At 43.0% G+C, this 51,142-nt stretch carries 48 protein-coding genes, 2 tRNA genes, 1 other RNA gene and 1 other annotated feature; of the genes, 20 read left to right on the top strand and 31 right to left on the bottom strand.

What is annotated here, in order from left to right:
• Positions 1-418 precede the first annotated feature (418 nt).
• The 7 genes from ACTWPM_RS18350 to tadA form a co-directional block, all read right to left on the bottom strand.
• Complete coding sequence (locus ACTWPM_RS18350; RefSeq protein WP_443134431.1) at positions 419-682, bottom strand: pro-sigmaK processing inhibitor BofA family protein; 264 nt, start codon at positions 680-682, stop codon at positions 419-421.
• Positions 683-755: 73 nt separating this feature from the next.
• Positions 756-971 carry a YaaL family protein gene (locus ACTWPM_RS18345; RefSeq protein ID WP_443134430.1) on the bottom strand — a complete coding sequence of 72 codons (216 nt, stop codon included), beginning with the start codon at positions 969-971 and terminating at the stop codon, positions 756-758.
• A 14-nt stretch (positions 972-985) separates the two neighbouring features.
• Complete coding sequence (recR, locus tag ACTWPM_RS18340; protein WP_422165969.1) at positions 986-1,582, bottom strand: recombination mediator RecR; 597 nt, start codon at positions 1,580-1,582, stop codon at positions 986-988.
• Positions 1,583-1,593: 11 nt separating this feature from the next.
• Positions 1,594-1,911 (bottom strand): YbaB/EbfC family nucleoid-associated protein, encoded by a 318-nt coding sequence (locus ACTWPM_RS18335; RefSeq protein ID WP_014641333.1) that lies wholly within the window; start codon positions 1,909-1,911, stop codon positions 1,594-1,596.
• 27 nt (positions 1,912-1,938) lie between these two features.
• Positions 1,939-3,663: a DNA polymerase III subunit gamma/tau gene (gene dnaX / locus ACTWPM_RS18330; protein ID WP_443134429.1), complete on the bottom strand. Its 1,725-nt coding sequence runs from the start codon at positions 3,661-3,663 to the stop codon at positions 1,939-1,941.
• 776 nt (positions 3,664-4,439) lie between these two features.
• An RNA gene (ffs, locus tag ACTWPM_RS18325) (signal recognition particle sRNA large type) lies at positions 4,440-4,705 on the bottom strand.
• Between the two features lie 52 nt (positions 4,706-4,757).
• The gene (gene tadA, locus ACTWPM_RS18320; RefSeq protein ID WP_443134428.1) at positions 4,758-5,234 is read right to left on the bottom strand and encodes a tRNA adenosine(34) deaminase TadA; all 477 of its coding nucleotides are present in this window, start codon (positions 5,232-5,234) and stop codon (positions 4,758-4,760) included.
• 81 nt (positions 5,235-5,315) lie between these two features.
• Here tadA and ACTWPM_RS18315 point away from each other — a divergent pair, with 81 nt between their 5' ends.
• Positions 5,316-6,605: a LysM peptidoglycan-binding domain-containing protein gene (locus ACTWPM_RS18315; RefSeq protein ID WP_443134427.1), complete on the top strand. Its 1,290-nt coding sequence runs from the start codon at positions 5,316-5,318 to the stop codon at positions 6,603-6,605.
• Positions 6,606-6,672: 67 nt separating this feature from the next.
• On the opposite strand, the gene ACTWPM_RS18310 is transcribed toward ACTWPM_RS18315, so the two are convergent.
• Positions 6,673-7,440: a DUF3891 family protein gene (locus ACTWPM_RS18310; RefSeq protein ID WP_443134426.1), complete on the bottom strand. Its 768-nt coding sequence runs from the start codon at positions 7,438-7,440 to the stop codon at positions 6,673-6,675.
• Positions 7,441-7,512: 72 nt separating this feature from the next.
• Here ACTWPM_RS18310 and ACTWPM_RS18305 point away from each other — a divergent pair, with 72 nt between their 5' ends.
• Positions 7,513-7,938 (top strand): PH domain-containing protein, encoded by a 426-nt coding sequence (locus tag ACTWPM_RS18305; protein WP_443134425.1) that lies wholly within the window; start codon positions 7,513-7,515, stop codon positions 7,936-7,938.
• 49 nt (positions 7,939-7,987) lie between these two features.
• Here the strand turns inward: ACTWPM_RS18305 and ACTWPM_RS18300 are convergent, their stop codons facing one another.
• The 4 genes from ACTWPM_RS18300 to acsA all read right to left on the bottom strand — a co-directional run bounded on the left by ACTWPM_RS18300 (position 7,988) and on the right by acsA (position 13,154).
• Positions 7,988-8,500 carry a type 1 glutamine amidotransferase domain-containing protein gene (locus ACTWPM_RS18300; protein ID WP_224894930.1) on the bottom strand — a complete coding sequence of 171 codons (513 nt, stop codon included), beginning with the start codon at positions 8,498-8,500 and terminating at the stop codon, positions 7,988-7,990.
• A gap of 101 nt (positions 8,501-8,601) precedes the next feature.
• Complete coding sequence (locus tag ACTWPM_RS18295) at positions 8,602-9,921, bottom strand: lysine N(6)-hydroxylase/L-ornithine N(5)-oxygenase family protein (RefSeq protein WP_443134424.1); 1,320 nt, start codon at positions 9,919-9,921, stop codon at positions 8,602-8,604.
• A 32-nt stretch (positions 9,922-9,953) separates the two neighbouring features.
• A complete protein-coding gene (locus ACTWPM_RS18290; RefSeq protein ID WP_443134423.1) occupies positions 9,954-11,261 on the bottom strand; it encodes a purine/pyrimidine permease in 1,308 nt (435 codons plus the stop codon).
• Between the two features lie 183 nt (positions 11,262-11,444).
• Positions 11,445-13,154, bottom strand: coding sequence for an acetate--CoA ligase (acsA, locus tag ACTWPM_RS18285; protein ID WP_443134422.1), 1,710 nt, complete (start codon positions 13,152-13,154; stop codon positions 11,445-11,447).
• A gap of 419 nt (positions 13,155-13,573) precedes the next feature.
• Here acsA and queF point away from each other — a divergent pair, with 419 nt between their 5' ends.
• Together queF and ACTWPM_RS18275 are read left to right on the top strand one after the other, a co-directional pair.
• On the top strand, positions 13,574-14,068 hold the full coding sequence (gene queF, locus ACTWPM_RS18280; protein WP_443134421.1) for a preQ(1) synthase: 495 nt from the start codon (positions 13,574-13,576) through the stop codon (positions 14,066-14,068).
• A 24-nt stretch (positions 14,069-14,092) separates the two neighbouring features.
• On the top strand, positions 14,093-14,899 hold the full coding sequence (locus tag ACTWPM_RS18275; RefSeq protein WP_443134420.1) for an aminoglycoside N(3)-acetyltransferase: 807 nt from the start codon (positions 14,093-14,095) through the stop codon (positions 14,897-14,899).
• Between the two features lie 30 nt (positions 14,900-14,929).
• On the opposite strand, the gene aldA is transcribed toward ACTWPM_RS18275, so the two are convergent.
• On the bottom strand, positions 14,930-16,381 hold the full coding sequence (aldA, locus tag ACTWPM_RS18270; RefSeq protein ID WP_443134419.1) for an aldehyde dehydrogenase: 1,452 nt from the start codon (positions 16,379-16,381) through the stop codon (positions 14,930-14,932).
• Positions 16,382-16,517: 136 nt separating this feature from the next.
• Between aldA and ACTWPM_RS18265 the strand changes: the two genes are divergently transcribed.
• Complete coding sequence (locus tag ACTWPM_RS18265; RefSeq protein WP_443134418.1) at positions 16,518-16,718, top strand: hypothetical protein; 201 nt, start codon at positions 16,518-16,520, stop codon at positions 16,716-16,718.
• 32 nt (positions 16,719-16,750) lie between these two features.
• Here ACTWPM_RS18265 and ACTWPM_RS18260 read toward each other — a convergent pair whose 3' ends face one another.
• The 3 genes from ACTWPM_RS18260 to ACTWPM_RS18250 all read right to left on the bottom strand — a co-directional run bounded on the left by ACTWPM_RS18260 (position 16,751) and on the right by ACTWPM_RS18250 (position 18,719).
• Positions 16,751-17,005 (bottom strand): hypothetical protein, encoded by a 255-nt coding sequence (locus tag ACTWPM_RS18260; protein WP_443134417.1) that lies wholly within the window; start codon positions 17,003-17,005, stop codon positions 16,751-16,753.
• Positions 17,006-17,111: 106 nt separating this feature from the next.
• Positions 17,112-17,216, bottom strand: a complete 105-nt coding sequence (locus ACTWPM_RS18255) for a YjcZ family sporulation protein (protein WP_087946016.1) — start codon at positions 17,214-17,216, stop codon at positions 17,112-17,114.
• An 846-nt stretch (positions 17,217-18,062) separates the two neighbouring features.
• On the bottom strand, positions 18,063-18,719 hold the full coding sequence (locus tag ACTWPM_RS18250) for a M50 family metallopeptidase (RefSeq protein ID WP_443134416.1): 657 nt from the start codon (positions 18,717-18,719) through the stop codon (positions 18,063-18,065).
• Positions 18,720-18,825: 106 nt separating this feature from the next.
• Between ACTWPM_RS18250 and modA the strand changes: the two genes are divergently transcribed.
• From modA to ACTWPM_RS18235, 3 genes are read left to right on the top strand one after another with little or no spacing between them, the layout of a single operon-like run.
• Positions 18,826-19,587 carry a molybdate ABC transporter substrate-binding protein gene (modA, locus tag ACTWPM_RS18245; protein ID WP_443134415.1) on the top strand — a complete coding sequence of 254 codons (762 nt, stop codon included), beginning with the start codon at positions 18,826-18,828 and terminating at the stop codon, positions 19,585-19,587.
• A 20-nt stretch (positions 19,588-19,607) separates the two neighbouring features.
• Positions 19,608-20,285, top strand: a complete 678-nt coding sequence (gene modB, locus ACTWPM_RS18240) for a molybdate ABC transporter permease subunit (protein WP_443134414.1) — start codon at positions 19,608-19,610, stop codon at positions 20,283-20,285.
• Between the two features lie 15 nt (positions 20,286-20,300).
• Positions 20,301-20,930 (top strand): sulfate/molybdate ABC transporter ATP-binding protein, encoded by a 630-nt coding sequence (locus ACTWPM_RS18235; RefSeq protein WP_443134413.1) that lies wholly within the window; start codon positions 20,301-20,303, stop codon positions 20,928-20,930.
• A 311-nt stretch (positions 20,931-21,241) separates the two neighbouring features.
• Here the strand turns inward: ACTWPM_RS18235 and ACTWPM_RS18230 are convergent.
• A tRNA-Arg gene (locus ACTWPM_RS18230) sits at positions 21,242-21,314 on the bottom strand.
• A gap of 237 nt (positions 21,315-21,551) precedes the next feature.
• Here ACTWPM_RS18230 and ACTWPM_RS18225 point away from each other — a divergent pair.
• From ACTWPM_RS18225 to ACTWPM_RS18215, 3 genes are all read left to right on the top strand, one after another.
• A complete protein-coding gene (locus ACTWPM_RS18225) occupies positions 21,552-22,193 on the top strand; it encodes a deoxynucleoside kinase (RefSeq protein WP_443134412.1) in 642 nt (213 codons plus the stop codon).
• Positions 22,190-22,873, top strand: coding sequence for a deoxynucleoside kinase (locus ACTWPM_RS18220; protein ID WP_443134411.1), 684 nt, complete (start codon positions 22,190-22,192; stop codon positions 22,871-22,873). Before ACTWPM_RS18225 ends, ACTWPM_RS18220 begins: the two co-directional genes overlap by 4 nt.
• 119 nt (positions 22,874-22,992) lie before the next feature.
• The gene (locus ACTWPM_RS18215) at positions 22,993-23,829 is read left to right on the top strand and encodes an MBL fold metallo-hydrolase (protein ID WP_443134410.1); all 837 of its coding nucleotides are present in this window, start codon (positions 22,993-22,995) and stop codon (positions 23,827-23,829) included.
• 167 nt (positions 23,830-23,996) lie between these two features.
• On the opposite strand, the gene ACTWPM_RS18210 is transcribed toward ACTWPM_RS18215, so the two are convergent.
• From ACTWPM_RS18210 to guaB, 6 genes are all read right to left on the bottom strand, one after another.
• Positions 23,997-24,089: transfer RNA gene (locus ACTWPM_RS18210), tRNA-Ser, on the bottom strand.
• A gap of 949 nt (positions 24,090-25,038) precedes the next feature.
• On the bottom strand, positions 25,039-26,313 hold the full coding sequence (serS, locus tag ACTWPM_RS18205; RefSeq protein ID WP_443134409.1) for a serine--tRNA ligase: 1,275 nt from the start codon (positions 26,311-26,313) through the stop codon (positions 25,039-25,041).
• A gap of 55 nt (positions 26,314-26,368) precedes the next feature.
• Positions 26,369-26,591, bottom strand: a binding site (T-box leader).
• Between the two features lie 39 nt (positions 26,592-26,630).
• On the bottom strand, positions 26,631-27,221 hold the full coding sequence (pdxT, locus tag ACTWPM_RS18200) for a pyridoxal 5'-phosphate synthase glutaminase subunit PdxT (protein WP_443134408.1): 591 nt from the start codon (positions 27,219-27,221) through the stop codon (positions 26,631-26,633).
• Between the two features lie 108 nt (positions 27,222-27,329).
• Positions 27,330-28,214 carry a pyridoxal 5'-phosphate synthase lyase subunit PdxS gene (gene pdxS / locus ACTWPM_RS18195; protein ID WP_443134407.1) on the bottom strand — a complete coding sequence of 295 codons (885 nt, stop codon included), beginning with the start codon at positions 28,212-28,214 and terminating at the stop codon, positions 27,330-27,332.
• A 125-nt stretch (positions 28,215-28,339) separates the two neighbouring features.
• Positions 28,340-29,671 (bottom strand): serine hydrolase, encoded by a 1,332-nt coding sequence (locus ACTWPM_RS18190; RefSeq protein ID WP_443134406.1) that lies wholly within the window; start codon positions 29,669-29,671, stop codon positions 28,340-28,342.
• Between the two features lie 110 nt (positions 29,672-29,781).
• On the bottom strand, positions 29,782-31,251 hold the full coding sequence (gene guaB, locus ACTWPM_RS18185; RefSeq protein ID WP_443134405.1) for an IMP dehydrogenase: 1,470 nt from the start codon (positions 31,249-31,251) through the stop codon (positions 29,782-29,784).
• A gap of 249 nt (positions 31,252-31,500) precedes the next feature.
• Between guaB and ACTWPM_RS18180 the strand changes: the two genes are divergently transcribed.
• The gene (locus ACTWPM_RS18180) at positions 31,501-32,217 is read left to right on the top strand and encodes a YaaC family protein (protein WP_443134404.1); all 717 of its coding nucleotides are present in this window, start codon (positions 31,501-31,503) and stop codon (positions 32,215-32,217) included.
• 17 nt (positions 32,218-32,234) lie between these two features.
• On the opposite strand, the gene ACTWPM_RS18175 is transcribed toward ACTWPM_RS18180, so the two are convergent.
• The 8 genes from ACTWPM_RS18175 to dnaA form a co-directional block, all read right to left on the bottom strand.
• A complete protein-coding gene (locus ACTWPM_RS18175; RefSeq protein ID WP_443134403.1) occupies positions 32,235-32,975 on the bottom strand; it encodes an HD-GYP domain-containing protein in 741 nt (246 codons plus the stop codon).
• Positions 32,976-33,290: 315 nt separating this feature from the next.
• Entirely contained in the window at positions 33,291-35,825 is a 2,535-nt protein-coding gene (gyrA, locus tag ACTWPM_RS18170) for a DNA gyrase subunit A (RefSeq protein ID WP_443134402.1), read from the bottom strand.
• A gap of 106 nt (positions 35,826-35,931) precedes the next feature.
• Positions 35,932-37,851: a DNA topoisomerase (ATP-hydrolyzing) subunit B gene (gene gyrB, locus ACTWPM_RS18165; RefSeq protein ID WP_443134401.1), complete on the bottom strand. Its 1,920-nt coding sequence runs from the start codon at positions 37,849-37,851 to the stop codon at positions 35,932-35,934.
• A 61-nt stretch (positions 37,852-37,912) separates the two neighbouring features.
• The gene (gene remB / locus ACTWPM_RS18160) at positions 37,913-38,197 is read right to left on the bottom strand and encodes an extracellular matrix regulator RemB (RefSeq protein ID WP_014641303.1); all 285 of its coding nucleotides are present in this window, start codon (positions 38,195-38,197) and stop codon (positions 37,913-37,915) included.
• Positions 38,198-38,206: 9 nt separating this feature from the next.
• On the bottom strand, positions 38,207-39,325 hold the full coding sequence (recF, locus tag ACTWPM_RS18155; protein WP_443134400.1) for a DNA replication/repair protein RecF: 1,119 nt from the start codon (positions 39,323-39,325) through the stop codon (positions 38,207-38,209).
• 19 nt (positions 39,326-39,344) lie between these two features.
• Complete coding sequence (yaaA, locus tag ACTWPM_RS18150) at positions 39,345-39,566, bottom strand: S4 domain-containing protein YaaA (RefSeq protein WP_443134399.1); 222 nt, start codon at positions 39,564-39,566, stop codon at positions 39,345-39,347.
• A gap of 202 nt (positions 39,567-39,768) precedes the next feature.
• A complete protein-coding gene (gene dnaN / locus ACTWPM_RS18145) occupies positions 39,769-40,908 on the bottom strand; it encodes a DNA polymerase III subunit beta (protein ID WP_443134398.1) in 1,140 nt (379 codons plus the stop codon).
• A 174-nt stretch (positions 40,909-41,082) separates the two neighbouring features.
• On the bottom strand, positions 41,083-42,435 hold the full coding sequence (gene dnaA / locus ACTWPM_RS18140) for a chromosomal replication initiator protein DnaA (protein ID WP_443134397.1): 1,353 nt from the start codon (positions 42,433-42,435) through the stop codon (positions 41,083-41,085).
• Between the two features lie 684 nt (positions 42,436-43,119).
• Between dnaA and rpmH the strand changes: the two genes are divergently transcribed.
• The 8 genes from rpmH (at position 43,120) to ACTWPM_RS18100 (ending at position 50,707) form a co-directional block, all read left to right on the top strand.
• Positions 43,120-43,254: a 50S ribosomal protein L34 gene (gene rpmH, locus ACTWPM_RS18135; protein ID WP_014645390.1), complete on the top strand. Its 135-nt coding sequence runs from the start codon at positions 43,120-43,122 to the stop codon at positions 43,252-43,254.
• 148 nt (positions 43,255-43,402) lie between these two features.
• Positions 43,403-43,750, top strand: a complete 348-nt coding sequence (gene rnpA, locus ACTWPM_RS18130; protein WP_443134396.1) for a ribonuclease P protein component — start codon at positions 43,403-43,405, stop codon at positions 43,748-43,750.
• Between the two features lie 107 nt (positions 43,751-43,857).
• The gene (gene spoIIIJ / locus ACTWPM_RS18125) at positions 43,858-44,619 is read left to right on the top strand and encodes a YidC family membrane integrase SpoIIIJ (RefSeq protein ID WP_443134395.1); all 762 of its coding nucleotides are present in this window, start codon (positions 43,858-43,860) and stop codon (positions 44,617-44,619) included.
• Entirely contained in the window at positions 44,616-45,230 is a 615-nt protein-coding gene (gene jag, locus ACTWPM_RS18120) for an RNA-binding cell elongation regulator Jag/EloR (RefSeq protein WP_443134394.1), read from the top strand. Before spoIIIJ ends, jag begins: the two co-directional genes overlap by 4 nt.
• An 865-nt stretch (positions 45,231-46,095) precedes the next feature.
• Complete coding sequence (gene mnmE, locus ACTWPM_RS18115; RefSeq protein ID WP_443134393.1) at positions 46,096-47,472, top strand: tRNA uridine-5-carboxymethylaminomethyl(34) synthesis GTPase MnmE; 1,377 nt, start codon at positions 46,096-46,098, stop codon at positions 47,470-47,472.
• Between the two features lie 24 nt (positions 47,473-47,496).
• Positions 47,497-49,386 (top strand): tRNA uridine-5-carboxymethylaminomethyl(34) synthesis enzyme MnmG, encoded by a 1,890-nt coding sequence (gene mnmG / locus ACTWPM_RS18110; protein ID WP_443134392.1) that lies wholly within the window; start codon positions 47,497-47,499, stop codon positions 49,384-49,386.
• Positions 49,387-49,403: 17 nt separating this feature from the next.
• Complete coding sequence (gene rsmG / locus ACTWPM_RS18105; RefSeq protein WP_443134391.1) at positions 49,404-50,120, top strand: 16S rRNA (guanine(527)-N(7))-methyltransferase RsmG; 717 nt, start codon at positions 49,404-49,406, stop codon at positions 50,118-50,120.
• Positions 50,121-50,215: 95 nt separating this feature from the next.
• The gene (locus ACTWPM_RS18100; RefSeq protein ID WP_443134390.1) at positions 50,216-50,707 is read left to right on the top strand and encodes a metallophosphoesterase family protein; all 492 of its coding nucleotides are present in this window, start codon (positions 50,216-50,218) and stop codon (positions 50,705-50,707) included.
• The last annotated feature ends 435 nt before the right edge of the window (positions 50,708-51,142 follow it).

Here is a 51,142-nt window from a genome sequence, read left to right as displayed (position 1 = left end):
GATCAAACTCTCCATAAAAGTAGTTTGACTTGCTCATTTGCACACCGAATGTGCTTGTTTGAATTCCTTCAATAATGAAAGAATATCTTGACGTACTGGTTGGTTCGTTCAGTTTTCAAAGATCAAAAGATTTCGTTTGCCGCTTCAAAACAGCGACTTAATAATCATATCATTGTGACTCATTTAAGTCAACAACTTTTTTTAATGTTTTTTTTGTTTGCCGTTGCCGGCTTGCCGCTCTGTCTTAATGCGACAAGTAATAATATACCACGCTGAAATAATGTTGGCAACACCTTTGTGCATATTTTTTTAAATTTATAGTTTCATAGATGTTTCGCTTAGCTTTGAAAGTTTGATCCTCCTCCTTAACACAAGCGAAGAGCCAGGAGGAACACTTTCTCCCCTGGCTCTTCCTATACTATAAAATCCATAAGTGAATCGCTGTTATGGATATTACTCCTGGTACTCCTAATAAAGCGGAAGCAATAGCTGTAAAACCGTTGATAGGAATGTGTAATCCAAATTGGGCTCCAAATAAGTTGATAAAAAACAACAAAATTACCGCAACAATTAATCGAGTAACTGCCTGCCCCACCCATTTAATAGGGGCAGAAGGCAAACCTACAATAAGAAGAAAAGGGATGGTCAGCCCTAATAATAGAATGACGAGCACCGGATCCATAAAAAACCCCCTGTCCAATAATGACTCTCACTAAAAAAGCTATGAGTCTGGACAAGGGTTTATGAGTGAATATTTAAGAAAGTGCGTTAAGACCGCGGTGGCGAGCTTCTCTAAGAAGGTATAAGTATTTCGATTTAGTAAGGGCGAGCTCTTTCAAACCCTCTTCGCTTGGTTCAATACTTTGATCGATAATACTGTTCAGGTTTTCCCATTCCTTTTTTAATTGCCTAATGTTCATGAGAAGCTGCTGATCCATATCTTTAGCTCTGCCTTTTTTTCTACGAAACATGGCAACCACCTTCACTAAAGTTCTCTTCTTCCTTCAAGAGCCTTGGACAAGGTTACTTCATCTGCATATTCCAAGTCTCCTCCTACCGGAAGGCCATGAGCGATTCTTGTCATACGTATTCCAGAAGGTTTGACTAATCGGGATATATACATCGCTGTAGCCTCTCCTTCTATATTCGGATTGGTAGCGAGAATTAACTCTTCGACTCCTTCATCTTTTAACCGATTAATGAGACTTTCTACATTAATGTCTTCTGGTCCAATTCCGTCCATAGGAGAGATAGCTCCATGCAGCACATGGTATTTACCGCCGAATTCTCTCATCTTCTCCATGGCTATGACATCTTTAGGATCCTGGACAACGCAGATTAGGGTTTGATCTCTAGACTCATCCTGGCAGATCGAACAAGGATCCTGGTCTGTAATATGACCGCAAATGGAGCAGTGGGTAAGCTCTCTTTTTGCGTTTACTAAAGACTTAGCAAAATCCAGCACATCATCTTCTTCCATTTCTAAGACAAAAAAAGCCAGACGGACAGCCGTCTTAGGGCCGATCCCTGGCAGCTTTGTAAAACTGTCGATCAGTTTTGATATCGGTTCAGGATAATACATGAATACTCCTCCTAGAACATTCCTCCAGGCATACCTTTCGTGAATTCACCCATTGTATCGTTGGTTTTATCATCCACTTGTTTAATAACATCGTTGGTTGCCGTAATAATCAAATCCTGAAGCATCTCTACATCATCAGGATCGACCACTTCTTCGTTGATAGAAATGTCCGTAATTTCTTTTTTACCATTAGCCGTTACTTTGACCATTCCTCCGCCTGCAGAAGATTCAAACGTCATTTCATAGAGCTCTTCCTGAGCTTTCATCATTTTCTTCTGCATTTTCTGCATTTGTTTCATCATATTGTTCATGTTTCCTCCACCACGCATGGCAATTCCTCCTTAGATATAATTAAACTAGTCTTGTATTTCTATTAAATCATCACCAACAAGCTTACGTGCCTCTGATACAAGGGGATCTTCTTCTTGAGAAGATTCTCCTTCTATTTCACCCTCTTCACCAGTTCCATCATCCGGTGCTGCTTTTTGCTTTTGCACAAATTCTTCCCGGACTTCCTGCCATTTGGCCTCGGGAATAGGGATGATGGCTAACGGCTTCCCTGTAAATTCTGTCAGCAGGGGTTCAATCGTTTTCTGATGCTCAAGCGCTAAAGAACAGTGAATATCGTACCTGAATGCTAATACGAGCGCTTTAGGAGAGGCTGCCCTTGGTTTACTGTTTAATAATGTAGCATGAGCAGGAGCGTTATTTTGTTTTAAAGCTTCCATAAAATCTGCCCACCGGTTCTGGACATTCTTAATTTCTTCTTTGGATGCTTCATTTAAAACTTGCCTGATCCGCTCATATGGAACATTATAACTTCTCCTGCCGGATTTTGCAGGTGTGCGCTTTGGTTTTTGAGGTGTCTGCTCCTGTTGAGCTGATACCCCTTTTTGTTTAAGTGAACTTAATTCCTTCTCAAGTTCATTCAGTTTCTTTGAGAGCTCCCTAACACTTTCAGATTCCTGAGCAGGTGCAGAGGCAGGTACAGTGTCCGGCTTTACTTCCACCATATTTAGTAGAGCAATTTCTATAAACACTTTTGGACTGGTGGTCCATTTCATTTCCTGCTGACACTGGTTCAACTCGCGGATAGCCTGCTGGATCCAGTACGCTGAGAGTTCTCCGGATAATTTGCGAAAGGTATCATCAGGGATCGCTCGCTCCAGGTTATGCGCCAAATCCGGAGCACTTTGAAAAAGCAGGATATCTCTCAAATAGTAGATCAAATCAAAAACAAATCGTCCAGGATCCTTACCTTGCTGAATCAAATCATCCACGGCCTCTAACGCATCTTTTACTTCATGGTCATGGAGCGCCTGTACCACTCCTGCCAGTCTGCCTTGAGATACCGCTCCTGTAACGGCAAGCACATCCTCAATAGTTACTTCTTCTTCACTATAAGAGACAGCTTGATCAAGCAGGCTCAAGGCGTCCCTCATTCCGCCTTCTGCTGTTAGAGCAACAATCTCTAATGCTTCTTCAGCAATCGAGATCTCTTCTGAAGCTGTTATCCCTTGCATCCGTTCAACCATCGCTTTTTGTGAAATCCGCTTAAAATCGAAACGCTGACAACGCGATATGATCGTTAAAGGGATCTTGTGGGGTTCCGTCGTTGCTAAAATAAATATGACATGCTGAGGTGGTTCTTCCAATGTCTTTAGCAAAGCATTAAAAGCTCCCATGGAAAGCATGTGAACTTCATCAATAATATATACTTTGTAAGTTACCGCACTGGGGGCATATTTAACCTTATCCCGGATCTCCCGAATTTGTTCCACTCCGTTATTAGAAGCGGCATCAATTTCAATGACATCGGAGATTGATCCATTTTGGATGCCTAGACATGCTGAACACTCATTGCATGGTTCCTTTGCAGGGGAACGTTCGCAGTTAACCGCTTTAGCAAAAATTTTGGCAGCACTGGTCTTTCCTGTACCACGGGGCCCTGAGAATAAATAAGCATGAGAAAACTTATCCTGCTCAATGGCATTTTGCAATGTGCGTGTAATATGAGTTTGTCCAACCACATCTTCAAAGTTTTTCGGGCGCCAGACACGATACAAAGCCTGATAGCTCATATAACCGTTCTCCCTTTTTAGTCTCTTCTCCATTATACCCGATTGGAGGTTTGGATGTGAACCTTAGACATTTGAGTGTTTAAGATATTTCCTATATAAGAAGGCTCAGTTAAATCTCAGTGTTGATTTTAAAGTAAAGCTCCCGTTTGTTGAAGCCTCAGTTTCGAGATAAAGGGGGGCCGTTACTATATTTGGAATAGGGCTGGCGGGGAAATAACTCGCTTTCCTGTGGGGAAACTGGCAAGCCTCCTCAGTCGCTATCGCTCCTTGTGGGGTCTCGCCTAGCTTCTTCTCCCACGGGAGTCTCGCTATTTCCCCACCAACCTACCATGATTCTGAAAAACGGCCCCTTCTAGAAGAGAAAGATTCTTCTGCTTCATCTGAATTAAATGCTTTTATGACAGGCTATTGCGCGAGTAGTTACATCCTGAAAAGAGGTATTAAACCACGTGGTCTAATTCCTCATCACGCAGATGATGTTTGAGCCGTTTCGAGCTTCTGATTTGGCAAGGTCCGAAGGGGGATGATGAAGACTCCTGCGGGATAAACATGATCGGTGAGACCCCGGGAGGCTCAGCACATGCCCGCGGAAAGCGAATCATCCCCCGCAGGACCTTTCTTCTCATAAAATATCTCGAAACTGAGTCTTCAACAATCCGCCCCTTTAGTTTAATAAGCCTCTTATGAAAAATCCATAACCACGTTTAACCAAGCCTATAAAAAAAGCTGTTATGACATAGTATCATAACAGCTTTCTGGGTAATTCTTATGTAATGCCGTGCACCCACCTTCGATGGCGAGGCCCCAAGCGTTACTCATGGTTGTGGCTCTATCCAGGCACTCCCGCGGCACACGAGATGATCAGCTTACTGCTGCTTCCTTCCGGACCTGACAGGGTTCACTGGTTCTCGTTGCGCAGGACCTGAATGTCAACACCACTCACATGAGGCAGGCCTTGAGACCTTGCCACCTCGGGTGGGAATTCGGCCTCGCTATAGCGGATTGCGAGTATAGGGCACCGCTACCTCCCCGCTTAGCACGACATTACTATTATATCGAGGCATGACGAATAATGCAATCCTTTTTAAAAAAAATTATGAGCTGGGGTTATTCTTTTTCTTAGAACGGATTTTCCGAAAAAAATCAGTCAGCAGCTGGCCGCATATATCCTCCATTAAGCCAGGCACCACCTCTGAGCGGTGGTTAAAACGATCATCTTCTAACAAATTCATCAAAGTTCCTGCACAGCCAGCCTTGGGGTCTTTTGCTCCATAAACCACCCTTGGTATCCGTGACTGTAAAATAGCACCTGTACACATCGGGCAAGGTTCAAGAGTAACGTAGAGGGTGCAATCTTCCAGCCTCCAGCTGCCGATAACTTCGTTAGCCCGCTCAATAGCAATAAATTCTGCGTGAGAGGAAGCTAGCTGAGAGCTCTCTCTTTGGTTATAACCGCTGGCAATAACTTCATCATTATGAACGATTACCGCTCCTATAGGGACCTCTCCCTCAGATTCCGCTTTTTTAGCTTCTTTTATAGCTAATTGCATGTAGTGTTCATCGTTATTCATAGAGATCTCCTTCTAAAAATGTAAGTGTTATTCCACTTTCCCTTCTCATACATTTATAAGGATGAGAAAGGAGTGATCTAAATGCAGATCCACGTGGTCCAATCAGGGGAGTCTGTATTTTCGATAGCTAACCTCTATGATAGTACGCCAAATGCTATCATTGATGCAAACGAACTGGAAACTCCGGGTGATCTGGTTGTAGGTCAAGCGATCGTAGTCCCTATTGTTGGGCAATTTTATTTTGTTCAGCCGGGTGACAGTTTATTTTCCATTGCCCAGCAGTTTGGAACAACAGCTGGAGAACTCGCTCGCGTTAACAACCTTCAAGTGAACCAGCCTCTTCAGCCAGGGTTTCGATTATACATTCCGGAACAACCGCCTGTTAACACTTCAACAAATGCTTATATTGAACCTTTCGGCGGAGAAGTTTCGGAAACTTTACAGTCTTCTGCAGAAAACCGGGCACCTTTACTTTCTTACTTAGCACCATTCAGTTATGAAATTCAGTCTGATGGCTCGCTGAAAGCCCCTCCTCTGGATGATTTTAAAGCCATTGCTGATAACAATGACGCTTCATTAATGATGGTCGTGACCAATCTCGCGGAAGATGGTTTCAGCGCAGAATTAGGACGGACGATTTTAACGAATGAAGACCTGCAAACTACTCTGCTCGATAACATTATCCAAACAACCCGTGAAATCGGCTTTCGGGACGTTCACTTTGATATGGAATTTTTACCTCCAGAATTAAAAGAAAATTATAACCAGTTTCTAAGAAAAGCCAAAGAACGTCTATCTGCCGAGGGACTTCTTATGTCTACAGCCCTTGCTCCTAAAACAAGTGCTGATCAAGAAGGTCTGTGGTACGAAGCACATGATTACAAAGCACATGGGGAAATTGCTGATTTTGTTGTGCTGATGACTTATGAATGGGGATATAGCGGTGGTCCTCCACGAGCGGTATCACCTATTGGGCCAGTAACGGAAGTAGTGGATTATGCTTTAACCGAAATGCCTGCTAATAAAATTCTGTTAGGTCAGAATCTATACGGCTACGATTGGACCTTGCCTTATGAACCAGGCGGAGAATTTGCCAAAGCCGTAAGTCCGCAAAGAGCGATCCAGATTGCACGGGAAAATAACGTGAACATATCTTATGATCAGGAAGAACAAGCTCCCTTTTTCATCTATACAGATGCTTCCGGAAGTGAACATGAAGTATGGTTTGAAGACGCCAGGTCGATTCAACAAAAATTCGACCTTATTAAGAATCGAGGATTAAGAGGGATCAGCTATTGGAAACTCGGATTGTCCTTTCCTCAAAACTGGCTGCTCTTAAGCAGTCAATTTAATGTAGAAAAAAATCAATAATACCTTCCGCTTCAGACAGGGGCCAGTGAGGTCTAAGGCTGTCTGAAACGGAATTCCAGAGCTTACTTTAATCAGCAGGAACAAAAGCAACCACTCTATGGTTGATTTCTGTCTGATGGTAAGCTTTCTTTAATCCTTTCTTCTGGATATCCTCCTTTGCTACCAGACGGTAAGGAATCTGGACTTCAAATGAATACTCCAGCGGAAAAGGTCGTAAAGACACTCGCTTTTCATCTACCCAATGAGGCATGATACCGCCAGGAGCAAAATCGAAGGACTGCCTGAATCCATTTTTAAACCAGGATACTTCCTCTTCCTTAGAAATACCAGGCTCCTGCATGCAGATATAAAGAGAAAGGTCATCACAAAATTGCAGCCTCTCGAAATGAAGCTGATAAATATCCTTAGGAATATCCCGCTTCATCGCTTGATACAGGTTCTTCTGCCTCTCCTTTTCACCCTCTAAAAAAGAACGAATTTCAGCATCCTCACTATCTTCCGAGAAAAATGATTGGTAATGCATGCTGCAGAGCATTCCGGCATACAGCGACTGCTCTGCAGCCTCCTCGATTCCCCGCTGATAAGCCTCAAGTTTCTCAGTGAGAGGATAGTCTATAAACGAGTAAGGTCTATTCTTTTCTTCATTCCATATGGGATCTTTATCCAAAGGTATCCATGCACGATCATGCTGGGAAACAGCCCAGTCTGCTTCTTCTCTAAGTTTCGAACGAAGTAAAAAATCTTTTTTCCAGTTTCGTACGATTTCTCCTGAAATCTTAGCGTGTTCATGCTGTTCAATCATTAAAAAATGGTGTTCCTGCTCATTGACAATCATCAACTTCCTCCTTCATCTCTCACTTATGTAAAGGTGTGTATGAGTGCTATACTCTTAGCAGAGGTGAGATATATGAAATTCCCTGTAAAAAAGAACCCCATTCTTATTCTGTTAGTCTTAGCTTTAATACCCCTTGGCATAATCGGACTCTATACAGAAAACTCAGCCGAAGGGTGGCTTGGTCTGATCATTATGGTCGTTATCGACATCCCTCTCCTATGGGCACTTGTCCGTTCTTACCACGAGATTACCGAGGAGTCTTTGATCATGACATTTGGTCCAATTATTAAAACCATTCCCCTGTCTGATATACAATCTGTTTCCTATACTTACAACCCACTCTCCAGTCCGGCCTGGACCTTTAAAAGAATCGCAATCACCCAGCTTCATTATAAAACGATTTTGATTTCAGTACCACAAGATGAGCAAAAATTCAAAAAATTGTTGGAAGATAAATGCCCTCAGGCCAAAATTGATTTGCCCTCTTATAGAAAATAAGTCACGAGGAATAATTCCTCGTGACTTATTGTGTCTAGTAAGTCTGTATTTATTTTAGTAGTTTGAGGGATTCACGATTAAAGGCCGGAATGTCATCCGGATTACGACTTGTAACCAGCTGATTGCCGCAAACGACAACCTCTTTATCTTCAAAGTCTACGCCTGCATACTCCATATCAACAGCAATAGATTTGAAACCTGTAGCTTTACGGCCTTCCAGGGATTTAGCAGTAATTAACAACTGCGGACCGTGGCAGATCGCAAAGACCGGCTTTTTCTCATCCATGAAATATTTAGCGAATTTGACGAACTTTTCATCTCCGCGTAATTGATCAGGTGAGAATCCTCCAGGAATCAATAAAGCATCAAAATCTTCCGGCTTTACATCATCGATGGAAGCGTCAATTTTAACAGTGGCGTCGCCCTGCTTTCCTGTTACTTCTTTACCGGCTTCCCATTCTATAGTGGTAACTTCATGACCTTCGCTCTTAAATTCGTCTACAGGTTTAGTATATTCTACATCTTCAAACATAGATGTTACGACACAAGCGATCTTACTCATATTCAATCATCTCCTTGAATGACATAGTTAATTTTTAACACATAGGATGTCTTCCCGTATGGGTTAAATTTAAACCTGTTCAGATTCAAAAAAATGGATAATCATCTTTCGAAATCTTTCATAGAAAACTGCTGAAAAGTGGTATCCCGCTGATTTTTATATACCGTTCTGCCTGCGATTGTATTGATAATATGAACATTACGATGCACCGATAGTCCAAGATTGGTGGCTCCCGCTCCATGGGAATGAACAAGGTTTGTTAATGTGAAAAAATGGTGTTCACGGTCATCGTTGAAGACAAGCTGATAATCCCTTGTAACTTTAAACACCTTTTCCCCTTCCCATTCAATGACATCCTTATAACGATTCATAAACCATGATGGAATATGAGGCTTGTATCCAAGAGCCAATACCACTTTCTCGGAATGGTACGTATAATCGACGTCTTCCTGCCATTGCTTACAAGCCAGTGCATATCCATCTTCCACAGCTTCAATTCCCTTAACTTCCGTCATGGGCTGGATGAACACCTGGCTGTCTCTTTGAGCAGCCGTCCGGTGATACAATTTCGTATAAAGCTGAGTTAATGTCTGCGGATCTATTCCATTCCGAAGCGGCTTTAAGGTATCTAACGTCTGTTCCCGCTGCTCGAAGCTCAAGTTGTGAAAATAGTCCACATAAGAAGGCGTGAAAGCCTCCTGAGCGAATTTAGCTTTATCTAACGAGAATAAACCGCCCGACCTGGTAAGTAAGGTCAACTTCATATCCTGGCGTTCTTGTTCCTCTAATAAATCAAGGAATACTTCAACTGCACTTTGGCCGGAGCCCACAACCGTTACATGCTTCGCTTTTAAAAGCTGTTCTTTTTCGAACAAATATCTACTGGTGTGAAGAACATCTTCATTAGGCAAGTCCTCCATCCCATCTAATACGAGCGGTTCGTTTCCTGTACCTAAAACCACGTGCTTAGATTTCACATATTTCTTTTCCCCGGTTGCTTTCTCTTCTACAATCACTTCATAATGCGGATGATCGGCATCTTTCTTATCAATAACATCCAGCACCGTGTGTCCGAAGTACAAGGAGTCCAGCTGACCTGCTACCCATTGCAAATAATCATTGTATTCCTGTCTTGGCACCTCAAAATGGCGGTGGAAAAAGAACGGGAACATCCGATCATGCTCATACAAGTAGTTCATAAATGTATAAGGGCTTTTGGGATCAGCAAAAGTCGCTAAATCAGCGATATATGGAACTTGTAAATCCATCTTTTCGATTAACATCCCCGGGTGCCATATAAATTCTGGAGTTCTCTCAAAAAACATCGCATCTACATCGTCTGTTTGATCTGCTAATGCGGCCAGCCCAAGATTGTACGGACCAATGCCGATTCCAACCAAATCATATATTTGTTCATCCATATAATCACTTCCTCTGTCATCATCACTTTACCCTATGATGATTGGTTTGATTCTTTCCAAAGCTGTTCCATCAAGATAACTAAGACTGTTCCTACTAACAAACCGTTACTCATTAAGTTTTGAACAATGCCCGGAAGACCCTGGAAGACTTCTGAAGGCAGAAACATCAACCCTATCCCCAAGAGAAAGGATACACATAAAATCGTTAATCTTCTTTCATCCAGGTTCTCACTCGCAATGTTACTCAGTCCAAGTCCCATTAATTGAACAAATGTTGCTAATAAAGCAGCGTTTGCCACAGGCGAAGGAATACCGGAAATAAATGCGACCAGAGGTGGAAAGAATGCGATAACAACCATGATCAACGAAGCATACAGAAAAGGGCGCTTCCTCTTTTGCCCTGTCAAATTAATAAAGCCTGACGAAGAAGCAAGCGGAACATTAGCAATGGATGAAAACATAGCCGACACCCCGTGGGTAACTCCCAGAAAACTACTTCCTTGATTGATTTGATTGTATGTATAAGTCGGCTTTCCATAAATAGAGTGGCTGACAGCTACAACCGATGCTACAACATTGGATAACAAAATGACGGCCGTTATGAAAGCGAGTGGGATTACATTCCATTCAAAAACAGGCGGCCCCCAGGCAAGCCATTCAGGTACAGAAAAAGTACCGAGGTTTCCTGTCTCCTTCTGAGAAGAACCGATTACGGCTTCATACACGATCCACCCGGCTCCAATACCTAACAGCACAGCATAACTTCTCAGCCATCCTTTTCCAAAAATCGACAATCCTAATACCGTTAAAAACGTTAGAAATGCTACAGCAGCAGGACCCAGGTGAATGGATTCAATCTCCTGCTGAATCCCTAACATCCCTCTTAAAAAGGTACCGCTTAACTGAACGGTCAGTAAAAATAAAAAAGCACCGGTCACGAGAGGTGTAAAAACAAACAAAACCCGGTGAGCCAAGCGGAAAACACCGAATAATAAAAGAAAGACCCCTGTCCATAGCATAGCAGCCTGCAGGGTCTGGAGAGTTTCCATATAACTTTTACCAGCCTCGGCACCTGAGTAGGCCATGACAGCAAAAATACTAATCCACAAGCCCGCAGGTCCTTCCATAATCGGAAGCCTATGACCAAACATTCCCTGTAAGAAAGAAGTTACACCAACGACAAAAAAAGTTCGCTGCATTAACCCCGCAACTTCGGCAAAATTCAAATTAAATATAGATCCAATGACAATGGGCAGGGCAACTGCACTAGCCAGTAAAAACACAAACCATTGGGTAGTTTCAAGGGTTGCCCCCATATTAGAATTAGTTCGATCACTCATAAGTCACACCTGCATTTTCTCTTCAATCATTTTCCTTTAAATTCTTCTATTATCCTAACACAGCGTTTCGATTAATGTCTTAATGAATGCTCTGTGTTTCACGTGAAACACTTTTCGGCATGTTTCCAGTAAAAAAGGTGCACACAGAAGTCTGTGTGCACCTTGATTACCTCGGTTATTCTTCTATTCTTCTAACGTTGAAGTATCTCCGGTAGGCAGCCCGAGCTCCCAGGATTTCAGCAAACGGCGCATAATTTTACCACTGCGCGTTTTAGGAATTGTATCCTTAATTTCTATTTCTCTAGGGGCAGCGTGAGCACTTAATCCTTTTTTAACGAATTGACGAATATCTTCGAGTAAATCGTCTGATTCTTCATAGCCCTCCCGAAGTGTTACAAAAGCTTTAATGATTTCGCCGCGTTCAGGATCAGGCTTTCCAATAACCCCAGCTTCTGCTACGGCTTCATGCTCAATCAACTTACTTTCTACTTCAAATGGACCAACACGCTCTCCGGAAGTATTGATCACGTCATCCAAGCGTCCCTGGAACCAGAAGTATCCGTCTTCATCCTGATAAGCACTGTCCCCGGATACATACCAGCCATTCAAGAAATAGCTTTCAAATTTCCCTGGGTTATTCCAAATGGCACGCATCATGGATGGCCAGCCTTCTTTAATTGCAAGGTTACCCATTTGATTAGGAGGAAGTTCATTTCCTTCATTATCTACGATAGCCGCGACAATGCCCGGAAAAGGTTTACCCATGGAGCCTGGACGTATATCCATAGCCGGGTAGTTACAGATGAGCATGGCACCGGTTTCCGTCATCCACCACGTATCGTGGATCCGTAGATCAAATGCTTTAAGTCCCCAGGTAATGACTTCAGGGTTTAGTGGTTCCCCGACACTCAGCACATGTCGTAATGAAGAAAGGTCATGTTTAGCAGCCGCTTCTTCTCCTGCACTTAGCAGCTTACGGAAAGCGGTAGGCGCAGAATACCAAACAGAAACATTTTGCTCAGCAATCGTTCCGTACCAGTCATCTGGACTAAATCTGCCGCCGCGGATTACGTTCGTTACACCGTTAAGCCAAGGGGCGAATATACCATAACTTGTACCCGTGACCCATCCAGGGTCAGCTGTACACCAGTAGACGTCCCCTTCTTTCAGGTCAAGGACCCACTTACCTGTCTGGTAATGCTGAATCATAGCATTGTGTACATGATAAACGCCTTTTGGTTTACCGGTAGACCCGGAAGTATAGTGAAGGAGCATCCCGTCCTCCAAATCTACCCACTCGATATCAAATTCTTCAGATGCCTGATCCATTTCCTCTTCGAATGAAATATAGTTGCCTGGAGCGTCTCCTCCCACCAGCACAATCTGTTTCAAATTAGGCAGATCATCAATTGGAACCCGGTCCAGAAGTTCTGGAGTAGTAATAAGCATAGTTGCTTCACTGTCCTCGAGGCGGTCTCTTACAGCTTGTTCCATAAATGCTTCAAATAACGGACCTGCAATAGCCCCGATTTTAAGTATTCCAAAGAAGGCCGCGTAGAACTCTGGGCTTCTGTGCATAAACAGAAATACACGATCCCCTTTTTCTATATTATGTTTTTTAAGTACATTAGCGAATTGGTTACTCTTTACTTTTAAATCTTCAAACGTTAATTTTTCCTCACGTTCAGGTGATGTATAGATCAAAGCTGCCTGGTTTTTCTTCTGTGGATCTTCTGCATGTTTATCAACCGCTTCATAAGCGATATTTACATTTCCTGTCTTACTCCATGTGAAATTCGTTTTCACATCTTCCCAATTGAATTGTTCGTACGTTTCTTTGTAGTTCTCCATGTTGTGATTGCCTGATCGAGCTGGAATTGGTTTCATGTCCATAAAATCACCTCATTAGATTGTTTTTTTGTAACCGTTTTCTAAAAGTAGTGTAAGAAAACCCTGAAAAATTATGATCAGAGTTTCTTTGGATGTTTTCTGAATATTTCATGATTTATTTACTATTTTAGGGTACTTCCGTTTATTTTTAAAGTGATATGACCAAGAATTTACATAAAAAGGTCGAGAAAACGACTGAAATTGACAGTTTTAAAAGGGGTTTATATAATTAAAACAGTGTTAAAACCTATAAAAATAGAGGTTTCTTAGCCAACCCCTCTATAAAAAACTAAGGAAGCTGAAGAAATTAGCCGCAGCCCTTAGAGCTGCGGCTTTTTTAATGGAATTAACTTCCACCTCAGGTCATCCATAAATTGGATGGACCGAACGTACAAACTATATTTTAACTAGGAGTGTTCATAATGCCTGGACGTAATGAAGATGATTTAAATCTTTCTCTGCTTGGAAATCAAGGGACCACCTATTCCTTTGAATATGACCCCGAGGTGCTGGAAACATTTGAGAATCAGCATCCAAACCGTGATTATTTTGTGAAGTTTAATTGCCCTGAATTTACGACCCTCTGTCCCAAAACCGGTCAACCGGACTTTGCGACTGTTTACATCAGCTATATTCCCGACCGTCTAATGGTGGAAAGTAAGTCATTAAAATTATATTTGTTCAGTTTCCGCAATCATGGCGACTTTCATGAGGACAGCATGAACACCATTATGAATGATTTGATTCAGCTTATGGACCCACGTTATATCGAAGTATGGGGCAAATTCACGCCAAGAGGAGGAATTTCCATTGATCCTTACTGTAACTATGGAAAGCCCTCTACTAAATTCGAACAGATGGCCGATCACCGCTTAATGAATCATGATCTCTATCCAGAAAAGATTGATAATCGGTAACGGTGGAAAAGGGGGGAAGTCTAGATGAGTGAAAAAGATGTCATCGCACAGACGAGTTCGCCAAATACAATCGATTCATTGACTAAAGATTTATATAAATTAGGGGTAAAACCCGGCGATACACTGCTTGTGCATGTTTCTATGAAGGCACTGGGCTGGGTTAGCGGCGGTCCGCAAGCTGTTATTCAAGCTTTAATGGATGCCCTGACAAGTGAAGGGACATTGGTTATTCAAACGCATTCGCCTACCTTGTCTGATCCCGTTGAATGGCAAAACCCGCCGGTGCCCGAACATTGGCACGAAACGATTCGCCAGACCATGCCAGCTTATGATCCTGAAAAAACACCATCCACTTATTTAGGAGTCATTCCTGAATTATTCCGGAAATTTCCCGATGTTCATCGGAGTCATCATCCTTCCTTTTCCATTTCAGCCTGGGGTAAGAATGCCAGCGAGATTACTAGTGAACATCCCTTGGATTATTCATTAAGCGATCATTCTCCACTTGGCAAAGCTTATAAATTAGATGCAAAGGTGCTTTTATTAGGCATAGGGTATGACGCCAATACCAGTTTTCATCTATCAGAATACCGGTCAGGTACTCGGAAAATGAAAGAAAATGGCGCACCTCTTCAAGTAGAGGGGGCTGCCAAATGGACCGTCTATAAGGATATTGAGTTTGATGATGAATTATTTGAAGAAATAGGCGAGCAATTTGAAAAAAAGAAAACGATTCTTACGGGGAAAATTGGTGAGGCTCACTCCAGACAGTTTTCCATGCCTGAAGCGGTGGACTTTGCAGCAGAGTGGTTAAAAAACCAAGATCATTAAAAAAGGGTGCCAAATTCGGCACCCTTTCGTTTATTTTTTATCATTTTTATACTGCATATAAACGGCCTGAGTAACAAGAAAATCTTCCATTCCATGTTTTCCGTCAGCCCCGCCAAGGCCTGACTTGCGCATACCTGCGTGATATCCTTGGACTTCTTCAAAGTTTTCACGGTTCACATACGTTTCACCGAATTTCAACTCATTTACTACTCGCATAGCTTCATTCAAATCATCGGTGTAGACGGAAGAGGATAGTCCGTATTCCGTATCGTTTCCTTTTTCAATAGCCTCATCAAGGGTTTTGTAGGTAGTGATTGGAATAACTGGTCCAAATATTTCTTCCTGCATAACGGTTGTATCATGTGTGACGTTCGTCAAAATGGTCGGTTTATAAAAATAGCCTTGCTCCAGATCGGCGCGTTCGCCGCCAGTTTCGATTTTTGCACCCTCGTCTACAGCCTGTTTTACCATACTTTCCACTTTTTCCAGACGATCCTGGCTCACAAGTGGACCTACATCAGCATCTTTATTCTCACGAGGGTTCCCGATTGTGCAGGATTCAAATTTATTTTTAAGCTGTTCAATTAATTCCTCAGCTTTACTTTCATGGACATATACACGTTCAGCGTTCGTACATGCCTGCCCATTATTGGCAAGTCTTGAAGTGAGAATGCTTTCTACAGCAATGTCAACATCTGCATTAGCCGTTACAATAGCAGGCGCTTTGCCACCTAGCTCAAGATTAACCTTGGTAATATTTTGAGCGGCTGCTTCCATGACCTTCGTACCGGCACCAACGCTTCCGGTCATCGAGATCATGTGTACATTTTTGTGAGACGCTAACGTATTACCGATTTCTGATCCTGTGCCCGTAACCAAGTTATATACACCTTTTGGTATTTCTTCCATACCATCAATGATTTTTGTAAATTCCACAGCTGTATTCGGGGTCTGCTGACTCGGCTTCAGTACAATTGTACAGCCTGTCACAAGAGCGGTAGCTACTTTTCTAGCCAAAATAAACATAGGGAAATTCCAAGGTACAATCCCGGCTACCACCCCGATAGGTTTTTTGTAAATGAATATATTTTCATTCGGACGGTCACTTGGAACGACGTCCCCTTCCATTCTTCTCGCCCATTCTGACATGTAACGGAAATAATCTATCGCTAAATCAATTTCTCCACTGGCCAGTTCATAATCTTTTCCTTGCTCTTCCTGCAAAAGATCAATGAATTTCTCGCGATTTTCTTCAATTTGATCGCCCAGTTTCCGTACAATCTTTCCTCGTTCGATATTCGGAGTAAGTTCCCAATTCTTTTGAGCTTCGGAAGCAGCGCTTACTGCGCGCTCTACATCATTTTTAGTGCCTTTTGGTACTTTAGAAATGACTTGTTCAGTGGCTGGATTGAGGACTTCTATCCATTCATCGCCTTCAGATTCTATATATTGACCATTAATATATAATTGATGTGTCTGCAAAATAGTAACCTCCTGATTTGGTATTTATCCAATGCATTCCACCTGTTTACAAATAATAAACAAGCAGATATGTTACCCAATAGAGGTTTAGAAAAAAGACTCATAAATCATGATTAATAATAAAGGAGGGATAATCGTGAAAAAACAAAATCAAATGTTTATTATTTTAGGACTTGTAGGGATTGGCAACCTGATTGCATCCATCGTTTTATTGTTCATGATTCAAGACCTTATGGTATCTATGGTTTTGTTCGCGTCTGGAGTTCTTCTCATTATAGGTGGCTATGCAGACCGTAAAGAACGAATTAAACGTTCGAGGCGTAACGGGCAAACGTAACGGTCACGAAAAAAAGCCCTGAAACCAGGACTTTACTTCCATTCCAATATGTAACCCTTCACTGTTTTCGTGCGCCCATCCTCACTATTTTGTACCGCTTCAAAATGAGGGTATTCTCTGTCCAAATGGTACTGTATGGTTTCCGATTGCAGATAAAGCTTATACTCCAGATCATTAACTTTGTGCAGGGTTATATCGGGGACAGTGGTCTGATCACCTTCATCGTCAACTAGAAGAATATCAATGTGGTCAAAACCATTAGTAATCAGACGATCTTTTAGATTCATATGCGGGATTCCTCCATGAACTTAATCTATTTTACGATACCCCCGCTCACTATCCGACAAACTTTCCATTTTATGTAGAGAGCGGGAAAGCTTCCCGCCTTTTATCTTAATACCCGTAACCACGGCCACCTACATAAGATGCACCAATGATAACCAAAAGGATGAACAATACTACTAATAGGGCGAAACCGCCGCCGTATCCTCCGCTCATTTCATTCCCTCCTCTCTTGCTTACTTTACTACCATATTCAGTTCGAGAATGGATGACCGGGCAGGAGCGGAGTTTTTTATTTTTTTAGACGCTTATGAACGATGTAGGCGATTTTTTTATTATCTTTTTGATAAAAGGCTTATTACGCAATAATGCCAAATTGCGTAAGACTCGATTCGAGATATTCCGGGCCCGTCGCTAATAAAGAGAGGGCTGGCTACGGAAACAACTCGCTTTCCTGCGGGGGAACTGGCAAGCCTCCTCAGTCGTTAACACTCCTTGTGGGGTCTCGCCTAGCTCCTTCTCCCGCGGGAGTCTCCTTGTTTCCTTCGCCACCCTATGCTTGAAAAGCGAACGGACCCTTCTATAGGCGTTGGAGGGTGCTTAATCCGCATTGCATGCTTCTATAGCGGGAATTATCCAGACGTTCATGCTTATTTACCTATCATAAAAAGGCGCTTTTCGAACAAGCTTTCGAGCTCCCTATATCGCAAGGTCCGGAGGAGGACTATGTAGACTCCTGTGGGATAAACATGATCGGTGAGTCCCCGGAAGTCGAAGACTGAGGAGGCTCAGCACAGAAGAGGAGGTTCGACTAAGAACGCCATTTCGTGTGGCAACGTCGAACGACCCTGCGTCGTGCAGGGCCGGAAAGCGTAATCGTCCCCCGGAGGACCTTTTTCATAACCAATATCTCGCAACTGAGTCTTACAGAAACGTGAGCTTATTTGTAAAATCCAAAACTGAGATTTTATAGATCTTTAATCAGATATATTTAAAATCACTAACATGGGTGTACAGAGCCTTTTTATTAAAGAAGAAGGTCCCTGTGCAAGCACTCAGGCATTACAGAGGGAAAAAGCGTCTCAATCCAAGCCATGCAAAGTATAAGGACTGGGCAAAGAAAGCCATTCCCCATAAGGGCGCAGGAATAAATTTTGTGGCCCGCGCCAAGTTGGCAGCATCACCCGCCTGCATAGGGGAGACAAAACTGATCCACATAATCTCAAAAGCGCTCGTGACTGCTTCAACAAAGACAAGGGAAGCCAAAAAGACAAGGACATATTCAATAAGACTCTGATTGCCGCTTCGCAATAACCAGATGAATCCAGCACCAAACGTAATGACCCAAAACAAACCATAGCCGTTCCGTATCCAGAAAATGAGATTAATAGAAAGAAAGGCAATCAAAATGTAAATCATCCATTTATACTGACCTTTCGCTATTAAATAAAAAAAGAAAAAAGCGAAAAATGAAGCAAACACATAGCCTGCTATACTCGTCAACACATGACTGATCCATGAAGAGTGACCTGTTAACGTCGTACCTGATGTATTAGGGAGTAAAGAAATCCGGCGCACTTCTCCTCCCGTTATTAGTGCCGTTAAGGAGTGGCCGCTTTCATGGATCATGGTGTTTAGAATAGCAAAGTATTTACCAACTACAGGCATTTGAGTTAAAAGCAAAGCCACAATAATTCCAAGAATAATTTGTGTTTTCATCGGTGATATCCTTTCTTTAGTCATATCGTTTCTTTGTACTTCACTTTTCGCGAACGATATAATATTCTGTAGTGAAAAATCATCATAAGGAGGCAGAAAAAGTTCAATGAAGCTGATACGTTTACTCGCCTGCATAGTAATAATTGTATCATTAGCCAGCTGCTCTGCCTCTTCTGAAGAAAATAAGAGCTTGACCATTTCCGCAGCTGCCAGTTTAACAGATGCCATTAAAGAACTAATTGATACATACGAGAGTTCCCATAACACGAGCATTCAATTAAATTTAGCCAGTTCTGGCAAGCTGGCCCGACAGATTGAACAAGGAGCGCCAGTAGATTTATATTTATCTGCTAATCAAAAGTGGATGGACCAGCTGGAAGCTGAAGAGCAGATTGAATCAGATTCCCGTCGGAACTTCACTTCTAACCACCTCGTAATAATAGGACCCAAAAATAAGGACGAGCTGAATTCATTGGAAGCTTTAGCTACTCTCCCCCCTGAGTCACAAATAGCAGTGGGAGAACCTGAAAGTGTTCCAGCTGGTTCATATACGAAACAAGCCCTCAAAAAGATTCAAATTTGGGAGGCACTCAAAGAGCAGCTGGTATTTGCCAGTGACGTGCGTCAAGTCTTAACCTACGTGGAATCCGGGAATGTTTCTTATGGAATCGTCTATGGGAGCGATGCTAAAATATCAGACCAGGTTCACGTGCTGACAGAAATCGATCCGGCATTACATAAACCGATCGTATATCCAGGAGCTGTCTTATCAGATAGTGAGCACAAACAAGAAGCGACTGATTTTTTGAGGTTTCTCGAAACGAAAGAAGCAAAAGACATTATGAAAAAATACGGATTTCAATCGTAACCAGGAAGTGAATGTTAACTATGAACTATTCTCCTCTATTCTTGTCTCTAAAAATAGCCGCCATCGCTACCCTCATCGTTTTTATAGCTGGGGTAATACTTGCACGGGTTATTTCCAGAAATTTATTTCCCGGGAAAAGTATAGTAGAATCCATCTTTTTACTACCACTTGTATTACCACCCACCGTGGTGGGCTTCGGACTGCTATATTTATTTGGAAAAAATGGAATACTGGGGAGATGGTTAATGGAATGGTTGGGTGTTCAAGTGGTATTCTCTTGGATAGGTGCTGTTATTGCTGCAGTCGTGGTTTCATTTCCTCTTATGTATCAAAGTGCTTCGGCTGCTTTTCAAAATTATGATTCAAACGTTGAGAATGCAGCTTTAACAATGGGAGCTTCTAAGCTCAAGGTTTTCTTTACTATTTCCTTTCCCCTGGCCTGGCCCGGACTGTTAGCAGGGACCGTTCTTACCTTTGCCCGGGCGCTTGGAGAATTCGGTGCTACTTTAATGATCGCAGGATACATCCCCGGGCAGACCGATACTATTCCGTTAGCCATTTATTTTGCGGTTGAAGCCGGACGAATGGAGCAAGCCAAAATGTGGGTCCTTATTATTGTAGCCCTTGGTTTAAGTTCCACCCTATGGCTGAATTGGTGGACCAGGCGTAACGTACTTTCGTTCAATCGTAAATCTTAGCAGGAGGCCTTATCTATGCTAAATCTTGATTTTCAAAAACGTCTCAATCACTTTCTACTTGATATAAAAGCTTCTTTTCAAAACGAAATCATCATTTTATTTGGCCCCTCAGGCTCTGGAAAAACAACTACTCTTAACTGTATCGCTGGTCTGAGTCACCCGGACGAAGGCCAGATTGAGCTGAACGGAGAGAAACTCTTTGATGGCAGATCCAAAGTTCCGGTTCAAAAACGGCGTGTTGGCTACTTGTTTCAGAATTATGCTCTGTTTCCTCATATGACTGTCCAAAAGAACATCCAATATGGTTCCAATGATGATGAATTAGTCCAGCAATTAACTGAAGTAGTTGGTATTCAACATTTGTTGACAAGCTACCCTCATCAAATCTCAGGTGGTGAAAAACAGCGAGTTGCCTTAGTCCGCGCTCTTGCTACTAAGCCCAGAGCTTTGCTGCTGGATGAGCCGTTTTCTTCTCTGGATCGACAAACGAAGGATCAGTGCCACCAGGAACTACTCCGCCTTCATACCAGATGGCAGTTCCCTATCATCCTCGTTACTCATGACGAAGAGGAAGCCAGAAAGCTAGGTGACCGGATCCTCCCCATGAACCAGGGCAAGCTTGGAGCGCCAGAACAATCCTGGTAATAAAAAGATTTTTATTATATTTAAATAATATGTTATTATCACTTTATAAGACATATACCTCTTTAATTTCCTGTAGATTAAAGGTTTTGTCTCCTCTAGGCGCTGGAATACTGTTCTAGCGTCTTTATTTTTGTATAACTTTACCATTTTTTTGTTTATACTGGTTCTGAGGCTGGCCAATTGCTACTGAAAAGAAGAAACGGCTTAATCCTCCTCCAACATTTCCGCAGCCTTGAGTTGCGGTTTTTTATATATACGCGAAAAGGCCGGCATCCACTGATGGATGCCGGCCTTTTCTAGAACTATAGCAGTGCCCCCGGCAGGATTCGAACCTGCGGCACACGGTTTAGGAAACCGATGCTCTATCCCCTGAGCTACGGGGGCAAAAAGCGTACGTGTAATATTATACAAAATAATAGCTTGGATGAAAAGTGAATTCTTTTAAATTCACACTTCCTGTTACTTCAACTCTATGGATATGATAAAATGTAGTTTGTCTGTCTGAACGCTCAGGATAGTTAAAATCATAAGCCGTTCCCCCATGTCGCTTTTCTCTATTGGATGAAAAGGTTCGATAGGGAGTTCGTGCTTTTCTTAATTGAGTTTGAAGGAGGAGAAGAGATGGGACACATACCTTTCATTGCGGTTGAAGGGCCCATTGGTGTTGGGAAAACGTCTCTGTCTAAAAAGCTCGCCTCCCAGTTTGATTTTCATTTGCTCAAGGAAATCGTTGAGGAGAATCCGTTTTTAGGCAAATTTTACGACAATATTGAAGAATGGAGCTTCCAGACCGAGATGTTCTTCTTATGCAATCGATTCAAGCAGCTGGAGGATATCGAACGGAAGTATTTGCAGTTAGAGAAGCCGGTGATAGCCGATTATCATATTTCTAAAAATATGATTTTTGCACGCCGTACTCTTAGAGAAGATCAATTCCACAAGTACTCGCAGATTTTTGACATCTTAACGCACGATATGCCGCGTCCCAATATCATTGTATATCTGCATGCTAGTCTTGACACTTTGTTAGATCGAATTCGTATGCGGAACAGGGATGTAGAAGCGAATATACAACCATCTTATTTAGAACAGTTATCCAGGGACTATGAGGATTTCATGAATCATTTTGAAGCCACTCATCCTGATATTCCTGTTATCCGTTTAAATGGGGATGACATTGATTTTGTTAAACATCAGGATGATCTAGATTATATTGTTGAACTCGTAGAACAGCATTTAAATAAAGGAGAAGTTATTAAATGAACGCACGTGAACGCTATGGAATACCACATGACAGCGTCATTACTATTGCAGGTACAGTCGGAGTAGGAAAGTCTACCATGACGAACGCATTGGCAGACGCGCTTAATTTCCGGACTTCTTTTGAAAAAGTGGAAACCAACCCTTACCTTGATAAGTTTTATCAAGATTTCGAACGCTGGAGTTTCCATTTACAAATTTACTTTTTAGCAGAACGCTTTAAAGAGCAGAAGAAAATCTTTGAATATGGCGGTGGATTTATCCAGGACCGTTCCATTTATGAGGATACAGGCATTTTTGCCCGTATGCATTATGAAAAAGGAACGATGTCTGAGATTGATTACCAAACGTATAAGAATTTATTCGATGCCATGGTCATGACCCCCTATTTCCCTCATCCGGATTTATTAATTTACTTGGAAGGCTCGTTCGATGACGTTGTTAATCGAATAAAAGAGCGAGGCCGCCCAATGGAGCAGGAGACGCCTGTCGAATACTGGGAGGAAATGTTTAAACGTTATGAGAATTGGATCGATAATTTTAATTCCTGTCCAGTCCTTCGATTAAATATAGCGGACTATGACGTGTTAAATGATGAAAACAGTATTGAACCAGTTATGGAAAAAATCGGACATTTTATCCAACAATCCCGCAAATGGCGTTCCAGCCACTTGCTCACGTAAACCGAAAGCCTGCAGAGTTTCGAATCTCTGCAGGCTTTTTTATTATTATGTGCCTTATAAACGTGTAGATTAGGTAATATATGGGAAGACACATCCATAAAGAAAGGAGAATACTTCCAATGAAAGATCGATTTATTCCTGTAACATCCGTAGCCAGTGGAATAGAGCAGCCCGTTGCTGCAGATATTCACTGCCTGCCGATTCAAGTTGTAAATGTTTGTTTTGTCGGAGACCCGAATCACCCTAAGGACTGGGTACTGATCGATGCTGGTATGCCAAAATCTGCTGATGATATTATTTCTGCGGCTGAAGAATTATATGGGGAACAGGCTGCTCCCAAAGCCATTATCCTTACGCATGGACATTTTGATCATGTAGGGTCCGTAGAGAAGCTGGTGGATCATTGGGGAGTGCCTGTATATGCGCATGAATTAGAAATGCCTTATCTTACTGGCAAGAAAGACTATCCAGAACCAGACACAAGTGTAGACGGAGGGATGGTCGCAAAAATGTCTCGCATGTTCCCTAACGAAGGTATTGATTTAGGAGAACACGTGCATCCACTTCCTGCTGAGGGCACCATTCCTTATATGCCGGAGTGGAGGTGGGTCCATACACCAGGGCATACGGAAGGTCATGTATCGCTTTTTCGTGAAAAGGATCGCTCACTAATTGTCGGTGACGCCTTTGTTACTGTGAAACAGGAGTATTTATTTAAAGTATTAACGCAAGAACAGGAACTAAGTGGTCCTCCTCGTTATTTAACCACTGATTGGAAAGCTGCTTGGGATTCCGTAGCTAAACTTGAATCCTTACACCCTAAAGTTGCTGTAACTGGACACGGTTTACCAATGGCCGGAGCACAGCTCAATGAGGATCTTGCTATATTAAATCGAGAATTTGATAAGATCGCCATTCCTGACAAAGGAAAGTTCGTAGATCAGGAAGAAAAATAATCTGTCGTTCCATTATGTAAGCTGATGTCAGTTTCTGGTGGTATTCCTTTAAAAGTTTGTTAGATGCTGTTACGTTTTAAAATTATATAACCTAAAAAAGCAGCCTTCGAAAAGGCTGCTTTTGTTCTATAAATCTCCAATATTATGCGCTATTGTTGATAATAAAATGGCGGAGGAGGAGGGATTCGAACCCCCGCGGGGCGTAAACCCCCTGGCGGTTTTCAAGACCGCTCCCTTCAGCCGAACTTGGGTACTCCTCCGTGTGACCGACAATGAATATAATACCACGGCTAAGTGAGACCGTCAATATATTTTAAAAACTTTTTTTATTTCTGTAGATAAAAGAAGATTTTTGTCGATTATTTTTATCTCATTATAAGAATCTTCACGTGTATAGTCAATTTCCTTAACTCTAAAGCTTAGTTAAACCACCATGCTAATTTTCCACTAAAGCTCCCGTTTCTGGAAGACTCAGTTTCGAGACAATTGGGCCCGTTGCTCTAGATAGAAAGGGGGTAGTGGGGAAATAACTCGCTTTCCTATGGGGAAACGCTGAGCTTCCTCGCTCGTTTCACTCCCTGCGGGATCTCACCTAGTTCCTTCTCCCATGGGAGTCTCGCTATTTCCCCACCAACCCAGCCACAGGAGAATAACGGACCCTTCCAGAAGAGAGAATCCTCGCCTTCTTAACTGGCCTTAAATGCTTCTATGACAGGCTATTCCAGATCTTTATAGCATGAAAATAGCCTCATATTCACATGCTCATTTTGTGGATCAAGAAGATATCTTAAGTGGTTTCGAGTTGCTGATTTGGCAAGGTCCTTCGGGGGACGATGTAGACTCCTGCGGGATGAACATGATCGGTGAGATCCCGCAGGGCTGTTAAGCCCGAGGAAGCTCAGCACATGCCCGCGGAAAGTGTTCAAGAGCGGAATCGCCCCGATAGACACGACACGCATAAGCAGGAAATTCAAAAGGGATGCGTTCTTTCGTCCCGTTGAAATTCCTGCTTATGACGCGAGTGTCTGGGCGATGCAGCTGGCCGAATCGTCCCCCGAAGGACCTTCCTCATAACCAATATCTCGAAACTGAGTCTTAAAGTAAAAGGCCCTTTAGCGTAATATGCTTTTTTTAAAATAAACACTAACGTTTAATATAGCCTATAAAAAGCCGCACCTGTAAGTTTGCTCGGTGCGGCCTGGCTTTATATTACTGAATGGTCTCTTTACCACCCATGTAGGGGCGAAGAACTTCAGGAATAACCACAGATCCATCTTCCTGCTGATAATTCTCAAGAATCGCAGCAACCGTACGTCCCAGGGCCAGCCCTGATCCATTTAAGGTATGCACGAATTCCGGCTTGCCTTTCTCTTCACGGCGGAAGCGGATGCCTGCGCGGCGAGCCTGGAAGTCTTCAAAATTAGAACAAGAACTGATCTCACGGTACGTTCCATAGCTTGGAATCCATACTTCAATATCGTATTTTTTAGCAGCTGTGAACCCAAGATCACCTGTACACATGCTCATCACACGGTATGGAAGTTTAAGCAGCTGCAGTACCTTTTCAGCATGGCCCGTTAATTCTTCTAACACCTGATAAGACTCTTCTGGTTTAGCCAGCTGAACGAGTTCAACTTTATTAAATTGGTGCTGGCGGATCAGACCTCTTGTATCCCGGCCCGCAGAACCCGCTTCTGAACGGAAATTGGTGCTGAAAGCTACAAACTTCTGCGGAAGATTCTCACTAGATAGAATCTCTTCACGGTGATAGTTCGTTACAGGAACTTCGGCCGTTGGCACTAAAAAATAGTCCCAGTCTTCAATCTTAAATGCATCCTCTTCGAATTTTGGAAGCTGTCCCGTCCCAGTCATAGAGGTACGATTCACAAGTTGAGGAGGGAGCATTTCCTGATAACCATGTTCGTCCGCATGTAAATCCATCATGAAATTTAATAGCGCACGCTCCAGGCGAGCCCCTAGTCCTTTATAGAAAACAAACCGGCTGCCTGTAACTTTCGCGGCACGTTCGAAGTCCAGAATATCAAGTTCCGTCGCTACATCCCAGTGAGCTTTGGCTTCAAAATTAAAGTCTGGCAGATCTCCCCATTTTTTAGCTTCCACATTATCCTCTTCATCTTCTCCAACGGGTACACTTTCATGCGGAATGTTAGGAATAGAAAGGAGAAGGGTTTCTAATCGTTCTTCCACCTCTTTTAGTTCACCATCCAGCTTCTTGACTCGGTCTCCCACTTCACGCATTTCTTTAATCTTGTCATCCGCGTCCTGCTTTTCCTTTTTCAGTTGAGATATTTCTTTAGAGACCTCATTACGGCGAGCTTTTAACTCTTCCGTCTCTTGAATAAGCTCTCGGCGTCTTTCATCCAAGTCTCCAAAGGCATCCAGTTCGGATAAGTCCTCACCGCGTTTATTCAATTTCTGCTTTACTTCTTCAAAATTCTGACGTAAGTACTTCATGTCCAGCATGTGGATATCCTCCTCATTTATTTAATAAATATAAAAAGCCCCCGTCCCTTATAAAATAAGGGACGAGAGCTTGTTTATGCTTCCCGCGATACCACCCAAGTTGAAGATTGAAAATCAATCTTCCGGCTTAACTCATAACGGTGAGCACCGGTTCGACTTACTGTTATTCAGTCGAACACTCAAGGATGGATTCACATACCTTTTTCATCAGTTCTCACCAGCCACTGACTCTCTTTAAGAAAAAGGACTATGCTACTAATTCCTATCATCGCGTTATCTATTAGCTATTGTGTCTAATAACACTAGCGGATATTCAATTATAATGCAAGTGATTTTTTAGACTCTTCCACCATTTTAACAAAATGAGCAGTCATTCGATGATCAGTAGTTAATTCTGGATGGAAGGAGCAAGCCAGGTAACCATCCTGCTGGGCGGCTACGATATGGCCGTTATACGTGGCTAATACTTTACCGGATTCACCCACGCCCTCAATATAAGGGGCACGAATAAATACAGCATTGTATCCTTCAGCCACGCCTTCGATATCGAGGTCCACCTCAAAGCTTTCTCGCTGCCTTCCGAATGCATTACGGCGCACCTTGATATCCATCAGTCCTAAATGCACGTCATACGATCCATCAATTTCTGATGCAAGCAGGATTAGCCCCGCACAAGTACCGAAAATCGGCTTCCCTCGTTTTCCGAACTCACGAAGAGGCTCGAGAAATCCGTACTTATCAATAAGTCGTCTGATGGTTGTACTTTCGCCGCCTGGAATGATGAGCCCGTCAACATTCTCAAGCTGTTCAACCTTTTTCACTACGACACTTTCTGCACCCGAAGCTTCGATGGAACGAACATGCTCACGAAAAGCTCCTTGAAGTCCTAATACACCGATTGTAGTCATGATGCATGTCTCCTTTAAATCTATCCTAAATCATTCAATAAGTCTGAATATAAAGCGAAAAATCAGTCAAGGATGGGACTCTTTGGCCCCTGGTCCGCCTGCAATTTATTATTGACTGCGGTCCTGCATACGCTGATCAGCCGCCAGAGTAGACATTTCCATGCCCTTCATAGCTGTTCCCAGTCCTCTGGAAAGTTCACCAATCAATTTATAGTCATCATAATGTGTGGTAGCTTCCACAATCGCACGAGCAAAGCGTTCCGGGTCATTGGATTTGAAAATACCTGAACCTACGAATACACCGTCTGCTCCAAGCTGCATCATTAATGCTGCATCTGAAGGTGTAGCAATTCCACCGGCTGCAAAGTTTACGACAGGAAGACGTCCTGCTTCACGGATTTCCATAAGAAGATCAAATGGCGCTCCATGATCTTTGGCATAAACCATCACTTCATCTTCAGATAAACCGCGAAGATGACGAATTTGGGATTGAACTTGTCTCATATGGCTGACTGCTTCTACAATGTTGCCTGTACCAGGTTCTCCTTTGGTACGAAGCATAGAAGCTCCTTCACGAATACGGCGTGTAGCTTCTCCCAGGTTACGGCAGCCACACACGAATGGGACGGTATAATCATCCTTTTTGATGTGATAAACCTCATCCGCCGGCGTAAGCACTTCACTTTCATCGATATAATCGACACCTAAAGCTTCTAGTACACGTGCTTCTGTAATGTGCCCGATACGAGCTTTTGCCATGACTGGAATTGACACAGCATTCATAACGTCTTCCACGATGCTTGGATCCGCCATTCGAGCGACGCCTCCGGCTGCACGAATATCAGCTGGTACACGTTCAAGAGCCATTACGGCTACAGCTCCCGCTTCTTCAGCTATTTTTGCCTGTTCAGCATTTACAACGTCCATAATGACGCCGCCTTTTTGCATTTCTGCCATTCCGCGTTTTACGCGATCTGTACCTGTTTGTGACATACTATATTCCTCCCTGAATGGACTGTATATTATCAATCATTTGCATGATGTGAATCTTATATTGCTTATTTTCTATTGTAACTCAAAAAAGTCTAAAATCCTACCAAATAAATTGGCATTAACTGTTAGAACCAACTTTTTACCATATCGACAGCACCTGTGAAAATATCACTAAAGAACTCACCGACTCCGCCTAACATCAGCATGAACCAACTAGATTTCTCAACCGCTTCCGTAGTCACCAGATCCACGGAGTTTGGGTCCTCGGATAATAGATTGTCATATGATTCTTCTCCATTGTAAACAAGAGAAGCGCTTCCTACTTTGGCACCTTTATCAATAGGGGCCACTAGTTTCCCGTCCTCATCCAATTGATCTTCCGAAAGGTTATACTCAATGGAGTATTGTCCATCTTCCCCGTTTTTAACCAGGGTTTGAAGGTCGGTGTTTGTCTCTACAGCTACCTGGTCTTCTTTACCTTTAGCTACTTCGATCTCGGATTCACCTTCCAGTTGATAGCCAGCTTTATATAAAGTCTGTGCCTGGAATTGCTGAAAACCATAATCAAATAATTTCGCGGTCTGCTGGAAACGTGATGCTCTTGAATCGGTCTTCATAACCACAGCGATAAATCGCTGACCATTTTGTTCAGCTGTGCCTGTAAATGTGTTTCCTGCGAGTTCTGTATAGCCTGTTTTTAAACCATCGACCCCTTCATAACCGAACTGTGAGAGTGCGCCGGGCATATTAGGCACCATCCAGTTCCAGTTTGTGATCGTCTGTCCATCAAACTCGGCTGTAGGCTGACTGGAATAATCTAAAGCTTCAGGGTAATCATTAATCAAGTGGTAGGCAAGAAGGGCAGCGGATCGTGCCGACAGCATGTTAGTAGCATCTGGGGCTGTTCCCTCCGGGTAATTATCTCCCAGGTGGGAATTATTCAAGCCAGTGGAATTTACGAATTCATAATCCGGAAGACCTAATTCCTTAGCCTTTTCATTCATCATTTTAACAAATTCAGCTTCTGTACCTGCGATCAATTCAGCCAGTGCAATGGTCGTGGCATTATCCGAATTGATAGCCATCGCTTTATACAGTTCTTCTACTTTGTAATCTTTATTCATTTTCAAGCCAACGCCGGAGAATTCAGCGTTTGCAGATATATCATAAGCGTATTGGCTGATCTGTGTAGTGGTGTCCCAGCTGATGCTGCCCTGCTGGATCGCTTCCATAACGAGGTACTCTGTCATCATTTTAGTCATACTAGCTGGAGGTAGAGTAAGGTCTGCCTCTTTCTCAAATAAAATCTTTCCAGAATCAGCATCTACTAGAATAGCAGATTTCGCTTCTACATTAACTGTAGCCGCGTATGTACTCCCTGGATTCATCAAGACTGCGGACATGCTTAAAATAAAGGCCATCATGACGGCCAGGGATGTTTTAAAAACTTGTTTCAACTTTCTCGACCTCCACCTACAAATTATGTATTATACCTTCGTTATTTTATCACATGGTTTAACAAAAGAATAGACAGGGAATAGTCCCTGTCTATAAATAATTATTCAGATCAAAGGGAGTAGTTCGGTGCTTCTTTAGTAATTTGAACATCGTGAGGGTGGCTTTCGCGCAAGCCAGCTCCGGTAATTCTCGTGAATTTAGCATCCGTACGCAGCGCCTGGATTGTTGGGGTTCCGCAATACCCCATTCCGGATCGCAAACCGCCCATCAGCTGATGAAGGGTATCTGCAAGAGGTCCTTTATACGGCATACGTCCTTCGATTCCCTCTGGTACCAGTTTTTTGGATTCCTGACCACTTTGGAAGTAACGATCTTTAGAACCGGATTCCATAGCCCCTACAGATCCCATTCCACGGTAAACTTTAAAACGGCGGCCCTGGAAGATTTCTGTTTCTCCCGGACTTTCTGACACGCCCGCCAGAAGACTTCCAAGCATTACTGCATGGGCCCCTGCCGCAAGAGATTTTACAATTTCACCTGAATATTTAATACCGCCATCGGCAATAACAGGTTTGTTATATTTCTCCGCTTCCATCGCACAGTCGTGAACCGCAGTAATTTGCGGAATGCCTACGCCCGCAACGACACGGGTTGTACAAATGGATCCAGGACCTATGCCTACTTTGATCACATCGGCGCCTGCTTCAATCAGTTCACGTGTTGCTTCTGCTGTGCCGACATTTCCGGCGATAATATTCACGGACGGATACTTGCTTCGAATACGCTTCACTTGGTCGATTACACCCTGGGAATGGCCGTGGGCCGTATCGATAACTAAAGCATCCACTCCCGCAGAAACAAGTTTATCAATCCTTGTCATAGCATCTGCTGTTACCCCGACGGCAGCGGCACAAAGAAGTCGCCCTTGTTCATCTTTCGCCGAAAGCGGAAATTCGATAACTTTTTCAATATCTTTAATAGTGATTAGACCTTTTAGAATGCCTTCGTTGTCCACTAATGGAAGTTTTTCAATTTTGTATTCCTGCAGAATCTTCCCAGCTTCCTCTAACGTAGTTCCCACAGGTGCCGTTACCAGATTTTCGCTTGTCATCACTTCACTGATGGCCATTGAATAGTTATCGATGAAACGCAGATCGCGGTTGGTAAGGATCCCCACCAGCTTCTGTTCTTCTTGATTATTCACAATTGGCACACCTGAGATTCTAAATTTACCCATCAGGTGCTCCGCATCAAAAACCTGATGTTCAGGGGTCAAAAAGAAAGGATTTGTGATAACTCCACTTTCGGAACGTTTTACACGATCGACCTGCTCAGCCTGCTCTTCGATCGACATATTTTTGTGAATGACACCGAGACCGCCTTGTCTTGCCATTCCGATTGCTAGTCCTGCTTCTGTGACTGTGTCCATTCCAGCACTGAGAACGGGCATATTCAGCTTTAAGGTAGGCGAAAGCTCTGTCGCTAATGAAACGTCACGAGGCAATACATCGGACTTGGCAGGCAGTAGAAGGACATCATCGAACGTTAAGCTTTCTTTCTCAAATTTATCTGCACGCATGCTTGATCTCTCCTTTTATTCAAATAGTTTGGGTAAAGGTGGGGAATAATAACCGATAACTATTTAAAATACTTTCTTATTGTTATTTACAATACGACAATGACTGTGCTTTTTCAACCATAAAAAAATCCCATAAATCCCCTGTCGGGACTGCTTTACAGTCGCTTTAACTGTGTACGATATTATTTAAGCGCTTTCTGATTCGCTTGCAAAATGAGGTTGAACGTGATGAAAGGAGAAGCACCCCCCATGCTTAAAGAAGATACCATTCTAAATTATTTACAAGTTACCGCTCACACCAGACCGTTTTTACTGGCTTGTTATGAAAACACAAATAATCCCAAAGCTTCTCACCATGCTTATCAGAACGCTGAACGATTTATATATGGTTTGAATTTGGGAAGTGACTACTGGGCGTCTGCAAAGTCCACTCCCCTGAGTGTTCAGCCGCTCCTTTTCTATTATGGACTCAACCATTACTTAAAGAGCTGCCTTCTAACGGTAGATCCAGGTTATCCGGCTACAGCCAAGGTTTTAGCTCACGGATTGTCTACCAGAAAAAGAAAGAAGCAGCACTACCGATTTTTAGAAGATGATATTCGAGTCCAGCCCCATGGATTATTTCCTCATGCGGCGAACCACCTTTTTCAATTTACATCGTCAAAAGAAAAAATATCCATGGATGAATTATTACGTCCCTTAGAAGCTATGGCTCCCATTTATGCATTTAAAGATTTGGAAAGTACGCCGGCAGATGAACCCTGGCCGCCGCTGCTCGCTTACTTTGCCGTACTCTATAACTTAAGTATGTTAGTGCGATACGAGGGAGAATGGTGGGGAGAGATGCAGCAAATGAGGGACCGGGAAGACTATGTATTTATCATCGAATTTTTAAAAAGCGCAAGTGAACAGATTCCTATGTTAATCTCCGACTGGTTAAAAGACCAGCTGACATCTGTTCGTTGATATCAGCTGGTCTTTTATTACTCCAAAATCTCTTCTATATGTAGGTGCATATATTCTTTTAAGTGAAAAATTTCTCCATCTTCCTCTAAGCGAATCATAGGTCTTGTATGATGGGTATGGTCTACAAAGACAATCTCCGCCCGTTGGTTGCTGGACAGCCTTACCTTCGTACCTGTTGAATAATTGGTCATTTCTTTGACTAACACTTGAATGACAGTAGGATCATAACGCCCGAACTGTTCCTTAAGCACTTCTTCGAGGACTTTAAAAGGCGAATGCTTAGGGAGGTACACACGTTCTGAAGACATGGCATGGTACATATCACTAACCGCGATGAGCTGACTATATGGATGAATTTTAGCATGGTTAAGTCTAAGAGGATAACCCGTTCCGTCTAACCGCTCATGATGCTGTAAAATAGCAAGCTTGGCCGGGCGGCTCAACGCCTGAATGTTTTCCACCATGCGGTAAGAACGGGCCGGATGGAGTTTAATCTGTTCAAATTCCCGTTCAGTAAGTGGCCCATCTTTTTCTATGACACGTTGATCCACCTTGACCATTCCTGCATCACTGAGTAACCCTGCAAGTCCTACTTGAATCCACTCACCGTATTCATAGTCCATTTTATAAGCTAGATACCCTCCCATAACGCTCATCGCTACACTATGGTGATAAAGGTAATCCCAGCTTGTAGAATAGTTATGCAGCCTGAAAACCTCCCGCTTCTCCTGGGTAGCATTTTCTAATAAGGGAACCATTACTTCACGTATGGCTTTTATATCAATAGATGCTCCTGCCCGCCAATCCGAAAACCATTTCTTATAGAATTGAACTGCCTGTAAATACTGGTCTTGAAAGGGAAGGTACTGGCTTGGGTCGGATGAACCTGACAGCTGTGTTTTGCTCGGCTCATCATCTACAGATTCCTCCGGGATAAAAGGGGAACCGTCTGAAAGTTTGTTCGCAACTTCAACCGATTCAATTAGAAATTTCTTTAATACCTAAAATTTCTTAAAAAAAAGCCACCTGCCGTAAATTCGACAGGCGGCTTGGCATTTCCCAGCAAACGAGGGTTATTCTTCAGGTGTATCCTCCGCTTCTGGAGTTTCCTCTGACAATGTTTCTTTATCCTCGTTCTTTTCAAGTGCTTCTTCAATGATTTCTTCTTCTTCTTTTTCTGATTCCACTCGTGCTACCGTAGCTACTTCTTCCCCGTCTCCAAGACGGATCAACCGGACCCCCTGGGTGTTTCGTCCAGTTTCTGAAATGCTTTCGAGCGGCATCCGGATCAGCACACCACTTTCCGTGATGATCATTATATCTTCTTCACCATTTACCGCCTGGGTAGCGACAACATACCCATTTTTCTCGGTAAGGTTACACGTGATAATTCCTTTACCGCCCCGGTTGGTAAGACGGTAATCCGTTGCCGGTGTCCGTTTTCCATAGCCTTTACTTGTAACGGTTAGCACCTGCAGGTCGTCATCCAGAATTTCCATGGATACGACCCGGTCATCATCTCTAAGCGAGATTCCTTTGACACCTGCAGCTGTACGGCCCATCGCACGGATTTGCTCTTCATTAAACCGGATAAGGTAACCATTTCTGGTACCTATCATGATGTCTTTTTGTCCATCAGTCAGTTTCACAGAGATTAATTCATCATCTTCCCGCAATCCGAGTGCAATAAGACCGCCGCGGCGGATATTTGCAAACTGAGAAAGCGTCGTCCGTTTGGTGATCCCGTTTCGTGTTGTAAACAGGAGGTACCAGTCATCGACGAAGTCTTCAACGGTTATAACTGCGTTAATCCACTCGTCACGCTCAATATTCAGCATATTAATAATCGGAATCCCTTTAGCCGTACGGCTGAACTCCGGCACTTCATATCCTTTAGCTTTATATACTTTTCCTTTATTGGAGAAGAAAAGCAGCGTATTGTGCGTGGAGGTGGAAAGCAGATGCTCCACAAAGTCTTCTTCGTGTGTGCCCATTCCCTGTACACCACGTCCGCCTCTGCGCTGAGAACGGTACGTACTTGCAGGGAGGCGTTTTACGTAGCCTTGATGCGTCAAGGTTACAATGACTGTTTCTTCCGGTATCAAGTCTTCATCTTCAATGAAGTCACTGCCGCCAAGTACAATTTCAGTGCGGCGTTCATCATTAAAGCGTTCTTTTACATCCTCGAGTTCTTCTCTAATGATCTCAAGAACCTTTTCTTCGTCTGCAAGGATCGCTTTCAACTCAGCAATCAGCTTCATTAGATCTTGATATTCGCTTTCAATCTTCTCACGTTCTAAACCAGTCAGACGTTGAAGACGCATATCCAGGATAGCTTGAGCCTGGCGATCTGACAGCTCATAACGCTCCATTAAACCACTTTTAGCAATCTCAGTCGTTTGTGATTCACGAATAAGCGTAATTACTTCGTCCAGATGATCAAGAGCTATCCGCAGCCCTTCCAGGATATGAGCTCTAGCTTCAGCTTTACGAAGTTCATAAGCGGTACGACGCTTGATAACTTCTTTTTGGTGCTCCAGGTAGTATTCCAGGCACTGTTTCAGATTCAACACTTTCGGATGGCCGTTGACGAGTGCCAGCATATTAATACCAAACGTGGATTGAAGAGCTGTCATCTTGTAAAGGTTGTTCAACAGCACATTTGGATTAGCATCCCGCCGTAATTCGATTACGACACGAAGACCATTACGGTCAGACTCGTCCCTGAGATCCGTAATGCCCTCTATTTTCTTATCACGGGCAAGATCTGCTATTTTCTCGACCAGACGTGCTTTGTTCACCTGATAAGGAAGCTCTGTAACAATTAAGCGGGCTTTCCCATTCGCCTGTTCTTCGATTTCAACATTTGCACGGACTGTAATGGATCCTTTTCCTGTTTCGTAAGCTTTTCGAATTCCGCTTAGTCCAAGGATTTTTCCAGATGTTGGGAAGTCTGGACCGTAAATGTGGTTTTCCATCAATTCCTGAATGGTGATCTCTGGATCTTTACTTACTGCAAGTACACCATCAATCACTTCACCCAGCTGATGGGGAGGAATATTCGTAGCCATCCCTACCGCGATACCTGAACCACCGTTTACCAGTAAGTTCGGGAATTTGGCAGGTAAGACAAGAGGCTCCTTCTCCGTACCGTCATAGTTGTCATCATAATCGATCGTATCTTTATTGATGTCGCGCAAAATCTCCATAGAAATCTTGGACATTCGTGCTTCCGTATAACGCATAGCGGCAGCGGCGTCACCGTCTACAGAACCAAAGTTTCCGTGTCCGTCTACGAGCATATAACGATAGTTGAAGTCTTGAGCCATACGTACCATCGTATCGTACACAGCCGAATCACCGTGCGGGTGATATTTACCGATAACTTCCCCGACAATACGGGCAGATTTTTTGTGAGCTTTATCCGAATGCATGCCTAGATCATGCATCGCATACAAAATCCGGCGGTGTACAGGTTTCAAACCATCACGGACGTCAGGCAAGGCACGCGCCACAATAACACTCATGGCATAATCCAGGAAGGATGTACGCATTTCCTGGCTTATATTAATTTCCTGCACGCGTGGGCGTTCGGGTTGATCCACCATTCTATTTACCTCCTAATAACCTATAAGGGGAGAAAAGCTCTAAAGAGCCTTTCTCCATCCATTTACACTGTTTCTATTTTTATCGTTACGATCATTCGTTTGTTTCTTACACATCCAGGTTCTGGACATATTGAGCATTTTCCTCAATGAAGTTACGGCGTGGTTCTACCTTGTCCCCCATAAGAATATCAAAGGTTTCATCTGCTCCAATCGCGTCTTCGAGACTCACCTGCAGAAGCGTCCTTGTCTCAGGATCCATCGTGGTTTCCCAAAGTTGTTCCGGGTTCATCTCTCCTAAACCTTTGTAACGCTGAACGCCTGGTTTTGGTGAGTTTGGAAGTTCAGCAAGCATTGTATCAAGCTGCTTATCACTATACGTATAATAAACGGCTTTGCCCTGCTGAATTTTATAAAGAGGCGGCTGGGCAATATAGATATAGCCATTCTCAATCAAAGGACGCATATAACGGTAAAAGAAGGTTAGAAGAAGCGTTCGAATATGAGCTCCATCCACATCAGCATCCGTCATAATTACGATTTTGTGGTAGCGGGCTTTTGAAATATCGAAATCCTCTCCGATTCCTGTACCGAGCGCTGTGATAATCGCACGGACTTCATTATTCGAAAGGATTTTATCTAAGCGAGCTTTCTCTACGTTAATAATTTTACCGCGAAGAGGAAGAATCGCCTGGAAATGCCGGTCACGTCCCTGCTTGGCAGAACCCCCTGCTGAGTCACCCTCAACCACGTAGATCTCTGAAATACTGGGGTCTTTAGACGAACAGTCCGCTAATTTACCAGGAAGGTTGGAAACTTCAAGCGCATTTTTACGGCGAGTAAGCTCACGTGCTTTCTTCGCAGCCATACGGGCTCTCGAAGCCATTAGACCTTTTTCCACTACAATTCTTGCCATGTTTGGATTTTCAAACAGGAATTTGGAGAAGCCTTCTGAGAATAGCGCATCGGTAACCGTACGCGCTTCACTGTTTCCAAGCTTCGTCTTGGTCTGTCCTTCAAATTGAGGATCGGGGTGCTTAATCGAAATAATAGCCGTCAATCCTTCACGGACATCATCTCCGGTTAAGTTCGGATCCGTCTCTTTAAACATATTATTTTTACGGGCGTAATCATTAATCACACGAGTAAGTCCAGTCTTAAATCCGGATTCGTGGGTTCCGCCTTCGTAGGTATGAATGTTATTCGCATATGAATAAAGATTGCTCGCGAAGCCATCATTATACTGAAGAGCAATTTCAATAGAAATGTCATCCTGTTCACTCTCTATGAAAAATGGCTCGTGGAGCACTTCTCTCGTACGGTTCAAATGCTCGACATAAGAGCGAATACCGCCCTCATAATAATAGCTTACCGGCTCTTCATCTGTACGTTTATCTTCAATCGAAATCGTTAAACCGCGATTAAGAAAAGCAAGCTCTCGTGTACGAGTAGCCAGTGTTTCAAAATTATATTCAGTAGTCTCCGAGAAAATTTCTTCGTCTGGTTTAAACTGAATACGGGTTCCAGTGATTTCCGTATCACCGATGACTTTTAAATCTTCTTCCGGCACTCCCCGGTGGAAAGCCTGGTAGTGAATCTTGCCATCGCGGTGGACGAATACTTCAAGCGTTGAAGACAAAGCATTCACAACTGAGGCTCCAACTCCGTGAAGTCCTCCAGAAACTTTATAGCCTCCGCCACCAAATTTTCCTCCAGCGTGAAGAACCGTCATAATGACTTCGACTGCCGGCCTTCCGGTTTTCTCCTGGATACCAACTGGAATTCCGCGGCCGTTGTCTGTCACGGAGATGCTATTATCTTTTTCGATGATCACTTGAATTTGATCACAATGACCAGCCATCGCTTCGTCAATACTGTTATCTACAATTTCCCATACAAGGTGGTGCAGTCCTTTTTCATTCGTCGAGCCAATATACATGCCCGGGCGTTTACGAACAGCTTCTAGCCCTTCCAGTACCTGTATCTGGCTCTCATCATAGGATTCTTTTTGAATTATGTCTTCCTTCATGGTACTCACCTACATTTCTCAAGTGGTTTTACTTATAAACTATCTTACGGATGATCTCCTCTTACCCACCTGACTCTTCAGAGAAGTCTTCCAGTTTATTTAACGTGGTCTTCATATTGGCCCTCTTCTTCAGAGTGAAAACGGATAGCGGGCTGAAATATATATAATCATTGGTAATGACGATGGCTTTTACATGGTCTTCTTCTGTTTCCACCACGCGTCTGTTTTTTCGCTGATTAAAAATCATTTCCTCGATAATAGAGGACGACGTCATCAAACTGTGATCGATAATCGCTACCACATCTTTCGATTGGATGACGTGATCGTCACCGATATGAATGAACAATTTGCCACCTCATTTCTCTACTTCGATCGTTCCTTCTTTAACATGAAAGATTTCTGCGTGCTCCAAAGCTTCATGCTCAATTCCATCTATACTAGTCGTTGAAACAAAGGTTTGAACTTTCCCCTGGATGGTATGAAGCAGATGTGACTGCCGGTAATCGTCCAGTTCGCTGAGCACATCGTCCAACAGAAGAATGGGGTACTCGCCCACTTCACTATGAATGAGTTCAATTTCTGCGAGTTTCAAAGACAGGGCGGTGGTTCTCTGCTGGCCCTGGGAACCATAGGTCTGAACATCTTTTCCATTCACATAAAATATAAGATCATCCCGGTGAGGACCTGCAAGCGTAGTTCCCCTTTCAATTTCCTTTGTTTCAATTTCTGAAAATTTTTCCATGTATATTTTCTTTATTGTGTCCAAATTCATATCCTCTGATACTTTGACACTTGCATTATAAGAAATATCAAGTTTTTCAAGCTTTCGGCTGATTCCTTCATGGATGGGAGTCGCCCATGAACGGAGCAGCTGCATAAACTTAAACCTTCGATCAACAATCGTCGCTGCATGCTCCATCAATTGATCCGTCAATACGCCAAGCATCGTCCGATCAGCGTGAGGCTTACGCTGCAAATCTTTCAGCAGGTGATTACGCTGACGAAGAACCTTCTGATATTGTCCTAAATGATAGATATAAGTTGGTTGAATTTGGCCGATTTCCATGTCGATAAACCGACGACGCACCTGAGGGCTTCCTTTGACCAGGTTAAGATCCTCAGGTGCAAACATAACTACATTCAAAGCACCTATGTAGTCGCTGAGGCGCTTTTGTTCAATATGATTTAATTTCGCTTTTTTCCCTTTGGTCGAAATGACAATCTCAAGAGGAAAACGGCGATTCCGTTTAAATATACTCCCTTTTATTTTACCATACTCGGCATCCCATTGTATTAATTCTTTATCCCTCGGGGTCCGATGCGATTTTGTAAAGGCTAAAGCATAGATCGCTTCCATCAAATTGGTTTTTCCCTGGGCGTTTTCACCAATAATGACATTTATCTTATGATCGAATGTCAGGGACAATTGATCATAATTTCGAAACGACCGCAACGACAACTCATGAATATACATAAGTCAGTTTCTTTTCACCTTATTCTTCACGTACAACCGTGAAGCTGCCAAACTCTTCTATTTCTACTGTATCTCCCAGGTAAAGCTTGCGCCCGCGGCGGTTTTCCAACTCTCCATTTACAAAAACTTCAAATTCTTTAAGGAATAATTTAACCATTCCACCAGATTCCACAACGTTGGATAATTTTAGAAATTGTCCAAGCGTGATATATTCCGTGGATATTTCAATACGTTCGCTCATATCATTCACCCTATTCCATGAATTCACCTTATTTTATTTTACTAAAGATAAAGGTATAAGAAAAGTCCAAGAGATTTATTCAGTCTCAGGGGCTCTGCACAAAAAAGAGGCACCGCTATGATTTTCATAACAGCGCCTCTTATAAACTAGTACTAGATTCGAATATCTGGCATATCTTTTATACTAACACGTTTTTTATAAATCAGTAGGTTCTGACAGGCAGGATCAGCTGAAGAATTTGTTCGTCATCTACTGGACGGATCAAGAAGGGGCGCATCGCTCCTGTGAATTCTACTTTTACTTGATCATAATCTACAGCTTTTAAAGCATCCATCATGTATTTCGCACTAAAAGAAATCTTTAGGTCTTCTCCGTTTACTTCATCAGCTGTAACTTCTTCAACCACATTTCCTACTTCAGGGGAGTTACCTGTGATTTCAAGGTGGTTGTTTTCTTTAGTAACTAAACGAACGACGTTATTACGATTTTCTTTAGCTAAAAGGGACGCCCTATCCACAGACTGAAGTAATTCTTTCGTGTCGATTTTCACGATTGTTTTACTTTGTTCAGGAATTAAACGTGAAGTCTCTGGATAATTTCCTTCCAGAAGACGGGACAGGAAGTACAAGTGCTTGGTCCGGAACAATACCTGGTTCTCTGTGACACTTACTTCAATCGTATCTTCTGAATCATCAAGAATTTTATTGAGTTCCGTCAAACTTTTACCCGGAATGACAACAGGAGGCAGATTTTTGCCCTCTGGCTGGTCCAGTGGAATTTTCCTGGATGCCAGACGGTGGCTGTCCGTTGCGATAAATTCGAGTTCTCCATTTTCCATACGCACATGAACACCCGTCAAAATTGGTCTAGTTTCGGAAGTAGAAACGGCAAATACAGTTTGACGAATTAAATTCTTTAAAAGGTCAATGGGCAGTTCAAAGCTATCCTCGGTATGTAACTGAGGAAGCTGCGGATATTCTTCAGGATCCTGGCCATTCAAATGGAATTCAGCATTACCTGAACGAATCGTGACATTTCTGTGGTTGTCACTTTCGATTTCTACGGTATTTTGGGGTAGTTTACGAACGATATCAGGAAAATATTTAGCTTGTAGAACGATACTTCCCGGGTCAATATTCTCTACATAAACGATCCCGTCTTCTTCTTGTGGAATAAAAGATTCAATTGAAATATCTGAATCACTTCCAGTCAGTTTTACGCCCTCTTCACTAACTTCCAATTTCATTCCGGTCAAAATAGGGATCGTCGTTCTGGATGAAATAGCTTTCATCACATCTTGAACGCTCTCCATCAACTGCTCCCGCTGAATTATAAATTTCATGAATACCTTCCTCCTAGTGAACCTATATTATATATATTTTTTTTCTTAATAACCGTAATAGTAATAGTATGCGCTGTGGATTTGTGGATAACGGAGTTCAACCCAAACAAAACAAGGTTATCCACATGTGTATAAGTTGTTGATGAACGTGGTACCGTTATTCACATTATCCACCTAGGTCTTCAGCTGCTCTTTTATTTCATCAAGTTCTTTTTGGAGCTGTTGATCGGCTGCTACCATTTTAGAAATCTTTTCGTGGGCATGGATGACCGTTGTGTGATCACGGCCACCAAATTCTTCACCTATCTTCGGTAAAGAAAAGTCAGTTAACTCTCTTGATAGATACATAGCGATTTGACGTGGAAAAGCAATCGTTTTGGTACGTTTCTTGGCTGGGAAATCTTCTAATCTCACATTATATTTCTCTCCAACCATTTCCTGAATCGCATTAATCGTAATCACTTTAGGCTTAGAGCTTGGAATGATATCCTTCAACGCTTCAGCTGCAAGAGAAGCATTAATGTCCCGATTAATTAAAGACGAATAAGCCACCACGCGAATAAGAGCTCCCTCAAGCTCTCGAATGTTTGTATCGATTTGGTTCGCGATGTAGAGCATGACCTCGTTTGGAATATCCAGCCCTTCTGCTTTCGCTTTCTTTCGCAGAATGGCAATTCGTGTTTCTAAATCCGGCGGCGTAATATCCGTAATTAACCCCCATTCAAAGCGAGAGCGTAACCGATCTTCAAGGGTTGGAATCTCTTTAGGCGGCCGGTCACTGGAGATCACGATCTGCTTGCTTTCTTCATGAAGTGTATTAAACGTATGGAAGAACTCTTCCTGAGTCTGTTCTTTACCTGCAAGAAACTGGATGTCATCGATTAAAAGTACATCTACACTGCGGTATTTATTTCGGAAGTTGACGGCTTTATTGTCTCGAATCGAATTAATAAATTCATTCGTAAACTTTTCAGACGACAAATAAACGACTTTAGCATTCGGATTATGGTCCAGGACATAATGGCCAATCGCATGCATCAGGTGTGTTTTTCCCAGTCCGACCCCACCATAGATAAACAGCGGATTGTAAGCTTTAGCCGGTGCTTCAGCCACAGCAAGGGATGCTGCATGGGCGAAGCGGTTTCCGGAACCGATAACAAATGTATCAAACGTGTACTTTGAATTCAGCATACTTTGCGGTGTCTCTTCATTCCCGTTGTTTTTCACATCAGGAACCTTCTTGGATGAAAGCTTCACGTCATCCATCGCTTCTTCTTTTGTCTCCGGAATAATAAATCTTGTATCTAATTCCGCTCCTGTCACTTCATAGAGCGTTTCCGTAATCAATCCCTCATATTGGTTCTCAAGCCAGTCTCTGGCAAACTCATTCGGAGCTACAATCGTCAGGGTATTTTCACTAAGAGAATCAGCTTTGGTAGCCTTCAGCCAAGTTTCAAAGCTCGGCTTACTAATTTTTTCTTTAATGTGCTCCAAGGTGTTATTCCAAAGTTCGTGTATGTTCTCCAAATTGTTTCACCCCTTTCTCTATAAATGGAAAACAAAAAAACCTTTCGTTCTCTTTTTCGAACGTAGCAAAAGGATCGAAAGGTAGTTGTATAAGTTTTGTATACTCTTTATCGTTAGAAAACTTCTAAATTAAATGTGGATGCGAGATTTGCGACATACAAGACTTATAGAAAGTTATTTTCACTATCCACATTCCTGTGCATAAAAGCATATACAGCCGTGTTAATAAATGTCCACACGTTATCCACAATCTGTGGAAAAGATTTTAGACACTTAGAAGTCATTCACGCTTAAACACAAATATAATACCAAATAAAAACTAGAGTTGCAATGATTTAGAGGAACTTATCCACAATTACCACACCTTGTAGACAGATGCTATCCACAACACTATATTTTGTGAATACCTTGTCGATATTTGGTGTGGACAGTCAGGTGGAGTCGAAAAAAATATACACACAGCCTGTGGATGTTCGCTGAATGTATTTTATTTTCGCTTATTTCGATCAAAAAATCAACGAGGTGTTATAGTACACAAACTGTTATATAACGGATGGAGTTTAAGTCGATCTGGAAGGATTGAATGAAAAGGACATTGACAGAAATGAGGTTCGTTGATTATAATTATTGGGACTGCCTTTTAGAAGTAAGTTATGGAATTATTCCTCAGGAGGTGTATATATAATGAAACGCACATTTCAACCAAATAATCGTAAGCGCAAAAAAGTACACGGCTTCCGTACGCGCATGAGCAGCCCAAACGGCCGTAAAGTAATTGCTCGTCGCCGTCGTAAAGGAAGAAAAGTTTTATCAGCCTAGGCCACTGAAAACACTCAGTGGTCTTTTTTTCTAGTTAAGATTGTCTTGCGGAGCGGGTCTCTTCTATGAGATCCACTGCGCTTTTCTAATGTTCAGGGCGTGAAAGTCTAAGTGGCATTCAGCGCTTTTTATTTTTGGAGGGAGTTCTATGAAGAAAGAATACCGAATTAAAAAGAATGAAGAATTCCAAAAAGTATTTCAGCGCGGTCAGTCGTTCGCGAACCGGCAACTCGTCCTTTACTATTGGAAAAAAGAAGACCAGGCTCATTTTCGAATTGGCCTCTCTGTCAGCAAGAGGATTGGACCTGCAGTGGTGCGTAACCAGGTGAAACGTTATTTAAGACAAGCCTTTCACGAACTGGAAGACCAAATCCATCCTCAATATGACTTTGTAATTATTGCTAGAAAACCAACTAATAATATGAACTTTCATGAAACGAAAAAAAGCTTGATCCATGTTCTATCAAGGTCAAAGCTATTGAATAAGAAAAATTAAGACATCATCTTATAGAATTATTCTATGAAATAATGCTACACTGATGTATGGACAGAAAATTAATTTTAAATGAATAGCCAGAGGGATTCAGTAAGGAGGAAGGAACGTTGCGTAACAAAGTAATAGCATTGCTTGCCATGGCAGGTGTGCTTACGTTCTTATCCGGGTGTACCCAGGTCAATCAGGATATCACCGAGGATAGTACAGGATTCTGGAACGAATATATTGTTTTTCCATTATCTAAAACGCTCTTGTATTTTGCGGATCTGACAAACGGAAGTTTTGGATTGGCGATTGTAATCGTAACCATTATTATCCGAGTATTGTTACTGCCGTTAAACGTTAAACAGTTAAAAAGTTCAAAAGCTATGCAGGAAATTCAGCCGGAACTTAAAGAATTACGAGAAAAATATTCTTCTAAAGATGCACAGACCCAGCAAAAACTTCAGCAGGAAACGATGCAGCTTTTCCAGAAAAATGGAGTTAATCCATTGGCAGGCTGTCTGCCTATTATTGTGCAAATGCCGATATTGATTGGTTTCTATCATGCTATTATGAGAACATCTGAGATTCAAACTCACAGTTTTCTATGGATGGAATTAGGACAATCTGATCCATTCCTTGCGATTCTTACAGCAGCTACCACATTCCTGCAGCAGAAGCTGATGATGGCGGGAGGAGCAGCAGCTCAAAACCCGCAAATGCAGATGATGATTTACATCATGCCGCTAATGATCGGTACATTTGCATTCTTCTTCCCATCAGCCCTGGCCATCTATTGGATTGTAGGTAACATCGTAATGATTCTTCAGACCATTTTTATTCGTAAGCCAATGATGAAAGATGCGACGGGAGGAGCAGGTGAGTGAAGCAAATAACTGCTACTGGAACCACAGTTGATGAAGCGGTCCAATCAGCACTAGAACAATTACAAACATCGAAGGACCAAGTTCATGTAGATGTCATTGATGAAGGTAAAAAAGGATTTCTTGGTTTTGGTTCAAAACCGGCAATCGTAAAAGTATCTATTCAAAAAGATCCAGTGCAGGATGCCGAATTATTCATCATGGAAGTAGCAAAGCAAATGGGTGCTCCTGTACAAGTGAAAACAGAAGTTAAAGACCGTGATATTGCCATGCAGCTTGAAGGTGATAAGATCGCCATGCTCATTGGAAAACGCGGACAAACCTTAAATTCATTGCAATATTTAACTCAGCTCGCCGTTAATCGGGAATCCGATCAGTTCTATAACGTTATGCTTGATGCAGAAGGTTACCGGGCAAGACGAAAAGAAACGCTTGAAACTCTGGCTAAGCGATTAGCGGAAAAGGCGGTTTCTACCGGTAAAGAAGTCAAGCTTGAGCCTATGCCTTCCTATGAACGGAAGATTATTCATTCGGCTCTTCAAAACCATAAAAAAGTCGTAACAGATTCTGATGGAAATGATCCGCGAAGACACGTGGTTATTCGTCCTTCCTGAAGAAGTTAGATGTTAACTAAAAACTTCTGCCAATAATTGTTGGCAGAAGTTTTTTTATGGGATTTTTTACGCAAATCCAGTATTATAGAATGGTTCTTTGGGGTGTTAGTGTTGATTAGACTCTTTCAACTAAAGGGCCGGTTAGTTGAATATGCGAGATATCGGGTAACAGTGTAGGTCCTGCGGGGGACGATTCGCTTTCCGTGGGCATGTGCTGAGCCTCCTCGAGCTACGCTCTCCGGGGTCTCACCGATCATGTTCATCCCACGGGAGTCTTCATCGTCCCCCTACGGACCTTGCTGAAATAAGAGACACGAAATGATAGGGAATACCTCTTATATAGAAAGCGTGTAAAACGTGGTGTGAGCTTTAGTTTCTCGTGAGGTTTTGTCGAAAAGCCCTCTTACAGCAGGATTTAGAACCAACAGTTGCACTTCTAAAGAAGGGTCCGTTATTCTCCTGTGGGTGGGTTGGTGGGGAAATAGCGAGACTCCCATGGGAGAAGGGACTAGGCGAGATCCCGCAGGGAGTGAAACGAGCGAGGAAGCTCACCGTTTCCCCATAGGAAAGCGAGTTATTTCCCCACCAGCCCTTCTCAATTTAATGTAACGGGCCCAATTATCTCGAAACTGAGTATTACAGAAACGGGAGCTTATCTGTAATACTCAACACGAATATTTAACAGTACGTCTTGAATAATGAGTTATACACATGTGGATAATGGGATTAAAGAGAAAGATCCGGTAATAGGTTGTTGATATCTTTTCAATTAACGGGCTGATGTGATATTCTATTAAGTTAGTGACTACAATTAATTCTACGTTGTGGATAAATATAAAATAGAAACATTAGGAGGTGAGCGCGTGTGGAAACAGATACGATAACTGCCATATCTACCCCTATGGGAGAAGGTGCTATAGCAATCGTTCGACTTAGTGGTCCGCAAGCTGTCTCTATAGCTGGAGAGTTATTTCGCGGAAAGGATTTAAACGAAGTCGACTCCCACACGATGCATTACGGTAAAATAATTGATCCTGATACGGGAGAGACCGCAGAAGAAGTAATGGTCTCCGTTATGCGTGCGCCTAAGACCTTTACAAGGGAAGATATCGTTGAAATTAACTGCCACGGCGGTCTCGTTTCCGTGAATCGTGTCCTTGAAATCGTCTTAGCAAGTGGAGGTCGACTTGCAGAGCCGGGTGAGTTTACGAAGCGCGCGTTCTTAAATGGCAGAATCGATTTGTCTCAGGCAGAAGCTGTTATGGACCTGATTCGTGCGAAAACGGACAGGGCTATGAATGTAGCTTTAAAGCAAATGGACGGACGCCTGTCTAATCTCATTCAAGATCTGAGGCAGAAGCTTTTAGAAACTTTGGCACATGTCGAAGTAAATATTGATTATCCTGAATATGACGATGTCGAAGAAATGTCGCATGAAATGATGGAACAAAAGACGAAAGAAGTTCATGCAGAAGTTTCGAATCTTCTTCAGACCGCCCGCCAGGGAAAAATTTTACGAGAAGGCTTAGGAACGGCTATTATCGGCCGGCCTAATGTCGGAAAATCGTCTTTAATGAACACATTGGTACACGAAAATAAAGCTATTGTAACGGAAGTGCCGGGAACGACTCGGGATGTGATTGAGGAATATGTCAATGTCCGAGGTGTACCGCTTCGTCTGATCGACACGGCTGGTATTCGGGAAACCGAAGATATCGTTGAAAGAATCGGTGTCGAACGATCAAGACAAGTATTGCAGGAAGCCGATCTCATCCTTCTTGTGTTAAACTATGGGGATGAGCTGAATGAAGAAGACAAGCAGCTATTTGAAGCCATTGATGACATGAATATTATTGTGATTGTCAATAAGATGGATTTAGAACCAAAATTAGATATCGATCAGGTGAGAGAACTTGCGGGTGAACATCCCGTTATCTCTACTTCTTTAATTCATGAAGAAGGCATTGATCAGCTTGAAAATGCGATTGCAGATACCTTCTTTGAAGGAGAACTGGATGCGGGTGATATGACTTACGTGTCTAACGTACGCCACGTGCAATTGCTCAAGCAGGCAAAGCAAGCACTGGAAGACGCACAAAACGGTATGGAAATGGGCGTACCGCTTGATGTGGTCCAAATAGATGTAACGAGAACCTGGGAAATCCTTGGGGAAATTATCGGAGATACCGTACACGAAAGCTTGATCGATCAGTTGTTTTCACAATTTTGCTTAGGGAAATAAACAACAACAAAGGAGAGACAATAAATGACTTATGATGCTGGGCATTATGACGTAATTGTAATCGGTGCCGGTCATGCAGGGGTAGAAGCAGGTCTTGCTGCAGCCCGCAGAGGCGCAAAAACGTTAATGCTTACTCTCAACCTTGATCTGGTCGCTTTCATGCCGTGTAACCCTTCGATCGGCGGACCGGCGAAAGGTATCGTAGTCCGTGAAGTCGATGCACTGGGCGGCGCTATGGGGAAAGTAATTGATAAAACGCACATTCAAATGCGTCTGCTTAATACAAGAAAAGGTCCTGCTGTACGAGCACTGAGAGCTCAGGCAGATAAACCACTTTATATTAAAGAAATGAAGAGGATTCTAGAAAATCAGGAAAACTTGACGCTTAGACAGGGAATGGTCGAGAAGTTGCTTGTCGAGGACAACGAAATCAAAGGAGTCGTTACGGAAACGAAAGCCGCTTACTATGCTCCAACGGTGATCGTAACGACGGGAACGTTCATGCGTGGACGTGTCCTGATTGGAGACCTCTCCTATGAGAGCGGTCCTAATAACCAGCGTTCTACGGTTTCTCTTTCCGAGCAGCTTGAGGAACTGGGAATTAACATGGTCCGCTTTAAAACGGGTACACCGATGCGGGTGAACAGCCACACGGTTGATTATTCCAAAACGGAAATCCAGCCGGGTGAAGAGGAACCAAGATCCTTTTCATATGAAACGACAGAGTTCATTACGGATCAAATTCCTTGCTGGCTGACTTACACCAATGAAGAAACACACAAAATCATTGATGATAATTTAACCTTGTCCGCGATGTATTCAGGAGCGGTACGTGGTACCGGGCCTCGTTATTGTCCGTCGATTGAAGATAAAATTGTACGCTTTAATGATAAACCAAGGCACCAGATTTTCCTGGAACCAGAAGGACGCGACACGGAAGAAGTTTACGTGCAAGGTCTTTCTACTTCGCTGCCTGAATATGTTCAGAACGAAATGATGAGAACCGTGCCAGGCCTTGAAAATGCTGAAATCATGCGGGCAGGCTATGCCATTGAATACGACTCGATCGTACCTACTCAACTATGGCCGACAATGGAAACGAAGCAAATTTCCGGACTGTTTACCGCAGGCCAATTAAACGGAACATCCGGCTATGAAGAAGCAGCTGGTCAAGGTCTAATGGCAGGGATTAACGCAGCGGCGAAAGCACTGGATCTCGAGACATTAATTCTCGACCGCTCAGAAGGTTACATCGGCGTTATGATCGATGACCTCGTGACAAAAGGCACGGACGAACCTTATCGTCTCCTTACTTCACGTGCAGAATTCCGTCTAATGCTTCGCCATGACAATGCGGATATACGTCTGCTGGAAAAAGGATACGAACTCGGCTTAATTCCTGAAGAGCGCTATCAGCGGTTCCTTGAGAAAAAGCAGCGGATCGAAGAGGAGAAAGCTCGCTTAGATAAAGTGATCCTGAAGGACACAGACGAAGTACAGGCGGTGATTGAGGAAGCGGGAGGTACTCGCTTGAAGGAAGCGGTACGCGCCCTTGATTTACTGAAGCGTCCTGAAATGAAATACAGTCACCTGGAGCGTTTAACCCCTAGTGAGGTTTCATTACCAGAAGATGTGAAGGAACAAGTAGAAATCCAAGTCAAATATAGCGGGTATATTAAAAAAGCGCTCGAGCAAATCGAACGTATGAAGAAGATGGAAACGAAGAAAATTCCTGAAAATATCGATTACGATGATATTCACGGACTTGCAACAGAAGCCCGCGACCGTCTTAAAGAAGTCAGACCGTTATCTGTGGGGCAGGCTTCGCGTGTATCCGGAGTAAATCCGGCCGATGTATCTATATTACTTGTTTATATCGAACAAGGAAAAATCGCTCGCGTATCGGGTGAATAAAACGAAAGGATGGAAGCATGGATATTAACACCTTTCTAGAATCGCTTAAGAACCAGGGTATTGAATTAAGCGAGCAGCAACAGCAGCAGTTCCATAAGTACTTCGAAATTCTTGTGGAATGGAATGAAAAAATGAATCTCACAGCGATTACGGATAAGGAAGGTGTGTATCTTAAGCACTTCTATGACTCTTTGACCGCTTCGTTTTATTATGATTTCACCCAGCCTTTGAAGATTTGTGATGTTGGAGCCGGGGCAGGGTTTCCAAGTCTGCCGCTTAAAATTGTGTTTCCGCACTTGAAAGTAACGATTGTCGATTCGTTAAAAAAGCGGATTACCTTTTTGAATCACTTAGCCCACGAATTAGGCTTTGATGACGTGGCCTTTTACCATGATCGTGCCGAAAACTTTGGTAAAAACGCTAAATTTCGCGAAGGATATGACCTGGTCATGGCTCGCGCCGTCGCTCGAATGTCCGTACTGAGTGAATTATGCCTGCCTCTTACCGCAAAAGGGGGTCATTTCATGGCTATGAAAGGACCTAACCTTGCCGATGAAATGGAAGATGCAGCAGTTGCTATCCAAACGGTCGGGGGAGAGGTGGAAAACGTGCATACGTTTACCCTCCCGGAAGAGGATAGTGAAAGGAATATTGCGATTATCGAAAAACGCCGGAAAACACCGAAGAAATACCCGCGTAAAGCCGGCACACCAAATAAAACACCGATTCAGTAAACACATTCCCCTTGCGCTCTAACGGAGCAAGGGGGATTTTTTTATCTCATAGTTTTAATAAGCGGGTAGAAATAAAGAAGAAGGAGGACGTCATCATGAAAATAGTGGTACTATCAGATACCCATATGCCCAAAAAAGGGGCATCTCTGCCGGAGAGGTTCGTTCAGGAACTATCTTCAGCTGACGCAATCATCCATGCGGGGGACTGGCAGACGAAGGAAGTTGTGGAAGAACTAAAGGCATATGGACCGCCTGTGTATGGCGTTTATGGAAACGTAGACGGGGAGGATATTCAATCCGTTTTTCCTTATAAGCAGACAATCGAGTTGAATGGTTTTCGAATTGGTATCATTCACGGGCATGGGGAGAAGAAAACGACGGAGAAGAGGGCGCTGGAAGGGTTTAAAGATGAGGAAGTGGATATCATTATTTTTGGTCATTCTCACCTGCCTGTGACTCGATATATGAACAAAGTCATGTTGTTTAATCCAGGGTCTGTAACCGATAAACGGAAGCTGCCTTATTACTCGTTTGGTATTCTCAGGATTGAAGAAACAGTCCATGCCGAGCATATTTTCTTTTTATAAAAGGCTCTGTTAGACTTCTGTGGTGATTTTAAGGTTAAGCTCCGGTTTGTTTAAGACTCAGTTTCGAGACTTTTGTGAGAATTAGGTCCTGCGGGGGACGATTTCGCTTTCCGCGGGCATGTGGTGAGCTTCCTCGGGCTTAACAGCCCTGCGGGATCTCACCGATCATGTTCATCCCGCAGGAGTCTACATCGTCCCCCTCCGGCCCTTGCCAAACCAGCAACCCGAAACCACTTAAGATATCTTCTTGATGCACAAAATGAGCATATGAGACTATTTTCATGCTATAAAGATCTGTAATAGCCTGGCATAGAAGCATTTAAGGCCAGTTAAGAAGGCGAGGATTCTCTCTTCTGGAAGGGCCCGTTATTCTCCTGTGGCTGGGTTGGTGGGGAAATGGCGAGACTCCCATGGGAGAAGGAACTAGGTGAGATC

The sequence above is a fragment of the Halobacillus sp. K22 genome, from assembly GCF_052246795.1.
Classification (GTDB): Bacteria; Bacillota; Bacilli; order Bacillales; family Halobacillaceae; genus Halobacillus.
Note: the sequence above shows the minus strand (reverse complement) of the source record. Positions and strands in the feature narration are given on the sequence as shown.

Bases quoted from the DNA above. Each gene is read 5' to 3' on its own strand.
- ACTWPM_RS18350 (WP_443134431.1), bottom strand. From the start codon at position 682: ATGGATCCGGTGCTCGTCATTCTATTATTAGGGCTGACCATCCCTTTT.
- ACTWPM_RS18345 (WP_443134430.1), bottom strand. From the start codon at position 971: ATGTTTCGTAGAAAAAAAGGCAGAGCTAAAGATATGGATCAGCAGCTT.
- recR (WP_422165969.1), bottom strand. From the start codon at position 1,582: ATGTATTATCCTGAACCGATATCAAAACTGATCGACAGTTTTACAAAG.
- ACTWPM_RS18335 (WP_014641333.1), bottom strand. From the start codon at position 1,911: ATGCGTGGTGGAGGAAACATGAACAATATGATGAAACAAATGCAGAAA.
- dnaX (WP_443134429.1), bottom strand. From the start codon at position 3,663: ATGAGCTATCAGGCTTTGTATCGTGTCTGGCGCCCGAAAAACTTTGAA.
- tadA (WP_443134428.1), bottom strand. From the start codon at position 5,234: ATGAATAACGATGAACACTACATGCAATTAGCTATAAAAGAAGCTAAA.
- ACTWPM_RS18315 (WP_443134427.1), top strand. From the start codon at position 5,316: ATGCAGATCCACGTGGTCCAATCAGGGGAGTCTGTATTTTCGATAGCT.
- ACTWPM_RS18310 (WP_443134426.1), bottom strand. From the start codon at position 7,440: ATGATTGTCAATGAGCAGGAACACCATTTTTTAATGATTGAACAGCAT.
- ACTWPM_RS18305 (WP_443134425.1), top strand. From the start codon at position 7,513: ATGAAATTCCCTGTAAAAAAGAACCCCATTCTTATTCTGTTAGTCTTA.
- ACTWPM_RS18300 (WP_224894930.1), bottom strand. From the start codon at position 8,500: ATGAGTAAGATCGCTTGTGTCGTAACATCTATGTTTGAAGATGTAGAA.
- ACTWPM_RS18295 (WP_443134424.1), bottom strand. From the start codon at position 9,921: ATGGATGAACAAATATATGATTTGGTTGGAATCGGCATTGGTCCGTAC.
- ACTWPM_RS18290 (WP_443134423.1), bottom strand. From the start codon at position 11,261: ATGAGTGATCGAACTAATTCTAATATGGGGGCAACCCTTGAAACTACC.
- acsA (WP_443134422.1), bottom strand. From the start codon at position 13,154: ATGGACATGAAACCAATTCCAGCTCGATCAGGCAATCACAACATGGAG.
- queF (WP_443134421.1), top strand. From the start codon at position 13,574: ATGCCTGGACGTAATGAAGATGATTTAAATCTTTCTCTGCTTGGAAAT.
- ACTWPM_RS18275 (WP_443134420.1), top strand. From the start codon at position 14,093: ATGAGTGAAAAAGATGTCATCGCACAGACGAGTTCGCCAAATACAATC.
- ACTWPM_RS18260 (WP_443134417.1), bottom strand. From the start codon at position 17,005: ATGAATCTAAAAGATCGTCTGATTACTAATGGTTTTGACCACATTGAT.
- ACTWPM_RS18255 (WP_087946016.1), bottom strand. From the start codon at position 17,216: ATGAGCGGAGGATACGGCGGCGGTTTCGCCCTATTAGTAGTATTGTTC.
- ACTWPM_RS18250 (WP_443134416.1), bottom strand. From the start codon at position 18,719: ATGAAAACACAAATTATTCTTGGAATTATTGTGGCTTTGCTTTTAACT.
- modA (WP_443134415.1), top strand. From the start codon at position 18,826: ATGAAGCTGATACGTTTACTCGCCTGCATAGTAATAATTGTATCATTA.
- modB (WP_443134414.1), top strand. From the start codon at position 19,608: ATGAACTATTCTCCTCTATTCTTGTCTCTAAAAATAGCCGCCATCGCT.
- ACTWPM_RS18235 (WP_443134413.1), top strand. From the start codon at position 20,301: ATGCTAAATCTTGATTTTCAAAAACGTCTCAATCACTTTCTACTTGAT.
- ACTWPM_RS18225 (WP_443134412.1), top strand. From the start codon at position 21,552: ATGGGACACATACCTTTCATTGCGGTTGAAGGGCCCATTGGTGTTGGG.
- ACTWPM_RS18220 (WP_443134411.1), top strand. From the start codon at position 22,190: ATGAACGCACGTGAACGCTATGGAATACCACATGACAGCGTCATTACT.
- ACTWPM_RS18215 (WP_443134410.1), top strand. From the start codon at position 22,993: ATGAAAGATCGATTTATTCCTGTAACATCCGTAGCCAGTGGAATAGAG.
- serS (WP_443134409.1), bottom strand. From the start codon at position 26,313: ATGCTGGACATGAAGTACTTACGTCAGAATTTTGAAGAAGTAAAGCAG.
- pdxT (WP_443134408.1), bottom strand. From the start codon at position 27,221: ATGACTACAATCGGTGTATTAGGACTTCAAGGAGCTTTTCGTGAGCAT.
- pdxS (WP_443134407.1), bottom strand. From the start codon at position 28,214: ATGTCACAAACAGGTACAGATCGCGTAAAACGCGGAATGGCAGAAATG.
- guaB (WP_443134405.1), bottom strand. From the start codon at position 31,251: ATGCGTGCAGATAAATTTGAGAAAGAAAGCTTAACGTTCGATGATGTC.
- ACTWPM_RS18180 (WP_443134404.1), top strand. From the start codon at position 31,501: ATGCTTAAAGAAGATACCATTCTAAATTATTTACAAGTTACCGCTCAC.
- ACTWPM_RS18175 (WP_443134403.1), bottom strand. From the start codon at position 32,975: ATGGTTCCCTTATTAGAAAATGCTACCCAGGAGAAGCGGGAGGTTTTC.
- gyrA (WP_443134402.1), bottom strand. From the start codon at position 35,825: ATGGTGGATCAACCCGAACGCCCACGCGTGCAGGAAATTAATATAAGC.
- gyrB (WP_443134401.1), bottom strand. From the start codon at position 37,851: ATGAAGGAAGACATAATTCAAAAAGAATCCTATGATGAGAGCCAGATA.
- recF (WP_443134400.1), bottom strand. From the start codon at position 39,325: ATGTATATTCATGAGTTGTCGTTGCGGTCGTTTCGAAATTATGATCAA.
- yaaA (WP_443134399.1), bottom strand. From the start codon at position 39,566: ATGAGCGAACGTATTGAAATATCCACGGAATATATCACGCTTGGACAA.
- dnaN (WP_443134398.1), bottom strand. From the start codon at position 40,908: ATGAAATTTATAATTCAGCGGGAGCAGTTGATGGAGAGCGTTCAAGAT.
- rpmH (WP_014645390.1), top strand. From the start codon at position 43,120: ATGAAACGCACATTTCAACCAAATAATCGTAAGCGCAAAAAAGTACAC.
- rnpA (WP_443134396.1), top strand. From the start codon at position 43,403: ATGAAGAAAGAATACCGAATTAAAAAGAATGAAGAATTCCAAAAAGTA.
- mnmG (WP_443134392.1), top strand. From the start codon at position 47,497: ATGACTTATGATGCTGGGCATTATGACGTAATTGTAATCGGTGCCGGT.
- rsmG (WP_443134391.1), top strand. From the start codon at position 49,404: ATGGATATTAACACCTTTCTAGAATCGCTTAAGAACCAGGGTATTGAA.
- ACTWPM_RS18100 (WP_443134390.1), top strand. From the start codon at position 50,216: ATGAAAATAGTGGTACTATCAGATACCCATATGCCCAAAAAAGGGGCA.